At 35.2% G+C, this 57671-nt stretch carries 53 protein-coding genes and 1 pseudogene (2 of these 54 only partly in view); 24 read left to right on the top strand and 30 right to left on the bottom strand.

The features are described from left to right. The 5 genes from ileS to gdhA form a co-directional block, all read right to left on the bottom strand. On the bottom strand, nt 1–583 hold the beginning of the coding sequence (gene ileS / locus ACM55M_RS02755) for an isoleucine--tRNA ligase (RefSeq protein ID WP_416855960.1). 2876 nt of this gene lie to the left of the window's left edge; only the first 583 of its 3459 coding nucleotides appear in the window; it begins with the start codon at nt 581–583; its stop codon lies beyond the left edge, outside the window. Nucleotides 584–898: 315 nt separating this feature from the next. Beyond that, nucleotides 899–1936, bottom strand: coding sequence for an alpha/beta hydrolase (locus ACM55M_RS02750; RefSeq protein ID WP_416855958.1), 1038 nt, complete (start codon nt 1934–1936; stop codon nt 899–901). A gap of 410 nt (nt 1937–2346) precedes the next feature. Beyond that, nucleotides 2347–3060: a DNA repair protein RecO gene (gene recO, locus ACM55M_RS02745; protein ID WP_416855957.1), complete on the bottom strand. Its 714-nt coding sequence runs from the start codon at nt 3058–3060 to the stop codon at nt 2347–2349. Nucleotides 3061–3114: 54 nt separating this feature from the next. Continuing rightward, nucleotides 3115–5403 (bottom strand): type IX secretion system anionic LPS delivery protein PorZ, encoded by a 2289-nt coding sequence (porZ, locus tag ACM55M_RS02740; protein ID WP_416855956.1) that lies wholly within the window; start codon nt 5401–5403, stop codon nt 3115–3117. Nucleotides 5404–5528: 125 nt separating this feature from the next. Then, complete coding sequence (gene gdhA, locus ACM55M_RS02735) at nt 5529–6872, bottom strand: NADP-specific glutamate dehydrogenase (RefSeq protein ID WP_416855955.1); 1344 nt, start codon at nt 6870–6872, stop codon at nt 5529–5531. A gap of 321 nt (nt 6873–7193) precedes the next feature. Here gdhA and ACM55M_RS02730 point away from each other — a divergent pair, with 321 nt between their 5' ends. Continuing rightward, nucleotides 7194–7997: a THC0290_0291 family protein gene (locus tag ACM55M_RS02730; protein ID WP_416855954.1), complete on the top strand. Its 804-nt coding sequence runs from the start codon at nt 7194–7196 to the stop codon at nt 7995–7997. A 76-nt stretch (nt 7998–8073) separates the two neighbouring features. Here the strand turns inward: ACM55M_RS02730 and ACM55M_RS02725 are convergent, their stop codons facing one another. Beyond that, the gene (locus tag ACM55M_RS02725; protein WP_416855953.1) at nt 8074–9219 is read right to left on the bottom strand and encodes a cystathionine gamma-synthase; all 1146 of its coding nucleotides are present in this window, start codon (nt 9217–9219) and stop codon (nt 8074–8076) included. A 183-nt stretch (nt 9220–9402) separates the two neighbouring features. On the opposite strand from ACM55M_RS02725, the gene ACM55M_RS02720 reads away from it, so the two are divergent. Next, nucleotides 9403–10146, top strand: a complete 744-nt coding sequence (locus ACM55M_RS02720; RefSeq protein WP_416855952.1) for a DUF3298 and DUF4163 domain-containing protein — start codon at nt 9403–9405, stop codon at nt 10144–10146. Between the two features lie 176 nt (nt 10147–10322). On the opposite strand, the gene ACM55M_RS02715 is transcribed toward ACM55M_RS02720, so the two are convergent. Further along, a complete protein-coding gene (locus ACM55M_RS02715; protein WP_416855951.1) occupies nt 10323–10778 on the bottom strand; it encodes a DinB family protein in 456 nt (151 codons plus the stop codon). Nucleotides 10779–10854: 76 nt separating this feature from the next. Between ACM55M_RS02715 and ACM55M_RS02710 the strand changes: the two genes are divergently transcribed. From ACM55M_RS02710 to nadD, 4 genes are all read left to right on the top strand, one after another. Continuing rightward, nucleotides 10855–11205 carry an arsenate reductase family protein gene (locus tag ACM55M_RS02710; protein ID WP_416856284.1) on the top strand — a complete coding sequence of 117 codons (351 nt, stop codon included), beginning with the start codon at nt 10855–10857 and terminating at the stop codon, nt 11203–11205. Between the two features lie 97 nt (nt 11206–11302). Beyond that, on the top strand, nt 11303–12163 hold the full coding sequence (locus ACM55M_RS02705; protein ID WP_416834649.1) for a YicC/YloC family endoribonuclease: 861 nt from the start codon (nt 11303–11305) through the stop codon (nt 12161–12163). Between the two features lie 84 nt (nt 12164–12247). Continuing rightward, nucleotides 12248–12823: a guanylate kinase gene (gmk, locus tag ACM55M_RS02700; protein WP_416855949.1), complete on the top strand. Its 576-nt coding sequence runs from the start codon at nt 12248–12250 to the stop codon at nt 12821–12823. 76 nt (nt 12824–12899) lie between these two features. After that, nucleotides 12900–13481, top strand: a complete 582-nt coding sequence (gene nadD / locus ACM55M_RS02695; RefSeq protein WP_416855947.1) for a nicotinate (nicotinamide) nucleotide adenylyltransferase — start codon at nt 12900–12902, stop codon at nt 13479–13481. On the opposite strand, the gene ACM55M_RS02690 is transcribed toward nadD, so the two are convergent. After that, a complete protein-coding gene (locus tag ACM55M_RS02690) occupies nt 13478–14374 on the bottom strand; it encodes a LysR family transcriptional regulator (protein ID WP_416855946.1) in 897 nt (298 codons plus the stop codon). The two genes, nadD and ACM55M_RS02690, sit on opposite strands and share 4 nt — an antisense overlap. Before the next feature lie 86 nt (nt 14375–14460). On the opposite strand from ACM55M_RS02690, the gene ACM55M_RS02685 reads away from it, so the two are divergent. From ACM55M_RS02685 to ACM55M_RS02675, 3 genes are all read left to right on the top strand, one after another. Further along, the gene (locus tag ACM55M_RS02685; RefSeq protein WP_416855945.1) at nt 14461–15225 is read left to right on the top strand and encodes a type 1 glutamine amidotransferase domain-containing protein; all 765 of its coding nucleotides are present in this window, start codon (nt 14461–14463) and stop codon (nt 15223–15225) included. Nucleotides 15226–15227: 2 nt separating this feature from the next. Beyond that, entirely contained in the window at nt 15228–16391 is a 1164-nt protein-coding gene (locus tag ACM55M_RS02680) for an iron-containing alcohol dehydrogenase (protein ID WP_416855943.1), read from the top strand. A 315-nt stretch (nt 16392–16706) separates the two neighbouring features. Beyond that, a complete protein-coding gene (locus tag ACM55M_RS02675) occupies nt 16707–17702 on the top strand; it encodes an NAD(P)H-dependent glycerol-3-phosphate dehydrogenase (protein WP_416855941.1) in 996 nt (331 codons plus the stop codon). A 116-nt stretch (nt 17703–17818) separates the two neighbouring features. On the opposite strand, the gene ACM55M_RS02670 is transcribed toward ACM55M_RS02675, so the two are convergent. The 3 genes from ACM55M_RS02670 to ACM55M_RS02660 form a co-directional block, all read right to left on the bottom strand. Then, nucleotides 17819–18226 carry a hypothetical protein gene (locus tag ACM55M_RS02670; protein ID WP_416855940.1) on the bottom strand — a complete coding sequence of 136 codons (408 nt, stop codon included), beginning with the start codon at nt 18224–18226 and terminating at the stop codon, nt 17819–17821. Nucleotides 18227–18320: 94 nt separating this feature from the next. Then, the gene (pheS, locus tag ACM55M_RS02665; RefSeq protein ID WP_416855939.1) at nt 18321–19340 is read right to left on the bottom strand and encodes a phenylalanine--tRNA ligase subunit alpha; all 1020 of its coding nucleotides are present in this window, start codon (nt 19338–19340) and stop codon (nt 18321–18323) included. A 207-nt stretch (nt 19341–19547) separates the two neighbouring features. Then, nucleotides 19548–19904, bottom strand: coding sequence for a hypothetical protein (locus ACM55M_RS02660; protein WP_291248106.1), 357 nt, complete (start codon nt 19902–19904; stop codon nt 19548–19550). A 141-nt stretch (nt 19905–20045) separates the two neighbouring features. Between ACM55M_RS02660 and ACM55M_RS02655 the strand changes: the two genes are divergently transcribed. Further along, complete coding sequence (locus tag ACM55M_RS02655) at nt 20046–20552, top strand: CvpA family protein (protein WP_416855938.1); 507 nt, start codon at nt 20046–20048, stop codon at nt 20550–20552. An 88-nt stretch (nt 20553–20640) separates the two neighbouring features. On the opposite strand, the gene ACM55M_RS02650 is transcribed toward ACM55M_RS02655, so the two are convergent. The 8 genes from ACM55M_RS02650 to ACM55M_RS02615 all read right to left on the bottom strand — a co-directional run bounded on the left by ACM55M_RS02650 (nt 20641) and on the right by ACM55M_RS02615 (nt 29881). Next, a complete protein-coding gene (locus ACM55M_RS02650) occupies nt 20641–21384 on the bottom strand; it encodes a tetratricopeptide repeat protein (protein ID WP_416855937.1) in 744 nt (247 codons plus the stop codon). Between the two features lie 118 nt (nt 21385–21502). Continuing rightward, entirely contained in the window at nt 21503–23260 is a 1758-nt protein-coding gene (locus tag ACM55M_RS02645; RefSeq protein WP_416855936.1) for a BatD family protein, read from the bottom strand. Nucleotides 23261–23280: 20 nt separating this feature from the next. Continuing rightward, complete coding sequence (locus ACM55M_RS02640; RefSeq protein ID WP_416855934.1) at nt 23281–24024, bottom strand: tetratricopeptide repeat protein; 744 nt, start codon at nt 24022–24024, stop codon at nt 23281–23283. Nucleotides 24025–24109: 85 nt separating this feature from the next. Beyond that, nucleotides 24110–25141: a VWA domain-containing protein gene (locus ACM55M_RS02635; RefSeq protein ID WP_416855933.1), complete on the bottom strand. Its 1032-nt coding sequence runs from the start codon at nt 25139–25141 to the stop codon at nt 24110–24112. 46 nt (nt 25142–25187) lie between these two features. Beyond that, entirely contained in the window at nt 25188–26189 is a 1002-nt protein-coding gene (locus tag ACM55M_RS02630) for a vWA domain-containing protein (protein ID WP_416855932.1), read from the bottom strand. After that, on the bottom strand, nt 26189–27820 hold the full coding sequence (locus ACM55M_RS02625) for a hypothetical protein (protein ID WP_416855931.1): 1632 nt from the start codon (nt 27818–27820) through the stop codon (nt 26189–26191). Before ACM55M_RS02625 ends, ACM55M_RS02630 begins: the two co-directional genes overlap by 1 nt. A gap of 114 nt (nt 27821–27934) precedes the next feature. Next, nucleotides 27935–28798, bottom strand: a complete 864-nt coding sequence (locus ACM55M_RS02620; RefSeq protein WP_416855930.1) for a DUF58 domain-containing protein — start codon at nt 28796–28798, stop codon at nt 27935–27937. A 78-nt stretch (nt 28799–28876) separates the two neighbouring features. Then, complete coding sequence (locus ACM55M_RS02615; protein ID WP_416842314.1) at nt 28877–29881, bottom strand: AAA family ATPase; 1005 nt, start codon at nt 29879–29881, stop codon at nt 28877–28879. Nucleotides 29882–30093: 212 nt separating this feature from the next. Here ACM55M_RS02615 and ACM55M_RS02610 point away from each other — a divergent pair, with 212 nt between their 5' ends. The 5 genes from ACM55M_RS02610 to ACM55M_RS02590 all read left to right on the top strand — a co-directional run bounded on the left by ACM55M_RS02610 (nt 30094) and on the right by ACM55M_RS02590 (nt 34808). Then, nucleotides 30094–30966: an aldo/keto reductase gene (locus ACM55M_RS02610; RefSeq protein WP_416855929.1), complete on the top strand. Its 873-nt coding sequence runs from the start codon at nt 30094–30096 to the stop codon at nt 30964–30966. Nucleotides 30967–31024: 58 nt separating this feature from the next. Then, nucleotides 31025–31786 (top strand): SDR family NAD(P)-dependent oxidoreductase, encoded by a 762-nt coding sequence (locus ACM55M_RS02605; protein WP_416855928.1) that lies wholly within the window; start codon nt 31025–31027, stop codon nt 31784–31786. A gap of 78 nt (nt 31787–31864) precedes the next feature. Continuing rightward, nucleotides 31865–33004, top strand: coding sequence for an ATP-binding protein (locus tag ACM55M_RS02600; RefSeq protein ID WP_416855927.1), 1140 nt, complete (start codon nt 31865–31867; stop codon nt 33002–33004). 538 nt (nt 33005–33542) lie between these two features. After that, nucleotides 33543–34268, top strand: coding sequence for a metallophosphoesterase family protein (locus ACM55M_RS02595; protein WP_416855926.1), 726 nt, complete (start codon nt 33543–33545; stop codon nt 34266–34268). Between the two features lie 45 nt (nt 34269–34313). Continuing rightward, complete coding sequence (locus ACM55M_RS02590) at nt 34314–34808, top strand: DUF6646 family protein (protein WP_416855925.1); 495 nt, start codon at nt 34314–34316, stop codon at nt 34806–34808. Nucleotides 34809–34933: 125 nt separating this feature from the next. Here the strand turns inward: ACM55M_RS02590 and amaB are convergent, their stop codons facing one another. From amaB to ACM55M_RS02575, 3 genes are all read right to left on the bottom strand, one after another. Then, a complete protein-coding gene (gene amaB / locus ACM55M_RS02585; protein WP_416855924.1) occupies nt 34934–36481 on the bottom strand; it encodes an L-piperidine-6-carboxylate dehydrogenase in 1548 nt (515 codons plus the stop codon). 239 nt (nt 36482–36720) lie between these two features. Continuing rightward, entirely contained in the window at nt 36721–37260 is a 540-nt protein-coding gene (locus ACM55M_RS02580; RefSeq protein WP_416855923.1) for a 3-hydroxyanthranilate 3,4-dioxygenase, read from the bottom strand. 41 nt (nt 37261–37301) lie between these two features. Further along, on the bottom strand, nt 37302–38342 hold the full coding sequence (locus tag ACM55M_RS02575) for an endonuclease/exonuclease/phosphatase family protein (protein WP_416855922.1): 1041 nt from the start codon (nt 38340–38342) through the stop codon (nt 37302–37304). 175 nt (nt 38343–38517) lie between these two features. Here ACM55M_RS02575 and ACM55M_RS02570 point away from each other — a divergent pair, with 175 nt between their 5' ends. The 3 genes from ACM55M_RS02570 to ACM55M_RS02560 all read left to right on the top strand — a co-directional run bounded on the left by ACM55M_RS02570 (nt 38518) and on the right by ACM55M_RS02560 (nt 40737). After that, entirely contained in the window at nt 38518–39519 is a 1002-nt protein-coding gene (locus tag ACM55M_RS02570) for a S66 peptidase family protein (RefSeq protein WP_416856283.1), read from the top strand. Nucleotides 39520–39614: 95 nt separating this feature from the next. After that, a complete protein-coding gene (locus ACM55M_RS02565; RefSeq protein ID WP_416855921.1) occupies nt 39615–39974 on the top strand; it encodes a YraN family protein in 360 nt (119 codons plus the stop codon). 106 nt (nt 39975–40080) lie between these two features. Further along, nucleotides 40081–40737 (top strand): aspartate kinase, encoded by a 657-nt coding sequence (locus ACM55M_RS02560; protein WP_035669162.1) that lies wholly within the window; start codon nt 40081–40083, stop codon nt 40735–40737. A gap of 102 nt (nt 40738–40839) precedes the next feature. On the opposite strand, the gene ACM55M_RS02555 is transcribed toward ACM55M_RS02560, so the two are convergent. Together ACM55M_RS02555 and ACM55M_RS02550 are read right to left on the bottom strand one after the other, a co-directional pair. Next, on the bottom strand, nt 40840–41607 hold the full coding sequence (locus tag ACM55M_RS02555) for an SDR family NAD(P)-dependent oxidoreductase (RefSeq protein ID WP_416855920.1): 768 nt from the start codon (nt 41605–41607) through the stop codon (nt 40840–40842). 272 nt (nt 41608–41879) lie between these two features. Then, nucleotides 41880–42809: pseudogene (locus ACM55M_RS02550) on the bottom strand (helix-turn-helix domain-containing protein). A 351-nt stretch (nt 42810–43160) separates the two neighbouring features. On the opposite strand from ACM55M_RS02550, the gene ACM55M_RS02545 reads away from it, so the two are divergent. Further along, nucleotides 43161–43604: a peptidase associated/transthyretin-like domain-containing protein gene (locus ACM55M_RS02545; RefSeq protein ID WP_416855919.1), complete on the top strand. Its 444-nt coding sequence runs from the start codon at nt 43161–43163 to the stop codon at nt 43602–43604. An 88-nt stretch (nt 43605–43692) separates the two neighbouring features. Here the strand turns inward: ACM55M_RS02545 and mfd are convergent, their stop codons facing one another. Both mfd and ACM55M_RS02535 read right to left on the bottom strand, forming a co-directional pair. Next, on the bottom strand, nt 43693–47058 hold the full coding sequence (gene mfd, locus ACM55M_RS02540; RefSeq protein WP_416855917.1) for a transcription-repair coupling factor: 3366 nt from the start codon (nt 47056–47058) through the stop codon (nt 43693–43695). Next, nucleotides 47051–47653: a hypothetical protein gene (locus ACM55M_RS02535; RefSeq protein WP_416855916.1), complete on the bottom strand. Its 603-nt coding sequence runs from the start codon at nt 47651–47653 to the stop codon at nt 47051–47053. The genes mfd and ACM55M_RS02535 overlap by 8 nt, the downstream gene beginning before the upstream one ends. 310 nt (nt 47654–47963) lie before the next feature. Between ACM55M_RS02535 and ACM55M_RS02530 the strand changes: the two genes are divergently transcribed. Then, nucleotides 47964–48911 carry an L-threonine 3-dehydrogenase gene (locus ACM55M_RS02530; RefSeq protein ID WP_416855915.1) on the top strand — a complete coding sequence of 316 codons (948 nt, stop codon included), beginning with the start codon at nt 47964–47966 and terminating at the stop codon, nt 48909–48911. Between the two features lie 64 nt (nt 48912–48975). Here the strand turns inward: ACM55M_RS02530 and ACM55M_RS02525 are convergent, their stop codons facing one another. The 4 genes from ACM55M_RS02525 to ACM55M_RS02510 form a co-directional block, all read right to left on the bottom strand. Next, a complete protein-coding gene (locus ACM55M_RS02525; RefSeq protein ID WP_416856282.1) occupies nt 48976–50850 on the bottom strand; it encodes a M1 family metallopeptidase in 1875 nt (624 codons plus the stop codon). A 63-nt stretch (nt 50851–50913) separates the two neighbouring features. Then, nucleotides 50914–52524, bottom strand: coding sequence for a S8 family peptidase (locus ACM55M_RS02520; RefSeq protein ID WP_416855914.1), 1611 nt, complete (start codon nt 52522–52524; stop codon nt 50914–50916). Nucleotides 52525–52709: 185 nt separating this feature from the next. After that, on the bottom strand, nt 52710–54338 hold the full coding sequence (locus ACM55M_RS02515) for a S8 family peptidase (protein ID WP_416855912.1): 1629 nt from the start codon (nt 54336–54338) through the stop codon (nt 52710–52712). Between the two features lie 72 nt (nt 54339–54410). After that, nucleotides 54411–55271 (bottom strand): MBL fold metallo-hydrolase, encoded by an 861-nt coding sequence (locus ACM55M_RS02510; protein WP_416855911.1) that lies wholly within the window; start codon nt 55269–55271, stop codon nt 54411–54413. 167 nt (nt 55272–55438) lie between these two features. Here ACM55M_RS02510 and ACM55M_RS02505 point away from each other — a divergent pair, with 167 nt between their 5' ends. The 4 genes in view from ACM55M_RS02505 to ACM55M_RS02490 are tightly spaced (at most 18 nt apart) and all read left to right on the top strand, a layout consistent with a single transcriptional unit that may run on beyond the window. After that, on the top strand, nt 55439–55768 hold the full coding sequence (locus tag ACM55M_RS02505) for a HesB/IscA family protein (protein ID WP_416848467.1): 330 nt from the start codon (nt 55439–55441) through the stop codon (nt 55766–55768). A gap of 18 nt (nt 55769–55786) precedes the next feature. Then, nucleotides 55787–57235: a Fe-S cluster assembly protein SufB gene (gene sufB, locus ACM55M_RS02500; RefSeq protein WP_416855909.1), complete on the top strand. Its 1449-nt coding sequence runs from the start codon at nt 55787–55789 to the stop codon at nt 57233–57235. A gap of 18 nt (nt 57236–57253) precedes the next feature. After that, nucleotides 57254–57457 (top strand): DUF2683 family protein, encoded by a 204-nt coding sequence (locus ACM55M_RS02495; RefSeq protein WP_416855908.1) that lies wholly within the window; start codon nt 57254–57256, stop codon nt 57455–57457. Further along, nucleotides 57448–57671: the 5' portion of a Txe/YoeB family addiction module toxin gene (locus ACM55M_RS02490; protein WP_416855907.1), read on the top strand. It continues 49 nt past the right edge of the window; the window shows 224 of its 273 coding nt (coding positions 1–224); it begins with the start codon at nt 57448–57450; its stop codon lies off the right edge, out of view. Before ACM55M_RS02495 ends, ACM55M_RS02490 begins: the two co-directional genes overlap by 10 nt.

Genomic DNA, 57671 nt, shown 5'->3' with positions numbered 1-57671 from the left:
CGTGAGAAGACAATCCTGTTCCTGCTTTTGGAGAATACGGTTGAATGGTGTAGCCTTTGTACATCAAATCCTTGTTGTAGATTTGTTTCAAAATCCACCAAACCGTTTCCATGTATTTGGATTTATACGTCACATATGGATCTTCCATATCCACCCAATAACCCATTTTTTCAGTCAAATCATTCCATACGTCCGTATAACGCATCACGGTTTTTTTACACGCTTCGTTGTATTCTTCGATGGAAATGGTCTTTCCAATATCTTCTTTGGTAATTCCTAATTCTTTTTCAGTACCCAATTCCACTGGTAAACCATGCGTATCCCAGCCAGCTTTACGCTTTACTTGGAACCCTTTTTGAGTTTTATATCTACAAAAAATATCTTTAATCGCACGCGCCATTACATGATGAATTCCTGGCAATCCATTTGCCGAAGGCGGACCTTCAAAAAACACGAATGGTGGGTTTCCTTCACGAGTGGTTACGCTTTTCTCAAATATGTTTTCCTTCTTCCAAAAATCAAGTACTTCTGACGCTACCGTTGGTAAGTCAAGTCCTTTGTATTCAGTAAATTTTGTGCTCATTTTATCCTTTTCTTAATCGAGGTGCGAAAGTAATAAATAGTTACGAATTATGGGTGATGCAGGACAATTTTTTGCGTTAGCGAGAACATTGAAATCCTTTTATGAGGTTTAAAAGGAATAAAAATCGGAATGATTAGCACAAATAAAATGGTAATAAATAGTTTTTAAGCCCGAATAAAAAATCAATAAAATTTCTATGTCAGCATCTACCCCTGAAAAAATGGAGATTAGGATAACCAAAAAAAGCATCTTGGATCTGAAATCCAAGATGCTTTTATAAAAACACACCTTTAGCTGTTGGCATAAAATCTAAAGCTATTTAAGGGCCTTTTTTAATTCCGCAGCGGCTTGCAACAAAGCTGATTTAGTGCCGGGAATCGTACTTATTGCATTTAACAAGCCCCAATCGTGAATCATTCCATTATAACGTGTTGCGGTAACTTTCACTCCTGCTTCGTCTAATTTACGGGCGTATGCTTCCCCTTCGTCTCTTAAAATATCGTTTTCTGCAGTTTGCACCAATGCTGGCGGTAATCCTTTTAACTGACTTGTTGTAGCCTGCAAAGGTGACGCATAAATTTCTTTACGTTGTTTAGGGTCGGTTGTATAATTATCCCACATCCACATCATTAAGGGTTTAGTCAAGAATCGGTCTTTACCAAACAAGTTATAGGATTCTGTTTCAAAATCAGCATTGGTTACCGGCCAAAATAAAACCTGTAATTTAATGTTCGGTCCTTTTTTATCTTTAGCCATTAATGCAACAACGGTAGCCATGTTTCCTCCAACACTATTTCCTGCCACTGCAAGCCGTTGACCATCAACCCCAATTTCTTCCCCATGTTCAGCTACCCATTTTGTAGCATTATAGGCTTGGTTAATTGCGACAGGGTAATGCGCTTCAGGAGATGGCGCATAGTTAACAAAAACTGCTACAGCACCCGATTCCACCACTAAATCTCTAACCATTCGTTGATGTGTAGGAAAATCTCCCAGCACCCAACCTCCGCCATGAAAGAACATAAATACTGGCAATATGCCTTTTGCATTTTCAGGCTTAACGATATTTAGTTTAATGCTTTGGCCATCCTCAACAATAGTCTTTTCTGTAACTGCGACACCAGACATATCAACCTTGACAGATGCTTGCGCACCTACAAGCACTTTTCTAGCTTCGACAGGAGACAATTGCTCTAATGGCTTGCCTGTACCCGAATTTAGAACTTTAAGAAACCCTCTAATGTTGCTTTCAATGTTAGGATCCTGCGAAGCATCTTTTGTTTGTGCAGACACTTCACTTGAAAAAGCAATTGCTAACAATAATGTTCCTACTTTTTTTAATTTTGATTTCATCTGATCTATTTTAAATTTAAAGGTATAATTAAACGCTGTAGGTGAATTCAAAAAAAACTGGGACTTTCTGCTTTAACAAATTATTTTTTAAGATATGGCGTTTTAAAATGTGACTAACAATATTAGTAGATTACTGAAAAAGACTTGAACCAGTCAAGATTATGGCTATCAGAATGTTAAAAAGAAAATACTACTTATTTACATCAAATGTAGTCAATAATTATTGTCAAATTTTAAAAATTACAGGTTCTTTTAACAGCACCCTTAAATTATAACATTAAAATCAACAAAAAAATAACTCATTTATTTACAGTCAATTAACTTGATCTAAACACAACGAATAGTTAAAACAGAAGTTATTAATTAATCTAAATCAATTTTAGAATAGCATAGAATTTGAACTACAAAGATCAAGAGAATACCTCTTTCAAAACGTCCAGAGATTTTGGTTTTTTAAAGCCGTCCAAGTGAAAACTATAGTAATCGATTAGAATTTTTAAAACTATTTGTCTTTCAATAACATGAAATATTTTTTGATTGTTATCGAATTTTAAATCAATGAGTTTTTTGAATAAATTACTTTCATGTTCCGTAAGCGAACTAATGGCATGAAAGGGCGTAAAGATACCTTCGCTCATTTCGAAAAAAGGCATATCCATATCCGAAATATCAGGGTAAAAGCCCAAATATTTTGTAGTTTCCAATAATAAAATCAAATGGAAATTAGCAATTTCATCGTGGTTATCCAACCAATGCAAGGCAGTTTCCAAAAACGTAAATAAGTGTTCGTTTTTTTCTTCTTCATGAATCGAATGGTGCAGCATTTCAGAAATGAACATCACGATTGTACTTTTATAAATATCCGAATGAATGGAATGAAAAGGAGAATCAATTTTTATTTCCTTGAAATTTTCTAAAGTGCCTTTGTTCTTATGAATCGCTTCAATTTCGAGAATGGTCAACGGTTGAAAATAAGCAATTTTCTGATTGGACTTTCTCGAAGAAAAAGCATCCCGAACAAAATAAGATTTCAAACCATGCGACAACGTGAAGCATTTCACAATCAAGCTTTTTTCCTGGAATTTTAATGACGAAATGACGATGGCTTTGGTTTTTACGAGCACAATTTTAATTTAAAGATTGAAAAATTTAAAGATTGAAAAATTCATTCCTCTAAATTACCTTATTATCATTACTTTTTTAACTTTAGTTTCCACTCCGTCTTGTGCCGAAATAAAAATCATATACACTCCAGAAGCCACTTTGTATTTTCCAAAAGCCGTGGTATCCCATTCTATAGTTCCTCCTTCGGAAGTAGTTTCATAAACTAGATTTCCTTCAATATCGGTGATTTTGATATTGGCTCTATCGAGTAATCCGGCAATTTTAACGGTTCCTAGATATTCAGGACGCACTGGATTTGGATACACATACGCATTATTTAAATCCTCATTTGCTTCAGTCGAGACTCCTTTGAAAGAGACCAAACCTTTGGCGGTAGCTATGAAAACTTCGCCTGTTGTGCTGTTGATATCAATGTCATTTATAACATTACTGGGCAAAGGCGAATTGCTGGTCGTGAAATGATACTTGGTTTCCAGACCGTTTGGTGACACCAAAAAAACACCTGAATCCGCAGTACCAATCCACTTATTATTTGCTCCATCAACAACAATATCGGTAATAAATTGTTCGTACAATAATTCTTGGGCCAAGTTATCTTCCAATATAATAATGGGGTTAGCCGTTAATTGCTCCTCAGATTGAAAACTGCCAACATTAGACAAAATTCGCAATCCTTTTGTAGTTCCTATCCAAAGTTGGTTTCGGGTATCAACTGCAACTACTCTAACATCAGCAATGGGCAAATTTCCGGTATCAGGACCTGTGGTTATTTTCTTAAATTTATTATTACTTTCGTTAAAACCAATAACACCGTCACTACTTGTGGAAAGCCATTTCGTACCATTTTTATCAATGGCAATTGTTCCAAAATTAGTATCAATGGCTGAATCCAGAATATTTTCCATCGCATAACTTTGCCATTGTCCGTTAGTTTTCAAAACTTTCAACCCGTTTTTTATTCTGCTATTGGTGACCCAAAAATTCCCGGATTTATCAAATGCTGCTCCGTTTATCCGAATATCAATATAATTTGGACCCGCAAAGGTTAATGATTCTAAACCGCTATTGGTTTGATTGTACAAAATTTTCGGTTCATCATTTTCAATTTTTAACAATCCTGAAAAAAAAGAACTCGCATACACTTCATTTTCCTTACTGGGATTAACTGTAATTCTGGTCATGGATTTAGCTCCCAAAACTTTCTCATACGGAATATTCAACCATCCTGTTGTGCTGAATTTACTTATGCCATAACTATCTAAGTCATACGGATTATAATCTACTGTATAATCGCCATAAACCGTCCAAAGCGAATTTGATGTGGCTTGAAGCGCAAATATATTATTCCGTGAAGGTCCAATGGGAGTCGTATTTTCGAAGGTCGTAATTGAAGAAAGAGAAGTAGCAATTAATCCCTTTTCTTTTGTTCCAATGAAAATGGTGTCGCCTACTATTGTTGCACAATTAAAACTGGGAGTGCTTTCCGTAATTTGGTTTGTGTTTATTTGGCGTACCAAAACCATCTGACTGTTATAAATATATACATTGTTTAAAGTGGTTACTATCAAATAACCCGCAGTTGCTCTCATATCTAAAGCTGGTGATGGAAGCGCTAAATATCCTGTAAACGAATTCGTGTTCGCATTATATTTATGGATATATCCTGAAGTATTAACAGCAAACAAATCTGTTCCTAATGTCGCTATACCAGACCAGTTTCCGCCAGCAATTGTTCCCCATTGACTAAAATCTACTAAGTTTTTATTTGAAATAGTGGCTCTTTTTATACCGCTATTTGTAGCGGCATAAATAAATCCATTAACCAAGGCTGTTTGGTTTACCATTATTTCGGCGCCATTTGTACCAATAAAATAGGTGTCCCCAAATTGCATGGTTAATAAATTGAATTGAACAATTCCAAAATCACAGGAAACATAAGCAATACCTTCGAATTCCATGAAGTGATTGATTTTTTTTATGTTTGAAGGAAGTTGTTTATTGATAATATCTACCACTTTGAGTATGGTTCCATCGGTTTCATTAATGACTATTATCAATCCATTTTCGTATCCTACAATTGTTTTATTGAATGTTGTGCTGTGGAATAATGCCGAAATGGTTTCTCCAGAAAGTCCATCAATAGTATTGGTAGTTTTAATCTGGCTTGTTGCTATATTTTTAGAAAATAAGGCATTTTCTGAAGCAGCAAAAACTGCGGTATTGGATTCTGAAACGTCTTTAATTTCATTGTAAGAGAAATATCCTTGCCACGACAGATTACTTTGGGTAAAACCCATTTGGATAAAAAGTAAAAGCAAAAAACATAAACCGTTCTTTTTCATTATTTGCATGAATATTGGTTTACAAATATAGAACAAACGAAAGTATTAGAATTTTGTTACACAAAAAAAATGCCTTCCATCCGTAACATCGGCAGAAGGCATTTTAAATTATAATTAAACCTGATTTATACTACTCCTTGAGCTAGCATTGCATCAGCTACTTTTACAAATCCAGCAATATTTGCACCTTTTACATAGTTTACATAACCTTCTTCGTCAGTACCATATTTTTTGCATTGATTGTGTATTCCTACCATAATCTCTTTCAATCTGGAGTCCACTTCCTCGCTCGTCCAGTTTAGACGAATTGAGTTTTGTGTCATCTCTAATCCTGAAGCTGCTACACCACCTGCATTTGCAGCTTTACCCGGAGCAAAAAGCACCTTAGCTTTCAAGAAAAGCTTGATAGCCTCTAGCGTACAAGGCATATTTGCCGCTTCAGTAACACAAATAACACCATTTGCAATTAAATTTTTTGCATCTTCCTCATTCAACTCATTTTGAGTTGCACAAGGTATCGCAATATCAACTTTTACTTCCCATACGCTTTTCCCTTTGTGGAATTTAGCTTTTGGATATTTTTCTAAATAAGCTTCAGCTCTATTATCACCTCTTGCTCTCATTTCAAGCATAAAGTCAATTTTATCTCCAGAGATTCCTTCCTCATCATAAATATACCCATCAGGACCAGAAATAGTGACTACTTTTCCTCCAAGGTCGTTTATTTTTAAAGCTACTCCCCACGCAACATTACCAAATCCTGAAATAGAAACTGTTTTACCATTAATAGTTTGCCCAATAGTTTTAAGCATTTGTTCAGCAAAATAAACAACTCCGTAACCCGTCGCTTCCGGTCTAATTAAAGAACCTCCATAAGCCAATCCTTTACCAGTTAAAACTCCGGTAAACTCATTTCTTATTCTCTTATATTGGCCAAATAAATAACCAATCTCTCTGGCTCCAACACCAATATCTCCGGCAGGAACGTCTAATTGTGGTCCAATATGCCTGCACAACTCAGTCATGAAAGACTGACAGAAACGCATCACTTCCCCATCAGATTTTCCTTGTGGATCAAAGTCAGATCCTCCTTTACCACCACCCATTGGCAAAGTGGTCAAACTATTTTTGAATACTTGTTCGAATGCTAAAAATTTAAGCACCGATAAATTTACGGTATGATGAAAACGTATTCCTCCTTTATAAGGTCCAATTGCAGAATTCATTTGGATTCTAAAACCTCTATTTACCTGAATTTCGCCTTTATCATCTACCCAAGGAACGCGAAATATAATAGAACGCTCTGGCTCAGCTATTCTGAGAAGCAAATTTTTTCCATCATATTTTTTTTGCTCCGCAATAAATGGGATAACAGTTTCAGCAAATTCTCTAACAGCTTGAATAAATTCAGGCTCATTTGGATTTTTTGACTCAACTTGAGCCATAAATTGATTTATTTTATTTTCCATCTTGAAATAAATTATTCAAACAAAATTAATATTAATAGTTCCTTAAATACAATAATCGCTTTTAAGAAAACGTTTTCGTTGGTGTATACAAAGATACATTTTATAAAAATATCGAAGTCTATTTTTTTGTTTTATAGATAGAATTATCTTTTTATTAAGCAATTATAAAGAAATATACTTTTAAAACACAGTTTGCAACGAAATCGTTGTAGTTTTCGTAAGCAAATAAGAATTTGTTTACTTATTTTTTAATTTTAATGATTGATGTTTTAATGATTGATGTTTTTATATATTTGTCTGGATTTGAAAATTTATCACCTAATGATCAAACAAACAATTCTTACTTTACTCCTATTATTTGGTTTTTCAAATAATATAAATGCGCAATTTGGTTTTTCGCATGAAGTAGGAATTATAGCCGGACCTGTAGCTTTCCAATCTGATTATGGAGAACGCCACGATTTGAATACAAACTCTGGAAATACTGGTGTCGGAATTGGGATTATTCATTATTTAAATTTCTCTTACAAAGCTGAATGTAACTGTTATACTCCTGAAACTTATTTTAACGACCATTTTAAGTTAAGATCAGAACTTTCTTATAATAAAACCGAATTAAAACATTTTGGAGAATGGGTAGAACCAAATAAAACTTCTCTTAGAGCAGATCAATTACGCGCCATGAGAGGAACTACTGCAGTTACTAACATAGGAATGCAACTGGAATATTTCCCTCTTAGCATTCGTGATTTCACTGCAAGCATTGGTAGTTTAGGACCATTCATAAGTCTTGGGGGACAATTCAGTTATTATAATGCCGAAGCCTATTCAACAATGGGACCTTTAGGGACACCATTAACCACTTTTCCTAAATACTTAACCCCTTCAGATGGTCGAAATTATGGTTTTTCTACTGAAGGAGGATCGGTTTGGTCAGTAGTAACAAGCGTAGGAACCCGTTATAAACTGACTCCTTTACGAGATTTAATGGTCGATTTAAGATTCCAATATTTTTTCTCCAATTGGGTGGACGGATTAAATCCAAATCCGGAACTTTACAAAGAAAACAAAGCAAACGACTGGTTGGTTTGGTTAAATGTTGGATATATTTATTACTTACAATAGCAATTACAATCCTTTATAAAAAACAAAACCCCAATTCTGAATTTAGAATTGGGGTTTTGTTTTTTATAAATATTGTTTACGCTAATGCTTGTTTCAAATCTTCGATTAAATCTTCGGCGTCTTCAATACCTACGCTCAGTCGAACCAGATCATCCGTAATTCCAATTGCTGCACGTTTATCTTCCGGAATCGATGCGTGTGTCATTAAAGCAGGATGATTTGCCAATGATTCTACTCCACCTAAAGATTCGGCCAAAGTGAAAACTTTTAGCTTTTCAAGAAAGTCAATCGCATCCTCTTTTTTACCCGAAACAAAAGTAAAGGAAACCATTCCTCCAAAACCGCTCATTTGCTTTTTGGCAATTTCATGATACGGATGGCTTGGTAATCCTGGATAATAAACCCTTTTAATTTTTGGATGGTTACTTAAGAACTCCACTACTTTTCCCCCGTTTTCACAATGTCTTTCCACACGCAAATGCAAGGTTTTAATTCCTCTCAAAACCAAAAAACTGTCCATTGGCCCAAGTGTGGCTCCAGTTGCAAATTGTTGAAAATGCAATTGTTCTCCAAGAGCTTCATCTTTTACAATCAATGCTCCTGCAATAACATCAGAATGCCCACCAAGATATTTAGTTGCCGAATGCATGACAATATCAGCGCCTAAGTCTAATGGTTTTTGTAAATAAGGTGTTGCAAAAGTATTATCTACTGCAAAAAGGATTTTCTTCTCTTTGGTGATTTTAGCAATCTCCTGAATATCAGCAAGCTTCATCAATGGATTCGTTGGTGTTTCTACCCAAACCAATTTCGTATTTTCATTGATTAATGACTTGAACTGCTCCATGTCATTCATGTCCACAAAATGGAATTTTATGCCTGAATCTTTATAAATACGGGTGAACATTCGATACGTTCCACCATATAAATCGTCCATCGCAATGATTTCGTCACCCGCTTTAAAAGAACGTAAAATACAATCCGTAGCCGCTAATCCTGACGAGAAAGCCAATCCTCGTGTTCCGTTTTCAATACTTGCCAATGCATTTTCGAGCGCTGATCTGGTAGGATTAGCAGCTCTACTGTATTCATAATCCGGATTTATCGGGTGTCCGGGACTTGTTTGCACAAATGTTGACGTTTGATATACTGGCGGCATAACTGCTCCTGTACTTGGATCATGGTGTTGACCACCGTGAATAACTTTAGTATTAAATTTCATATCTAGATAATATTTGTTTTTTAATGGAATCCGGCATCAACATTCTTCTTATTTTGTGATTTTGAAACCTGCGATTTCCTATCGTTTAATATTCAAATGCTGAATTGTTTTACAAATTTACCTTTTAATTTATTCTAACCAAGCCGCAAGTTGATACCTTTGTATATAATTAACAATTTTGAAATGAAACACTTTATCCTTTTTTCGGTATTACTTTTTTCTGTGGCGCGTTGTTCTAACGAATTGGTTTTCGAAGAGCAATCTTTTCAGAAAAAAACGACTTTGCCCTGCAAGGAAAATTGCCCTCAGATAACTGTAAAAATTCCGGTCGCAAAAGATGTTCCCGTTGTTGCGGACAGCATCAATAAAAAAGTGTTTTCAGTATTGAAGGAGATTATTTATTTTGGCGAAAAGCCATATACTTCTACTAATTATAATGGATTGTTAGCTTCGTTTATTGATTCCTATGAAAAACTTCAGAAAGAATTTCCGAAAGATACTTTTGGCTGGGAAGGAAAAATAGAAGGAAGTGTAAAATACCAATCGGATAGTATTTTGAACATCGAAATCAAGCACTATACCTTTACCGGTGGCGCTCATGGCTATGAAGGATTGCGTTCGCTAATTTTCAATCCAGAAACCGGGAAATACATTCCGAACAATCAATTGTTTAAAAACAAGAATGCTTTTATGGCTTTCGCCGAAAAAAAATTCAGATCCAAATATAAGATCCCGGAAAACAAATCTATAAACGCAACTGGGCTAATGTTTGAGGACGAGAAATTTTATCTGCCACAAAATATTTTCTATACCGATAAAGGATTACTCCTTTATTACAATTCCTATGAAGCGGCATCGTATGCGGATGGGCCAAAAGAATTGTTGTTGTCTTACAAAGAAGTGAATGAATATTTGGCGGTTAAATAATAAATGGTCCTCAAAAAATTAAACCACACAAGAAATTTAAGGCCATATAATTTAGCGTTTTTAAAGTCCTAAATTATCATGTTCCCATAATAACCTAGCCCCGATAGCAGTGAAAATCCTTTTACTTTTTTTCTTTAAAAAAGTAAAAGATTGAAACAAATAGCGGGAAATAGCTCCTAAACAAACTTTCGAATACTCATCATCATTCCGGTGTGAACAGCTTCGTGATAGACGTTGAAAGACATGGCGTCTTCGGCAGTTTTTATCGTAAAACCGTTCATGGTAGTGAATTCCTGAAAGTGTTGGAATACTTTGTTCTCTAAATCAGATTTGGTTTGATTGATGGTTTCAAAAAGCAGGGATTGAATCTCCTCTACATCAGCCTGGGTTGCGTCTTGTTCCGGCTTGGTGCCTCTTTTATATTTTTCGATCATTTCATCCGAAATCATCATAGGCAAACCCGACAATTTGTAAACCAACATCTGCTGAACCACAACTATATGCCCAATATTCCAAATCAAATTATTGTTGTAGCCCACCGGAATTGCGTTGAGTTGCTCTAATGTATATCCTTGCAAAAACTTTGACAAGGTATTTCTACTGTTTTCGGTAATAGGGAATGTTTGATGCATTTTTCTAATTTTTTGATAAAAATAATCATTTTCCGTATCAAATGATTTTTCTTTGCACAAAGAAATCGCTATTTACATGGACAAAATATATTATCTCGCTTCTTGCGATACCTGCAGGAAAATTATAAAATCATTACCGAAAGACCATGATTTTAAGTTTCACGACATCAAACAAGACCCTATTATAGTGGAGGAATTGGAACAAATGCGCGAACTTTCCGGAAGTTATGAAGCACTTTTCAGCAAGAAAGCACAGTTGTACAAATCAATGGATTTAAAGAATAAATCTTTAAGCGAAGCCGATTTCAAGAAATACATTCTGGAACATTACACCTTTTTGAGTCGCCCTGTTTTTATCATCAACGACAAAATTTATATTGGCAATACACAGCAAAACATGTTGCAAGTAATGAAAGCCTTGGCGTAGACCAAAAACCATCAAAATTAGAACAAAACCATCAGTAATTCACCTCTTTGGGTGTTCGGTGGCTTTTCCTTATCTTTGACCTCTTTTAGAAAATTATATGATACAATCAATGACGGGTTTTGGTAAAGCCACTTTGCAATTACCAACCAAAAAAATCACGGTAGAAGTAAAATCCTTAAACAGTAAAGGTTTGGATTTGAATGTGAGAATGCCTTCTCTTTACCGCGAAATGGAATTGGGTTTACGCAACCAAATTGCCCTAAAACTGGAAAGAGGAAAAGTAGATTTTTCTATTTTTATCGAAAGTACTGCGGAACAAACTTCGACGAAAGTCAATGTGCCAATTGTGAAAGCATACATCAACCAGTTGAGAGAAGTCTATGCTGATGCTGATGAAACGGAACTAATGAAAATGGCTATTCGCATGCCGGATACCATGAAAATAGAGCGTGATGAAATCGATGAAAACGACTGGATACAAATACAAACCGTTATCGAGGAAGCGTTACAAAACATCTTGACCTTTAGAAGAGATGAAGGAATGTCTCTTGAAAAAGAATTTCAATTGCGAATAGGCAATATCCGTCAATACATGACCGAAGCTTTAGCGCTAGATCCAGAGCGCGTTCAGGCAATAAAAGACCGTTTGCAAACTGCAATTTCAGAACTAAAAGTGAACGTTGACGAAAATCGTTTTGAGCAGGAACTGATTTATTATTTAGAGAAATTAGACATCACCGAAGAAAAAGTTCGCTTGACCAATCACCTCGATTATTTCTTGGAAACCATCAACGGAACTGAAGCCAATGGTAGAAAACTAGGTTTTATTACCCAGGAAATGGGACGTGAAATCAACACGATGGGTTCTAAATCCAACCACGCACAAATGCAAAAATTAGTCGTTCAAATGAAAGACGAATTGGAAAAAATAAAGGAACAGGTGTTGAACGTATTGTAAAAATATATTAGGTAGAGACGCGATTCATCGCGTCTTTATGCATAAAAATAGAAACATTCATTGCGACTAGAATTAAATAACAACATGAGTACAGGAGGAAAATTAATTGTTTTTTCGGCACCATCTGGATCTGGAAAAACCACCATAGTTAGGCATTTATTAAGCAAAGAAGATCTGAATCTTGAATTTTCTATTTCCGCAGCAACACGTGAGGCACGTGGTGAAGAAATAAACGGAAAAGATTATTACTTTATGTCATTGGAAGAATTTAAAACCCACATCAAAAATGAAGATTTTGTAGAATGGGAAGAAGTCTATCGCGATAATTTCTACGGAACCTTAAAAAGCGAAGTGGAACGCATCTGGGCCAAAGGAAAAAATGTGATTTTTGATATTGATGTATCTGGAGGATTGCGTATCAAGCATAAATTCCCCGAAGAGACTTTAGCCGTTTTCGTAAAACCACCAAGCGTAGACGAGCTGAAAAGAAGATTAAAGGAACGCTCTACTGAAAGTGAAGACAAAATCAACATGCGAATTGCCAAAGCTTCTGTAGAATTGGCAACAGCCCCACAGTTTGACGTTATTATAAAAAACTACGATTTAAATATTGCTTTGGAAGAAGCGCATCAATTGGTAAAGAATTATGTTAAGGATTAAAAGATTGAAAATTAAAGAATTGAAAAATTCAAAGTTATTTCTAATCATTTAATTTTTAAATCTTTAAATTAAATTCATGAAAATAGGTCTTTATTTCGGAACGTTTAACCCCATACATGTTGGGCATCTCATCATTGCCAATCACATGGCGGAACATGCCGATTTAGACCAAGTATGGATGGTGGTTACGCCTCACAATCCTTTGAAGAAAAAAAGTACTTTACTAGATGATTATCATCGTTTGCAAATGGTGCATCTTGCTACCGAGGATTTTCCAAAAATCAAACCTTCGGATATTGAATTTAAATTATCACAACCTAATTACACCGTGAACACGCTAGTTCACTTACAGGAAAAATTTCCAAGTTACGAGTTCTCCTTAATCATGGGCGAAGACAATCTCAAGTCGTTGCACAAGTGGAAAAACTACGAAGCGATTCTGGCACATCATGCCATTTATGTCTATCCTCGACTTTCAACCGAAGCAGAGAATCTAATGTTTAAGGACCACCCAAAAATCCACATGATAGATGCTCCAGTTGTTGAAATATCGTCAACATTTATTCGGGATAATATCAAAAAAGGGAAAAATGTACAGCCTTTGTTGCCCCCAAAAGTTTGGGAATATATTGACCACAATAATTTTTATAGAAGTTAACTCAAAGCCCGTTTCAGTTCTGTTTCAATATTTTCGAAAATAGTACACAGATTCTCATTTTTACCCGATAATAAAAACACTTCCGTACTGGGCATTTGCTTGCTGTTCCATAGTAATTGCGCTTTTTTTGCCGCAATAAAATTCTTTGCATTGATATCCCAAACTACTCCAATTCCAGTATTTCTGGAAAGTATTTCGAGCATTTCATATTCGGACGGAATGATATAATTAGGAACCATCGAAGGTCTTTTTTTATTAAAAACATACAACCAAAATAATTTGATGTGTGGAATTTGTGCATTATGACTGAACCATTTTTGATCATTCAACCACTGTTCGATTGCCGTGAAATCTTTGATTTTAATATTCGATTTTAATTCGGAGGCATCAATAGTATTGGAACCTACAATGACTTGTTTGATTTCGCCCACCTTTTTCTGAATCGTGTCAAACGTATCGTATTTTTTGGTTACCACCGCAAAATCAAGTTTTTTAGAATCTACCAGCTCAAAAAGCGTGTCATTTTCATAAAAACTAAAATCAATAAAATCAAATTTTGAAATCAAACAACTTCCCAAACTGCTCATCAAGTGTTTCGAAATTCCAATTGAAATCAATCGATTCGCATCAAACGCTTTGGCACGAAAACCATTCTCCACATTTTCCAATCGGTCTAAAGCCTCGATGATTAGATTATTCAGTAACTTAGCATATTCCGTTGGCTCTACGCCTTTTGACTTTCGATTAAAAAGTTTATACCCCACATGCGCTTCCAACATTGATATTTGCTGACTTACAGCGGGTTGACTGATAAACAATTCTTTGGCAGCCAAAGAAAAATTTCCGTTTTTATAAACCGATTTGAACGTTCTGTACCATTCCAGATTGACCATGATATAAATATATTTATCACAAACATAATTTAAATTATTTTTACTAATAGCATATTCGCCTTAAATTTGTACAAACAAAATCAGTAATGAAGAAAATTGCATTCGTTTTTATTATAGCATTAACCGCAACTTGCATCCCTGCAACAGCACAAAATAAAAAAAGTATGAAAAAAGTATTATTTGTGGTTACCAGTCACGATAAATTAGGTAACACAGGAGAAAAAACAGGGTTTTGGACCGAAGAATTAGCGGCTCCTTATTACGAATTATTAGATAAAGGTGTTGCCATAGACATTGCTACTCCACTAGGAGGACAGCCGCCTATTGATCCAAAAAGTGAAGATCCATCTGCTGCAACTGAAGACACTAAACGATTTGATGCCGATACCGAACTATTGGATAAACTAAAAAATACGCATAAATTAGCAGATGTAAAAGAGTCTGATTATGATGCGGTTTTTTATCCGGGAGGCCACGGTCCACTTTGGGATTTAGCCGAAGACAAAACGTCAATCGCTTTAATTGAATCTTTTTACACACACAATAAACCAGTTGGTTTTGTTTGTCATGCTCCTGGAGCTTTGAAAAGTGTAAAAATAAATGGGGAGTTTTTAGTAAAAGGTAAAAAAGTAACCGGATTCTCTAATACCGAAGAGGAAGCGGTAGGTTTAACTAAAGTGGTTCCTTTTTTACTGGAAGATGTTTTACAAAATAATGGCGCTACGTATAGCAAAGTTGCAGACTGGCAACCGTATGCCGTGGAAGATGGGTTACTAATTACAGGTCAAAACCCGGCTTCCTCTAAACTTGTTGCCGAAAAAATATTAAATCAATTAAACGCAAAAAAATAAACATGTTAAATTTCGAATTATACAATCCTACCCATTTAATTTTTGGAAAAGGACAAATTGAAAAATTACCAACATTAGTACCGCAAGGAGCAAAAATTCTTTTGGCGTATGGTGGTGGAAGTATTTTTAAAAACGGCATTCACGAGCAAGTAATCAACAACCTAAAAGGTTTTGATATTGTAGAATTTGGCGGAATAGAGGCCAATCCGCGTTTTGAAACATTGATGAAAGCCGTAGCGATTATTAAGGAACAAAACATTGATTTTATTCTTGCTGTTGGTGGTGGATCGGTAATTGACGGAGTAAAATTCATCTCAGCAGCCGTACACTTTGACGGAAATCCAATTGATATTCTTAAAAAGAGAATCATGTTTACAGAAGGTTCAAAAGTAGTGCCTTTTGCAACCGTTTTGACCTTACCCGCAACCGGAACCGAAATGAATTCTGGTGCTGTTATTACGATTGAAGCCACTCAGGAAAAATTAGACTTTGGTGGTTCGGCCATGTTCCCAAAATTCTCTATTTGTGATCCAACTGTAATCGCCTCTTTACCAAAAAGACAATTGCAAAATGGTGTTGTTGATGCTTACGTACACGTTTTAGAGCAATATTTAACCTACCCACATGACGGATACCTTCAAGATCGAATTGCAGAAAGTATTTTACAAACGCTGATTCAAGTAGGTCCCGAAGTAGTTGAAAATCCTACAGATTATGCCTTGGCTTCTAATTTTATGTGGAGTTGTACGATGGCTTTAAACGGATTAATCCAAAAAGGAGTTCCTTCGGATTGGGCGACGCACATGATTGGGCACGAATTAACGGCTTTATACGAAATCGATCATGCCAGAACTTTGGCAGTTGTAGGTCCAAATTTATTCCGAGTAATGTTTGAAACCAAAAAAGGAAAATTAGCACAATACGGGAAACGCATTTTTAATTTAACCGGAAGTGACGATGAGATTGCTAATGAAGCCATCAATAAAACCGTAGAATTTTACCACACGATGGGAATGCAAACCAAATTATCTGATTATACAAAGGACTTTGAAAAAACGGCTGATTTTATTGTAACTCGTTTTGAAAAGAGAGGTTGGAAAGCTTTGGGTGAAAAACAAAACATTACTTTAGAAAAACTACAAACCATTGTAGAAATGAGTTATTAATTCAAATAATCCTGATGCTGATTGACATTGGCACAAATAAAAAGGCGTTCTCCTATTTAAATGGGAACGCCTTTTAAAATACTAAAACAAAACCAACTAATTCAATATGCATTATAATTGTTAAATGATTAATTTATAATCATATATAACGCAAATTGAATATACATATTGTGTTAAAAAACAAAAAAAGTAAACTTATTTTTTTTGTTAGCAATAGTGTCTTTTTGAAAACTCTTAAGATGCCAGTTTCTTGTTCCAATTTTATTTGTATAATCACTACTTTTTTAAGTACTTTTGATTAAATCTAATAAAAAAATGACCGAAAACATAAAATTTGCAGTGATTGGCGGAGGAAGTTGGGCAACTGCTATTGCAAAGATGCTATGTGTAAATCTTTCGGAGATTTCTTGGTATATGCGTAATGAAGCTGCTATAGAACACATTAAAACCTACAAACACAATCCAAATTATCTGAGTTCTGTTGAATTTGATGTCAAAAAACTGAAACTCACCAGTGATATCAATGAGGCTGTTGGGTATGCGGATTATATCATTTTTGCAATTCCATCTGCCTTTTTAGATACTGAATTAGAAAAATTAACCGTTTCGTTGCAAGATAAAATCATTTTTTCGGCGATAAAAGGCATCGTTCCCGAAACGAGTTTGATTGTAGGCGAACATTTTCATGTAAAATATGACATTCCTTATTATAATATAGGTGTAATTACCGGACCTTGTCACGCGGAAGAAGTGGCTATGGAACGATTATCGTATCTGACTATTGCCTGTGGTGATGATGAAAAAGCCAAAATTGTAGCTAAAAATCTATCCGGAAACTACATTAAAACAAAGATTACAGATGATATTATAGGAACTGAATACGCTGCCATGCTAAAAAATATTTATGCAATTGCAGCCGGAATGGCTCACGGATTAGGCTATGGCGACAATTTTCAGTCGGTGTTGATGAGCAATGGGATACGGGAAATGAAAAAATTCATCAAGAAAGTCCATAAAATGAAACGCAATATCAACGATTCGGCATATTTAGGCGATTTATTGGTTACCGGGTATTCTGTATTCTCCAGAAACAGAATGTTCGGGAATATGATTGGTAAAGGTTACACCGTAAAAAGCGCCATGATGGAAATGAGCATGGTTGCCGAAGGGTATTATGCTGCAAAAAGCGCTTATAAGCTCAATCAAGGGTACGGAGCCAAAACTCCCATCATAGATGCCGTTTATGCGATTTTATATGAAGGTAGGGATGCTAAAACTATTTTTAAGGCTCTAACAGATCAGTTAGATTAGCACTTGTAAAACAATTAAATTTCTTTAAATCTAAATAAAAACAAAGGCACTAATCTATATAAAGATAGTGCCTTTGCTTTTATAATTATTTTAATTTGGCTTGAGCCGAAATAGATTTACCTCACAATAACGCCGTCAACGAATAAAATAGGTACTTCTTCGACAAAATCCTCATGGAGGGAATGTGCCTTGAAAATGAATTTCTTGTCATGTAATTTATCTCCTATGAAATAAGTCACCATAAATTCATTGTTGAGTGCCACAACACTTTTTTCTATCATTTCTATTTTGATCACGGAAACGGGCGGAACTTCCACAAAAGCGTGACGCAAAAGAGAGGTTTTTTTCATCTCGCCGTCAATGGTTCCAAAAGCTTTGGAAACGACCATCACACTTTCGATAAGGAAATCACTATCGTTTATTAAATAGGCGTACCATACTTTTTCCATGAAATCGTCGCTCCATTCCTGAACTGCGGCTAGGAATACGTTTTCTACCTCGGGGATGATAATATCTTTTTTCATAAGTAAGTCGTAAGGTCTAAGGTCGTAATGTCTTAAAGGCGAATGAAAATCTAGAACAGCTATTTCGTTTGACTTTTGACATTAAAACTTTTGACTAAATTGAGGATTTGAATTGCTCCAAGAAACGAACGTCATTTTCGTAAAACATACGGATATCGCCGATTTGATACAACAACATGGCGATTCTTTCGATTCCCATTCCGAATGCGAAACCGTTGTACTCGTCAGGATTGATGCCACAGTTTTTCAAAACGTTAGGATCCACCATTCCGCAACCCATAATTTCTAACCAACCGGTTCCTTTGGTGATTCTATAATCGGTTTCTGTTTTCAGACCCCAATAAATATCAACCTCAGCACTTGGCTCAGTAAATGGAAAATAAGACGGACGCAAACGGATTTTTGATTTTCCGAACATCTCTTTGGTGAAATACAAAAGCGTTTGTTTTAAGTCGGCAAAAGAAACGTCTTTGTCAATGTATAGACCTTCCACTTGGTGAAAAATACAGTGTGAACGGGAGGAAACGGCTTCATTACGAAAAACTCTTCCCGGAGAAATCGTACGAATTGGCGGTTTGTTGTTCTCCATGTAACGCACCTGAACGGATGATGTGTGCGTGCGCAACAAAATATCAGGATTCGTTTGTATAAAAAAGGTGTCTTGCATGTCACGCGCCGGGTGGTATTCCGGTAAGTTCAATGCGGTGAAATTATGCCAGTCGTCTTCAATTTCAGGACCTTCGGAAACGTTGAAACCAATGTTTGAAAAGATATCAATAATTTGGTTTTTTACCAATGAAATAGGATGACGGGAGCCAATAGTTATGGGTTCAGCCGAACGTGTCAAATCCCCATAAAAACCTTTGATTTCTTCTTTATTTTCTAAAGCTTCCTGTATGGTTTTTACTTTTTCTTCGGCAGACGTTTTAAGCAAATTGATTACTTGTCCAAATTCCTTCTTTTGTTCGTTAGGAACATTTTTGAATTCAGCAAAAAGGTTTTTTAAAAGCCCCTTAGTTCCAAGAAATTTAATTCGGAATGCTTCTAAATCGGCTGTATTTTGCGTTGAGAAGGCTTGTGCTTCACCAATATATTCTTTTATCTTGTCTATCATTTTCATCCAATAATTGAGAGTGCAAATTTAGGAAATTTGTTCCAAGTATACTCTTTAAAGTTTAAAGTTTCATTTCTAAATTGTGACATTGTTTCCTTAGTCCTAAAACATCCTTTTTTTAACCATATAAAAAATGTAAGAGCATTTAAACCCGAGCTTGAACCGTTTTTATGAAAAATTTATATTTTCTTAAATTCCTTTTATAATTTAATCTATAAGTTCTCTTTCAATAAAATAATTTACAATGGCTTCTTTCATTAAAACCGATTGCTCCCCAGCTTTTAGTGGCGGCAACTCCTCTTTTACTTTGTAATGCGGCCATCCTTCTTCATCAAAAAATTCAAATTCATAGAATCCATAAGGCTCTAATAACCTGCAAATCGCGATGTGCATCAGGTTCAATTTTTCGTCTTTCTTGTATTCACTATGTACTTTCCCCAGTTCTTGTACGCCAATTAAATAAATAATTGCATCAAGATCTAAATCTTCTCCTTGAGAAAACTGATTAGAAAGTATATTTACAAGCTGTTCCCAGCGTTCTTTAAGTTGTGTGTCTCTTGACATTTTGTTGAATTATGAATTATGAATTATGAATTATTACATCATAAATCATATAATTATTTGGGCAAAGATAAGAACTTGAAATTTGGCAATTGATACTGAACTTTCTTTTATATTTGCACTTTTTCTTTATAAAATATAATTATGAGTTTTTTAGATATGGTTTTGGGTGTATTACTTGCCTTTGCTTTGTATAAAGGCATTAGAAATGGACTTTTTATTGAATTAGCTTCTTTAGTTTCATTAATAGTTGGGATTTATTTGGCTATAAAATTTTCCTCTCTTATAAAAGGAATGTTGGCAGGATTTGTTCATTGGAATCCCCATACTATTCAGGTTATTGCTTTTGTGCTCACATTTATCCTTGTTGTGATTGGAATATCATTATTGGGGAAGTTCCTCACCGGAATAGCAGATTTAGCCTTTTTGGGCTGGTTAAATAAATTGGGGGGTGGTTTTTTCAGGGTATTAAAAACTGTTTTGATATTAGGAATTGTATTCGCTGTTTTCGAAAAAATAAATTATCACAATTTTATAGCCAAAAAAGAGACATTGGATAAATCTGTGTTTTATAATCCCATCCAGAAAACAGCTCGGTTTATGTATCCTTCGATAGAGAAATGGTACGATGGTTTGAAGAAAAAGCAGTAGTTTTCAGGTGACAACCTACAGATGGAGAATAAAAAAGAACACTTATCTAGAGAAAGAAATCTTTGGATCGAAAATCTGAAATCTAAACCTACTTCACTTCCTTTATCGCGCTACTCTCAATCCAGCCTTCCGTTCCATCCGTTAATTGCACTTTTTTCCATTTTCCGATGATTTCCTCTACGTACACTTTGGTCCCTTCGTGAAGCACAAATAGTGCCGGACCTCCATTTCTGGGTTCGCTTTTTACCTCTGCAATTTCTGCAAAAACAATAGCCGGTTTTTCAGTGTCATAATGACTTTTTTCGAAAATTGCTGATGAGACACTTATCAGAATCAGAAAAATAAGGACAAACATTCCAAAAAAGAATATCCTTTTGGACACTGTTGTGTGTGAAAAATAATATCCCAGAAAAAACAACAAGAATGATGTTGCAATCCCCACTGAAATCCAGGCCCAGGTATTGTAATGATAAATCCCTGTAAAATCACGGACTAGCTTTCCAAAACCAACTTTTGGGATTATTTTAATTTCATCAATGGTTCTTTTTTGAGCAAATTTTAAGTTGTTACCACTGTCGCTATCATTTGGATTGAGCACTAATGCTTTTTCATAATTGTAAATCGAAGGCGCTACTTTATTCAATTTATAATAGGCATTTCCTAAATTAAAATACAATTCTGATGAATGCTTGTTGTCTTTCAAAACACTTTCGTAGGCTGTAACGGCTTCCTCATATTTCCCTTTTTCATAGTAGGTGTTCCCTTTTTCGAAGCCGTTTTGGGCAAAGAAAACTTGGGTTGAAAGTAAGAGTATATATATTATATTTTTCATTTCTATTTTTATTACCACGAAGGCACTGTTTTATTTTTTTGTCACGAAGGCACAAAGTTATTAACTCAATAATTAGTTCAATCTGCGTTGTGTCTAAGTGTTTATTTTAAATACCTATTTAAGCAATCTGTTTTTCTAATTGGGAGATTATCGCTACCGCTTTATCAAAATCCTGTTGTATCGTGACACTTGACGATGGCGCATAACGGGCTACTTCACAGTTCTCCGTAAGTCTAATAAAATCATTTACTGCCTCTGGATTTGCATTCCTTGACAACAAAAGGTCCTGAATATTATCTTTGCTCATTTCCGAAGTCTCAATATGCAATTTAGCTTTCAGGAAATTATGCATCGCTTTTTCAAGTGCTATATAAAATAATTCTTTGTTGTTGATTTGCTTTTTGGCTTCCGATAAATATTTCTTTGCCAGTCTATTATTCATTCGGATTCGATTTCCGGTAATATCGCCGTCAATAGCTTCTTTTTTCTTTTTGAATAATACAATCAAAGGCAATAACAGAAACGGGAAAAATACCAATCCGTAAAACAAATTGGACCCAAAGAAATCTTTCTTATTGATGTTCAAAAGATTGCTCTTCAACTTAATGAATTTGAATTGTTCTACGTTTGTTATTTTATTCTTATTCTCCCCAGCATTTGAAGCTGCAGTAGCATCCGAAGCTGTAGGACCATCCAATACATTAATCATTATTTCTTTTGAACTTATGGTTTTATACGTTCCTGAACCCAAATCAAAATAAGAAAACTGTAATGGTTTTATAGGATAATTCCCTTTATACTGCGGGATGATGGTATAACTATCCGAAATTTTTCCTGACATTCCTGAAAGCGGCGTATTTACCTGCTCATTGTGAACGGCATCATACATTTCTAAAGCATTGGGAACAATTGGTTTTGGCAAACTGAATAATTTCATATTCCCTTTCCCGGTTACGCTTACAACTAAATCAAGGCTTTCCCCGTTTTTTAAATTGGTCTTTGTTGGTGTTACTTTAAAATCAAAATTTCCAACAGCTCCCGAAAAATCTTCCGGTTTTCCTGCTTCAGGAAGTGCTTTGACAGCAATCGTTTTTGTTCCCGCTGAAACCCTTTTACTACCGTCAGTAACTATTACACGTCCAAACATATCGCGACGGTTTGTAGGCAATTGCACATCAATATCCAATGATAAGGGTTCTATTGCCAGTTTCCCTGATTTTTGCGGATATAAAACCGTTTTTCTTAATACTACATAACGGTATTTCTGTCCTTTAAACATTCCTTCTTCTGCAACAAGCTGCTTGATATCAATGTTTTGACTCCAAAAATCATTGTATTTTGGTTTATTGAGTTCTCGCCAATTAGTGATTCCAATATTATAACTGAAATACAGTTTATAAACCACTGTAATCGGTTCGTTGATAAACGGATTTGTTTTAGAAATATCCGCTACCAGATAAATATTATCATCTGCGGAAACACTTGTATCGTTAGGATCTCTGGGCTGTTCTGTTGCCGCAGTAACATTAATTCTTATGGGTGATGTTTTATAAATTTGCCCGTTATATTCTATCGCAGCCTGCTTGATAACTAATGATCCTTTTTGATTTGGCAAAAGAAAATAAGAATATATTTTCTCAAAAGAACTCTTGCCATTTACCCATGATTGACTCACTTGCTGACTTGGCCCTGCTAGTATTCTAAATCCGTCAAAAGAGGGCTGGTTAAAATTATCCCCATCTACATTCATTATAAAATCGATACGAAGTCTTTCGTTTAAGCCTAGCATGGTTTTACTCACCCTAGCCTCAAATTGTACTTGAGCGCTAAGTGAGTTACACACTATTAAAACTAGTACTGCTATAAATCTTTTCATGTTTAAATTATCTAATTGAATTACCAATCTTTCTCTGTTTTCATTGGTTTTCCTTTTACTCTTTGGGCATTCACTTTATCCTGAACTTTCTTTTCTTCCTTATTTACGGCGTCCAAAAGATTTTCTAACCGTTCTTTAGAGATTCCGCCAGGCGCTGGTTTTGGCTCTCCTTTATCATCTGGCTTAGGACCTTTATTGTCTTTATCCTTATCTCCTTTGTCGTCTTTCTTGTCTTTTTTATCTTTGTTGTCGTCTTTTTTCTTATCGTCTTTTTTCTTGTCTTTGTCTTTATCCTTATCGCTTTTCTTATCGTCTTTCTTGTTATCATCCTTTGGCGGATTTTCTTTTAGCTTCTTCTTTGCCAAAGCGTAATTATAACGGGTTTCTTCATCTGTAGGATCATTTCGCAAGGCATTTTTATAGGCTTCCACCGCTTGCGTATAATCCTTTTCTTTCATAAGTACATTTCCTAGATTATGAAAGGCTTGGTGTTTATCCGGTCTTGATTTGGCGTTTTTTAATGCTTTTGCGTAAGCAAATTTTGCCTCTGCAACTTGGTTTTGCTTATAAATGGCATTTCCTAAATTGTAAGGAGCAACCGTTTTATTCGGAAATTTTGAATCCGAAATTCTGTAATTAGCCTCGGCATCCACAAATTTATTTTCAGCATATTCCTCATTTGCTTTAGGCAATATCCTGTCTTTCTGTTGTGCGTTTACAACATATGAAAGGAGTAATAAAAGATGTAAAATTAAGTTTTTCATTTTATTTTTTAAATGTAAGTGTCAAGGTATATTTTTATTTTGTTCCAATAATGGAGCATCTTCCTTATACTTTGCGCTTTATATTTTATTTATTCTCGTTAAATAAATTCAATTTGTTTACCCAACTTGTTTTTCTTTCCAAAAGAAAAATATCCAAAAATAAGAGAACAAAAGCAAAACCTAAAAACCATTGAAATTGGGATTGAAAGTCGGCCATTTCGGTAGCTTCAAATTCTGTTTTTTGAATTTTATCCAAAGCATTCTTGATATATTCCAGCACTTCTTTGGTATTATTCCCGTTTACATATCCGCCCTTTGTTGCTTTTGCAATAGCTTTTAGACTTTCTTGATTTAATTTGGTAATAACCACTTCATTGTTATTGTCTCTTTTAAAACTTTCAACAATACCGTTTCTTTTTAAAGGAATGGGACCTCCTTTTTCAGTTCCTACACCTATTGTGATGATTTTCACGCCTAATTTATTGGCCTCTTCCGCAGCTTCTTCCGCTCCTTCGGCATGGTCTTCACCATCGGAAATCATAATCAATAACTTACTCGTTTTTTTATCGTCAAAATAAGTCGTAGACAATTTGATTGCTTCGTTGAACGAGGTTCCTACAGAGGAAACCATGTCAGTATTCATGCTTTGCAAATACATTTTTGCCACACTATAATCAGTAGTAATGGGCAACACAGGAAAGGCACTCCCGGCATAAGCCACAATTCCTATTCTGTCACTCCCTAATTGATTGATAATTTGCGAAACGATTTGCTTGCTTTTATCCAACCGATTGGGTGCTACATCTTCGGCCAGCATACTTTTGGAGACATCCATTGCAAAAACAATATCAATCCCTTCTCGTTTTACCGTTTCCATTTTGGTGCCTATCTTTGGATTTACCAATCCAAGAATTAGCCCAAGTAATGCTAATAATAACAATACTAACTTCAAAATTGGTTTAAAAACAGAGCTTTCCGGGCTTAGTTTTTTTACCATCTCTAAATCTCCAAACTCGCGTTGTTTTTTTCTTTTCCAATATAAATTAACCAGGAAAACCAACACCACAAGGGGTAGTATAAAAAGAAGGTATAAATATTTTTTTTCGTCTAATTCCATTTTTTTTCTTTTAGTTGCAGTTTAAACCTGAAAACTACGACTGAAATTATATAAAGCTTTTAAAAACTGTATTTCGCAATCCTATCTCTAGTAATAGCAAAAACCCTGTAAACCATACAAATGACCTGAATTTTTCATCATAATCATAGAATTTCAATTCTTCAATTTCTGTGGTCTCCAACTTGTTTATTGTTGCATAAATTTCGGCTAACTTGCTATTACTGGTAGCCCTAAAATATTTTCCACCCGTATTGTTTGCAATTTTTTTCATCATTTGCTCATCAATCTCCACTTTCATCATTTGAAAGAGAAATTTTCCATTTGGTGCAACTGCGTACGGAAATAGTGCCATTCCGTTTGTTCCTATTCCTATAGTATATACTTTTATTCCATATTGTTTAGCAATATCCGAAGCTGTGTCTGGCTCAATGAATCCGGCATTGTTCACGCCGTCAGTCATCAGAATAATCACTTTGCTTTTTGCTTTACTGTCCTTCAATCTATTTACAGCAGTAGCCAATCCCATCCCTATTCCTGTTCCATCTTTTAGAACGCTATCGTATTTTATACTTCGGATAGCATCCAAAATAACTGCTTTATCGCTTGTTACAGGCGTTTTTGTATACGCCTCAGAAGCATAAACCACCAATCCGATTCTATCATTTGGTCGTTCTTCAACAAAATCCGCAGCTAATCTTTTCAGGGCCTGCATCCTATCGGGCTTCAAATCTTTGGCAAGCATACTCCCGGAAACATCTACTGCCAAAACAATGTCGATTCCTTTCGTAGTTTTAGTTTTATTACTGACATCAACCGTTCTGGGTCTTGCCATTGCCACAATTAAAGAAGACAAAGCCAGTACTCGAAACACATTCAACACAGGCTTAAGCTTTGTCAAATAAGAAGTTGTTCCTTTAAATCCTTGTAAGGAACTTATTTTTAACGTTGCTGATTGTTGGTTCTTTTTCCAAAACAGCCAGACAATCGCAACTGGAATCAGAAGAAACAACCAAAAAAATTCTGGGTTTAAAAAAGTTATTTTAGCCATTATTTACTTGCTTGTTTTAATTCGACAGAACTCAAAACGCGTTCTGATATAGTATTTGCATACGTGTCTCCTTCTTCATGGAAGAGTAAAATTTGTTGTAATCCGCCTTCCTGACTAAACAATAATGCTTCATAATATATTTTCACGCTGCTTTGTTTATCATCATCTATTTTCTGAAATGTTCCGTATGCTTTAAGTCCTTTAATTCCTTCTTTGGTTTCAAAGTCTTCTTGTTTCACAATTATATTTTGCGCCCCTTGCGCTTCTAATGATTGCAATGCACCATCCATTGATTTTTTCAAATCTATTTCGGTTTCTTTTTTATACTTTAAAGTAGAAACCATCAGATAAAAGTGATCTGAAACACTTCCATAGGCAAAAGATTGCATTTCTTTAACTAACGCCATTCCGTCTTTTGGCAGCGTTTTAGTCAAATCAACTCTCTTCAGTACTTTTGGCGTTTCTATTATAACCCCTGGATTTCCGTAATCACTTTTCACCCATTCGCCCTCCAATAATTCTTTAGTGGGATTCCCAAAAACATTGTCTTTTACATAATCAAATCCTTTGATAACAATGAAAAAAGTGGTGGTTCCTACCAGTAAAAAGGCCACCGAAACAACGGCAGTAACAATCCGTTTCTTTCTCTTTTTTAATAATTGAATTTGTATCTGTTTTTGTCTTTGTGCCTCGTTCAATAAAACATCTTCTTCTGCAGGAACCTCCACAGGAATAGAATTGTCTAACGTCAGAATTGCTTTTTGAATCTTATTTCGATCTTCGGTGATTTCAAAATCCAAAGGTTTCGATTTTGCAAATTTCACTAAATCGGCTTGTTTCAAAACACGTTCCAGATTTTCGATTATTTCCTGCGAAAGCGTCATTTTCTTTTTGACAGAAGCCGCTTTAAGCCCTTGAATCAGTTCCGAAGTGGTGCTTTCCATTGCTGGAATTTCTATTGCTTCTTCGATATAATTTCTGGCAATATCCGTCAATTCGCTGTAATAGGCTTTCACTTCTCCTTTTTGCCAAAGCTCTTTTTTCTCTAAAGTATCCAGCAAACTAGTCGCTTTTTCTATTGGAGTTTTATAGATTTCTTCTTGCAATTTTTTCTTTTGGTGTTTTTTAATGTACCAATAAATCAAAACTCCTATTCCAACAATCAAGGCGATTATCAAAAGATATTTCCACCAATCTCCTATGGAATTATCCGCTGGAGCGATGCCCTTGATATCGAACATTTTTTGTTTTAAAGTATCCACTTTAACATTCGCCACTTCAACCAAAAGTGAATCTGTTAGAAACGGCTTGCTGTTGATAAAAATCTTTATACTCGGAATAACATACCGACCGGAATCAAATTGGGTTAATCCGTATTTTTTTACCAATTCATAACGACCATCCGTTTTTATGGTATCAATAGGATAGGACTGAATTACTTCTAAAGCACCAAAGTTTTTTAGTTTTGGAAAAATCACTTTAGAGGATGTGTCAACCGTCGTTTTTATAGATAGTTTAAATTCCGCCCCAATTTTATTTTTAATCGTGTCAATACTTGTGACTACTTGTTTTTGTTGTGCAAAAACAGCCGTTGTAACCAGTAAAAAAAGCAGGTAAAGTCTAATTTTCATTTTTATATTAAATATTTTTTCCTCACCCCAGCCCTCTCCAAAGGAGAGGGAGCCGAGTCTTGAAAATTTTAATCCTTTATCATCTCCTCCCCTTCGGGGAGGCCGGGAGGGGATTTATCTCGATTTAAAATAACTCAGCAATTTCGTCACATAACTTTCGTCAACTCTAGTATTTACAACCCCTGAACCTGATTTGCTGAATGTTTCTTTAAAATAGTTCACTTTATCGTGGTACTGTTTCTCATAATTCATTCTCACTAATTTTGAACCCGTATTTATCAGTTCGATTGCTCCGGTTTCAGCATCAAGCATGGAAACCATCCCTAAATTCGGCATTTTTTCTTCTCGTATGTCGTACACGCGAATACCCGTTATATCGTGTTTTTTGGAAGCTATTTTCAATGTATGTTCGTAATCCTCCGACATGAAATCAGAAATCACAAAGACTATAGCTTTCTTTTTCTGGGTTCCTGATAAAAATTTCAAGGCTTGTGCAATATCTGTTTTACGGCTTTTCGGCTGAAATTCTATCAATTCCCGGATGATACGCAACACGTGCGATCTTCCTTTTTTGGGTGGAATATACAATTCAATTTCATCAGAAAACAAAATCAAACCTATTTTGTCATTGTTTTGTGTCGCCGAAAAAGCCATTGTCGCGGCAATCTCCGTGACAATATCCTTTTTGAATTGGTTTTTCGAACCAAAACTTTCCGAACCCGAAATATCAACCATTAACATCATGGTCAATTCACGTTCTTCCTCAAAAACTTTTACGTGTGCTTCATTATAACGTGCGGTTACATTCCAATCAATTGCACGGATATCATCTCCGTATTGGTATTGGCGCACTTCGCTAAACGTCATTCCGCGTCCTTTGAAAGAGGTATGATATTCTCCCGAAAAGATGTGATCGCTCAATCTTCGGGTTTTGATTTCTATTTTTCGTACTTTTTTTAAAAGCTCTTTTGTATCCATTTGATTGTTGATTGCTGATTAACGATTGCTGATTTCAGATCCAAATCTGAAACCATATATCAAAAATCTTAAATCTTTTTAAGGCACTTCTACTTCGTTTATTATTTTGTTAATGATATCAACCGAAGTAATATTTTCGGCTTCGGCTTCATAGGTAATTCCTATTCTGTGACGCAATACATCATGAACAACAGCACGAACATCTTCTGGAATTACATATCCACGACGTTTGATAAAGGCGTAACATTTTGCGGCATTCGCCAAATTGATACTTCCACGCGGTGAAGCTCCAAAACTGATTAATGGTTTTAAATCAGCCAATTTATATTTCTCTGGGTAACGTGTGGCAAAAATGATATCCAGTATGTATTTCTCTATTTTTTCATCCATGTAAACTTCACGAACCGCTTCTTGAGCGCGTAAAATCTGTTCTACCGAAACTACAGCATTTACTTTTTCGTAACTCCCTTTCAGGTTTTGGCGAATTACCAAACGCTCGTCTTCCATTTTTGGATAATCAATAACCGTTTTCAACATAAAACGATCGACCTGAGCTTCAGGCAATTGGTATGTTCCTTCTTGCTCAATTGGATTTTGCGTAGCTAAAACTAAAAAGGGACGGTCTAGTTTAAAAGTAGTATCACCAATAGTCACTTGCTTTTCCTGCATGGCTTCTAATAATGCCGATTGCACTTTGGCTGGCGCACGGTTAATCTCATCAGCAAGGACAAAATTAGCGAAAATAGGACCTTTTTTTATCGAAAATTCATTTTGTTTGATGTTGTAAATCATTGTCCCAACAACATCGGCAGGCAATAAATCAGGAGTAAACTGTATTCTGCTGAAAGATCCTTGAACAGCTTGTGAAAGAGTATTTATCGCTAATGTTTTTGCTAATCCGGGAACTCCTTCTAACAAAATATGTCCCTGACCCAAAAGCCCAATTAATAAACGCTCCACCATGTGCTTCTGACCCACAATAACCTTGTTCATTTCCATTGTGAGAAGGTCTATAAAAGCACTCTCTCTTTCAATTTTTTCATTGATTGCTCTAATGTCTAAAGTCGCTGTATTTTCTTCCATTTTATTATTTTTAAAACCTTGAATTTAATGCCTTCGTTTTGATGGTGCAAATTGAATTTTTTTTTAGACGTAAGATGTTAAAAAATGGTTAAAACTTCGACCAAACCCTTAATTTTAAGGACGAATTATGATACAATTTACCTATTTTTAAGAACTTTGAAAAATATGCTTTGAATTCGAGGATTTACGAATTTCAATAAAAAATAAAAACCATGAGTAAAACAAAATTATCACCTATTGTTGCTGGTGTCATGAATTGGGGAATTTGGGATAAAAATCTCAATACCAAAGAAATGGAAAACATGATTAATATCTGTTTAGAAAACAAAATCACCACCTTTGACCATGCAGATATATACGGTGATTATACCACCGAATCTGAGTTTGGAAAAGCATTTGCTTCCAGCAAAATAGCCAGAGAAAAAATACAATTGATATCCAAATGTGGTATCCAAATGGTGACGGAAAACCGTAAAAACACCATAAAACATTACGATTATTCGAAAACCCATATTATTTGGTCTGTTGAAAATTCCTTAAAAAATTTACACACGGATTATCTTGATGTCTTTTTATTGCACAGACCAAGTCCTTTGATGCAGGCAGATGAAATTGCTGAAGCCGTTTTGAAACTAAAATCAGATGGAAAAATTATAGATTTTGGTCTTTCTAATTTTACTTCTTCGCAGACTGAATTGATTCGTCAGAAAACAGAAATCAGCTACAATCAAGTGCAATTTTCGGCTACCAACTTCGAACCTATGCTTGACGGAAGCTTTGATTATATGCAGACGAACAACATTCGTCCTATGTCATGGAATCCATTGGGATGCGTTTTTAGACAAGACATTCCGCAAACCCATAGACTTAAAAAATTATTGGCAACATTAGTTTCAAAATACCATTTAGGTTCTGATACGATTTTACTTTCCTGGATTTTAAAACATCCTGCCAAAGTGATTCCTATTGCAGGAACGGTTAATGTCGCAAGAATTCAAGCGTTGATGAAAGCCGTCGAATTAGAATTGGAAAAAGAAGATTGGTTTGCCATTTGGTCAGAAAGCATGGGGAAAAATGTTCCCTAATCAGGTTGCAGATTGCAAAAAATAGAAAAGAGATGATTGAAAAAACATAAAAAAACCCATGAGTAAAATAGCCTTTGTAACTGGTGCAACCAGCGGAATTGGAGAAGCAACAGCGCGAATATTATCCAAAAATAATTATAAAATTATTCTTTGCGGAAGACGTGAAGACCGATTAATTGCTCTCGAAAAAGAGCTTTCGGAATGGACTGAAATTCATACGTTATCATTTGATGTTCGGGATAAAAAAGCTGTTTTTGAAAGCATCAATTCCTTGCCTGAGGCATTTTCTAAAATTGATGTTTTAATTAATAATGCCGGAAATGCGCATGGTATGGATCCCATCCAAAATGGCGATTTAGACGATTGGGATGCGATGATTGACATCAATGTAAAAGGGCTGTTGTATGTTTCGAAAGCTATAATTCCGAGAATGATTGAACAAAAATCAGGTCATATTATCAACATTGGTTCTATCGCGGGGAAAGAAGTGTATGTAAACGGAAATGTATATTGTGCTTCAAAACATGCCGTTGATGCCCTGAACCAAGCTATGCGCATGGACTTAAATCCTTATGGAATTCGGGTTGGCGCCATTCATCCCGGAGCGGTTGAAACCGAGTTTAGCGAAGTGCGTTTCAAAGGTGATACTGACAGAGCCGCTACTGTTTATAAAGGTTTCAAAGCCTTACAGCCAGAGGATATAGCTGACATTATCCATTTTGTAGTTTCCCGACCTCATCATTTGAATATTGCCGATTTGATTGTATTCCCGACGGCACAAGCTTCTCCGACTATTTTAAATAGATCTTTAGACAATTAGATTGTCTGACTGTTCGATTTTGGAAAGACTTCTAAAATCGAATAGTCTAACAATAGAAATAAAATAATAATTAATCGTATGATCAATAAACGCATTCTTATCAAAAACCTTCTTGCTCACAATGATGAGAGCAGTTTTTATGACAAAAAGCGTCAGTTGAATTTACATACCCGAGAGGGAAAAGGCAAGTTTTTGAAACACATTTGTGCTTTATCCAATTCGAATCCTACGAACAATTCCTATATAGTTGTAGGAGTTGAAGATCAAGACAATACCATTGTTGGGGACGACTTTTTTGACGACAGTCGAATTCAAAATTTAGTGAATGCGTATCTGGAGAATCCACCGAAAATTCAGTACGAAAATGTACCGTTCCCTAATTTGCCTAAGGACAAAGTAATCGGATTAGTAACCATCAAACCAAAAAGCAAAACGTCCTATTTCAAAAAAGGAATTCATACCATTCCTGCCAATTCAGTTTTTATTCGACGCGGTAGTAATACGATGCCAATCGAAGGCGAAATCGAAAAAAATTACCAGAACACGGAAACCGTAATTGGCATTGAAAATAATTCAAGAAATAGCATCGAATATACACTGGATGGTGTGATTGATTTCATGAATTTCAGGCACAAAGACATGGCACCAAAATATAAAGTCTTCAAGGAATTATTTGTGATTTGCTGGGCCGGGATTGCCAAAAAATCCCGTGATAAAACCTATTTATCACGCGTAGATATTGAACTGATAAATGAACAAATCAAGCTGTTTTACTCCGCTCAAGATGTGGTGGAAATTACCTTTGACGAGGATACTTTTACAATCGTGGAATATGTTCCTTTAGGTTTGAACGACAAAACGAGTTATTATCCTTTAGAAAAACAAACCATTCATTTTCATGATAATGGTTATTACAAAATTGAAAGAGAAATACTTTTCCAACCACCAGAATTCAATAAGAAAATGTTGTTTCATATTTATAATGCCAATATTTCTTTACTAAAAAAACTCCAAAAAGGACTTTCATTATCCGAAAGAGAACACAAAGATTTAGAGAACTTGCCTTCCACTTTTATGATTTGTTACCTCAACGGTTTTGAAGAAGCCAAACAAAAACTGATTGACGCCAAACTACTCTTGAAACCATTTACGCAAGTGTATTTGTCCTTTAAAGAAGCATTACGAATTTTGAGAAAGATGAAATATGATGTACAGTGAAAAGTAGAAATTAATTGGTAATTCCTCTAGATAGTTTTAAGACCACAAAGCCGCTAACCAATCTATGAATTCATTTATCACTCGACATACAAAACTGGTCACTAGAAGCAACAAAGCGAGAACTGCATTCATCTAATATGTGTTTTAAGTTTTTGTAAAAATAACCTAAAATATTTTATCAAAGTATCACCAAAAATAGTGATTTTTTTGTTGTATTGAAATAGTGATTTGAATAATCATTTAAAGTTTTTCCCGACCACATTAACTTCGAAATAAAAAGTATAAATCCTAGCTATCCTGAGCGGGAGACAATCGCAGAGAGCAGTCGTTATATAGAACCGTTCAAACAGCTTTACGTACAACACAACTTTTGAAAAAGCCATAAATAACTTAAAAATTGCCTTTCAAAATAGTATTCATGATTGAAATCAAAAAAATTGTCTAAAAATTCTTTCTTCCTAACTCTTTTACCTATTTTTATGAGTTCAAAAATGCTTTTCTGCTATTTTTGGATACAATTTAATTGAGACTACAAAAAATGAGAACACTCGTGATAGGCGATATACATGGTGGTTTACATGCGTTGCACCAAATTATGGAAAGAGCCAACGTAACTACAAAAGACACTTTAATCTTTCTGGGAGATTATGTTGATGGTTGGAGCCAGTCCCCACAGGTAATTGATTATTTAATTGAATTACAAAAGAAACAAGCCTGTATTTGTATTCGCGGAAACCATGACGATTTATTGTTAGAATGGCTTAATAAAAGTAATGACAATCTCATGTGGTACAAGCACGGAGGCGAAGCAACGGTTATTGCCTATGAAACTATTGATGCAGAAACCAAGCAAAAGCACATCGAATTCCTTCAATCATTGGAAAATTTTTATCTTGATGAACAAAACCGTCTGTTTGTTCACGCTGGTTTTACCAATATGAATGGTGTCGATTTTGAATATTTCCCCGGGCTTTTTTATTGGGACAGAACCTTATGGGAAACTGCTTTGGCATTGGATAAAACCATAAAATCCAATGATTTGTTTTATCCAAAACGATTTACATTATACAATGAAATTTACATTGGCCACACGCCCGTTTCTCGAATAGGTAAAACTATTCCTGTTCAGATGGCCTGCGTTTGGAATTTAGATACCGGCGCTGCTTTCAAAGGTCCTTTAACGATTATGGATGTCGACACAAAAGAATACTGGCAAAGCGAACCTTTGATGACTTTATATCCAAACGAAAAAGGTAGGAATTAGTTTGAAAAAAACTAATTTTGCAAAAAATTATTAAATTTCAAGAGTATGAAAAAGATTATTACATTGGCATTATTACTGTCGTTTAGTTTGATAAACGCACAAGCTTTTACAGGAAAAGGTGATGCAAAATTTAATGTAGGCGCTAATATTCAAGATGGCGGAACTGGAATTCAAGTATCTAGTGATTTTGGAATTGGCGAAAACTTATCTTATGGATTTGTTGGGTCTTATTTACTGGGCGTAAATGAAGTTCTAGGTGAAAAACCAGAATTCAAAGATCGTTTTGATGCTAAATTTAGAATTAATGCCAATCTAGGAAACGTGCTAAAAATAGACGAGAAATTAGATGTTTATCCAGGACTGAATTTGGGACTTAGAAACTTTGGTGGACATGTTGGCATGCGCTATTTCTTTTCGGAAGGTTTTGGTATTTATTCTGAAGCTGGTTTTCCTATAGCAAAATACGATAGTAATTCTGAAACTTTTAATCATTTAAACAACCAATTTACTTTTAATATTGGTGCTTCGTTTAACATGTAGAACGGTTTTAATCAAAAAAATAAAAAAGATTTTTTGTTGAGTTCGCTTAGCAATTATTAATAAAAAAGACAATTTGAAATTTAATTTTCAAATTGTCTTTTTTAGTTTATGATCGTTTTGTTAGGTTACAAATCAAATCTTATTCCTTGTGCCAATGGCAATTTTGCACCGTAGTTGATGGTGTTCGTTTGTCTTCGCATATAGGCTTTCCAAGCATCAGATCCCGACTCACGTCCGCCACCCGTTTCTTTTTCACCACCAAAAGCACCACCAATTTCTGCTCCCGAAGTACCAATATTTACATTAGCAATTCCACAATCAGAACCGGATTGAGAAAGGAACAATTCCATTTCTCTCATGCTATTGGTAAAAATAGAAGAAGAAAGTCCTTGTGGAACCCCGTTTTGTAATGCAATCGCTTCTTCAATTGTACTGTATTTCATTACGTATAGAATAGGAGCGAAAGTTTCTGTTTGAACGATATCAAAATGATTTTCGGCTTCAATAATACATGGTTTTACGTAGCAACCACTTTCGTATCCTTCGCCTTCCACCAATCCGCCTTCCACAATGATTTTTCCGCCTTCTAGTTTGGCGCTTTCAATCGCATCCAAATAATCCTGAACGGCTCCTTTGTCAATAAGTGGCCCAACATGATTGTTTTCGTCCAATGGATTTCCAATTTGCAATTGACCGTATGCGCTTTTCAATACGCTTATAGTTTTGTCATACACACTTTCGTGAATGATTAAACGTCTGGTGGAAGTACAACGTTGTCCCGCTGTTCCTACCGCACCAAAAACTGCCCCAACCAATACCATACTGATATCAGCATGTTCCGAAACGATAATTGCATTGTTTCCTCCTAATTCCAGGATTGTATTTCCAAAACGTTCCGCAACAGTTTTAGAGACATGACGCCCAATTCTTGTTGACCCTGTAAAAGATACTAACGTAATTCTTTTATCATTATTGATTAAATCCCCCGATTCATTTCCTGTCACTAAACAACTCACTCCTTCAGGAACATTATTTCTTTTTAAGACACTTTTTATAATATTCTGACAAGCAACTCCGCATAAAGGAGTTTTAGAACTTGGTTTCCAAATCGCAACATCACCACAAACCCAAGCTATCATTGCGTTCCAGCTCCAAACGGCTACTGGAAAATTAAACGCCGAAATGATTCCAACAGTACCTATTGGATGATACTGCTCATACATTCTGTGCATTGGTCGTTCAGAATGCATTGTCAATCCATACAACTGGCGGGATAAACCCACAGCAAAATCACAGATGTCAATCATTTCCTGAACCTCACCATATCCTTCCTGAAGGCTTTTTCCCATTTCATAAGAAACGAGTTTCCCCAGAGGTTCTTTAAATTTTCTTAATTCATCTCCCATCTGACGAACGATATCGCCTCTTTTGGGAGCCGGAACCATACGCCATTCTAAAAATGCTTCCGAAGCTTTTTGCATTGCTTTTTCATAATCTTCTGTAGAAGAAGTTTTCACTTTTCCTATTAGAGTACCGTCAGCCGGAGAATAGCTTTCGATTATTTTTCCGTTTGCAAAATTGTCTGCTCCGGTTGATGTTCCTTCATTTATGGCTACAATTCCTAATTGTTCTAGGGCTTCTTTTATTCCAAATCGATTCGCTATTGTTATCATTGTAACTTTTTTATTAAAAATTGTTATATTTTTTTACAAATATATTGTTTTAAGCTGAAATATTAAAGATTGGTTCTTTAATTTATTGCTTTACAGTTAAATTATTTTTGCACAATATGTTGTTATAAAAAACCTTATAAAGCAGTTATCGCAAGAGATTCTTTTCTTGGTTTGGACAAAGTTACCTTGCATCCCGTTTTTAGCCCCGATGGAAGTGGCATCCTTTCTAACCCTGAAAATTATTTTTGGGCAACAAATCTAGGGTCGGTTTCCATTACAGTCCCGCATTTTTCGCAGGTTCTCAATTTTTCTGAATTATAGAAATGTTCGAAATGCGGCAGAAAATCTTTTTCGATATTATGTAGTTCAAAATAGACTTCGTGTAATTTATGATTGCAATTGTCACAAAACCAAATCAATCCATCCGTAAAACCTTTTCCAACTCTTTTTCTTTCAATCACTAAACCTATTGAACCCTCCGAACGAACTGGAGAATGCGGAACCTTCGCAGGATGAAGATACATATCGCCGGCATGAAGTTCCATTTCTTTGCGCTCGCCATCTTCCTGAATAATTACTTTTATAGAACCTTCGAGTTGGTAAAATAATTCTTCGGTTTCGTTATAATGATAATCTTTTCGGGCGTTTGGACCTGCAACAATCATCACGATATAATCACCGGATTCTCTGTATAAATTTCTGTTCCCAACGGGCGGTTTCAGCAGATGACGGTTTTCGTCTATCCATTTTTTGAGGTTGAAAGGTTTTGCTATTGCCATATTTTCTAAATTTTAAATGTAAAGTTATGAAATAAAAAACGCTATTTTTTTTCTTTGATTAAATAAATATAAACGGGAAAATGGTCACTAAATCCTGGAACAGTTGGTGTATTTCTTAAACCATACCCTTTATATTGTCCTGTTGTTTGAACCATAAATAGAGCATTATAAATGCCTGCTTTCCAATATTTATAGGTCGAATAATCGGCTCTTATTAATGATTCCGTCAGTATTATTTGATCAAAAACATCCCATGCGTCCCGAAAAGCAATAGTTCCGATTCCTTTTTTGGCGATGCTTTCCATTGGGTTATACATTCCTAAAAGTTGAACGTCGTTTTTATTTGCTTTTGTTTTAAGCACCTTTTTTAAACTGGTATTAAAAGGCCCGTCATTTAAGTCGCCCATAGTAATTACTTTAGCATTTGGATTTAATTTTTGCAAAGAATCAATGATTTTCACATTCAATGCCGCAGCCTTTTCTCTTAATAGGCTACTTATAGCTTCCCCTCCTCGTCTTGAAGGCCAGTGATTTACTATAAAATTTATTTCTTCTCCATCAAGAAATCCTGTTAACAGGATTTGATCTCTAGTGTAAATTCTTTTTGTAGTTTGATCTGGTTCATTACTATCCTCTTTATCGTCTTCCAGTATTTTTCTTTTAATTGGTTTTGTGTCTTTTTCATAGATTAGCAATGGAATGTTTGCATAGCTAGTAGGTTTAAAATATTTCTTTTGATATAAAAAAGAACAATCAATACCCCTTCGGTCTGGCGATTCAAAATGTACTATTCCATAATCTTTATTGACTATTTGAGGATCTTTGATTAAATCTTCCAAAACATTTCTATTTTCAGCTTCTGCCAAACCTATAATTGTTGGCGAATTAGGATTCTCTCCTGTTCCTATTTTTGAAAGGACTCTTGCTATGTTACTAATTTTTTTCCTATAATAGCTTGACGAATAAACCCAGTCATCATCTCGAGTATTCGCATCATTTATTGTATCGTATAGATTTTCGAAATTATAGAACGCAACGGTATGAATCACATAATTCTTTTGTTGAGCGTCCGATTTTATCATTGGGAAAAACAAAAACAACAATAAAATGAGGCGGGGAATTCTTATACATATAAATTTATTTTTGATCATAAATGTGATTCCTAATGGTGTCGTTTATTGTAAAAATAGTCATTTGAAGACGGAACTTAAAACTATTTTGTAATTGCTTATATTTGTTTTAGAAAAAGCAAAGAATATGCATGCTACCCGATTTACTTTTATCAACAGAAATTTTATTTCATATAAATTCCTATTTCTTATTTTTGTTTTCCAATCTTTCAATTCTCAAGCCAACACACTAATGATTACACCACCCATTTTACAAAAAGGAGACACCATAGCCATATTGGCAACAGCCAGAAAAAACATAGACGACAACCTGAAACCTGCAATAGATTTATTGCACAGTTGGGGACTGGAAGTGATTATTGGAAAAAGTATTGGTTTAGATGATAATCAATTGGCTGGTACGGATGAGCAACGTGCCGCTGATTTCCAAGAACAACTGGACAATCCAAACATCAAAGCAATTTGGTGCGTCCGCGGTGGTTATGGTACGGTACGAATGATTGATTTATTGGATTTTGCCAAATTTAAACAGCATCCAAAATGGATTATTGGTTTTAGTGATGTAACCGTTTTACACAATCATTTGAATACAATGGGTTTCAAATCTATACATGGCATTATGCCCATAAGTATCCCAAAAGCAACACCTGAAGCCATTGAAACTTTACGAATTGCCATGTTTGGTGAATCTTTAAAATATACAATTGAACCAAATATAATGAACCGATTGGGTGATGCTTCCGGTGAATTGGTTGGCGGTAATTTATCTATTTTGTATAGTTTATTTGGCTCAAAATCAGCAATAGATTGCACGGATAAAATCTTGTTTATAGAAGACTTAGATGAGTATTTATATCACATTGATCGTATGATGATGAACTTAAAACGCAACGGCTGTTTAGAAAGCGTTAAGGGAATCATCGTTGGTTCGATGTCAAAAATGAAAGATAATGATATTCCTTGGGGCAAAAATGCTCTTGAAATCATAGCCGATGTTACAAAAAAGTACAACATTCCTGTTATTTATAATTTTCCGGCAGGACATATTCATGATAATCGAGCATTGATTTTAGGGAGTAAAGTGACTCTCCATTTAGACAAAAATTCCAGTAACGTAGTTTTTGAGTAAAAAAATTAAATTCTGATTTTTGATTGTTGATTAACGAATTTTGATTGCAGAAGTTCACGAACTGAATACTGCGACTGAAAACTGAACACCTTTTTATGGCTGAACATAACGAACTGGGAAAATTAGGAGAAGAAATGGCCGTGGAATACCTGCAAAAAAACGGCTATACTATACTGGAAACCAATTGGACTTTCCAAAAAGCCGAAGTTGACATTCTTGCCCAAAAAGAAAACACCCTCGCTGTTGTTGAAGTAAAAACCCGTTCGTCCCTAGAATTTGGTTTACCCCAAGATTTTGTAAAACCAAAAAAAATACAGCTTTTGGTAAAAGCCGTAGATGCTTTCGTAAGTAAGGGCGATTTAGACGTAGAAGTCCGTTTTGACATTATTGCCATCCATAAAGAGGGCAAATCATTTGTAATTGAACACCTTATAGATGCTTTTTATCATTTTTAACAAAAAAATCAATGTTATATTTGTAACAAATTGTTTTTTATCTATCTTTGCAGGGATTTTTGACACTATAACTAAGTAAGAACTACGTAAAAACACCTAATGCATTATGAAAACTGTTTCATCCATTGTAGAAAATTACATCAAAACAAAGCCTTTTCTATTAAATGCTTTATCTCTTGGAATCATTAATTTGACTTCCTTATCACGGAATATAATGACTGAATTGGAATCAGAATTTGGTAAAGAAGTAAAACAAGGAGCAGTTGTTATGTCCCTAAAAAGACTTACGGAAGAGTTGGATTTTAGATTAAATCATAAAATCAATAAAGTAATAAAAAATATTGGAGAAATCACAGTTCGCTCTGAACTAACCGATTATACTTTTGCAGCATCAGATACGGTTTTAAACAAACAAGCTGAATTAATTACCGATCTGAATGCTTTTCCAGATATTTTTTATACCTCATCAAGAGGCGTAAATGAAACTAATATTGTGGTAAGTAATACGATTAATCATTTGGTTGACAAACATTTTGCCAACGAAAAATTAATTCAAAAACTGGATAATCTGGCTTCGATAACCGTTAAATTACCGAAAGAAAATATCGTAGTTCCCGGAATTTACTATTTCATTTTCCAACGTTTGGCTTGGGAAGGAATTATCATCAATGAAGTAATTTCGACTTCAAATGAGTTTACCATTTTAGTAAGCGAAAATGAAGTAGATGTCGCTTTCAAAGTAATTAAGGATTTGAAAAATTAATGTTTCTTACTCCATATTTTAAAGCTTCCAACCTTTTTTAAAAGACTGGAAGCTTTTTTATTAGCATCGTTTTACTTTATTATGAGTTACGATGTATAAAAACTACAAATTCATTCCTCCCGAAACTTCAATCCGTTGCGCATTCACCCATTTTGCATCGTCAGAGCATAAAAAGGCAACCACTCCACCTATATCTTCAGGTAAACCCACTCGTCCTAAAGCCGTTATTGAAGCAATAAATTGATTTAATTGTTCATTATCGCGAACCGCACCGCCACCAAAATCTGTTTCTATAGCACCCGGAGCTACAATATTTACTCTGATTTTTCTTTCGCCCAATTCTTTCGCTTGGTATTTGGTTAATGTTTCCATTGCTCCTTTCATACTCGCATAAGCAGCATATCCCGGAAAAGAAAAACGGGTCAATCCAGATGAAATATTTACAATTCCCCCGCCATCATTCGTTATTTCCAAAGCTTTTTGAGTCAGAAAAAAAGGTCCTTTGAATTGAATATTCACTAATTCATCAAATTGAGTTGCTGTGGTTGTCAAAAAACTTTCATGAACCCCAACACCTGCATTGTTAATTAAAAAATCGATTTTATCAGTCCCAAAAGTTCTTTTTAAAGCAGTGGTTACATTTCGAAAAAACAAATCAAAACTATTCACATCGGCAACATTCAGTTGAATCGCTGCTGCTTTCTGTCCTAATTTTTCAATTTCTTTTACAACAGCTTCCGCTTCTTCTTTTTTATTGTTGTACGTGAGCACTACGTCAAGTCCTTTTTTGGCAAGGCTCAACGCCATGTCTTTTCCTAATCCGCGGCTCCCACCGGTTACTAATGCTATTTTATTTTTGTTTAATTCCATCTTAAATAATTTATTTTAAATTAATACCGCAAAATTAGTGTAGAAGTAAGGTTGGCGAATTGTAAATATCAATCCAGAGTTTGCAAAATTCAAGTCATGGTTTTTTAACCATATAAGGAATGTGAGTCCATTTAAGGTTGACTGTTTTATTCCTTAAATGTGTTGTGATTCAATAAGCAATTCTTAAAAAGGAAAAATAGAAATCTGCTGAATCTGCGTAAAAACAATAAAGAGCCACACAGATTCTGCAGATTTAAAAGGATTCTATTTATTTAAACCCTAAAAGATAATGGAGACAAAGCCGTTTGCTTTTTGAAAAAATTAGAAAAATGAGCCAACTCTTCAAAACCAAGTGAATACGCAATTTCCGAAATGTTCCAATCAGTCTCTTTTAATAAAATCTTCGCTTCATGAATCAATCGGTTACTGATTAACTCGGTGGTAGTTTTACCCGTATTCTCTTTTAAAACTTTATTCAAATGATTGACATGAATGGACAATCGAGCGGCAAAATCTTTGGCAGATTTCAATTCCAATCGTTGTCGAGGCGACTCAATGGGGAATTGTCTTTCGAGCAATTCCGCGAATAGAGAAGAAACCCTCGCTGCCGAATTGTGTTTGGAATATAAGGCAGTTACAGGTTGTAATTTCTGTCCAAAGTGTATTAACACCGCCACATAATTCCGAATCAAATCGTATTTATACACATAATCAGAGTTAATTTCTTTGTGTATCTTTTTGAATATCAAATCAATTTCTATGGCGTCCTCATCAGAAAGCTCAAAAACAGGATAACCGTCTGATTTAAAGATAGGGAGTTCGTCAAGCTCAATTCCGCTTTTATCTTTGGTTAGAAACTCGCTCGTAAAAACACAAAAATTTCCCGACTGTTGCGGGTCTTGCGGCACATAATGATAGGGGATTTTTGGCGTAGCAAATAAAAGAGCATTCTTTTCAATATCAATTATTTTATCAGCATATTCCGCTCTGTTTTTTCCTCGGATCAAGCTTATCTTATAATACGCTCTCCGGTCATAAGGCATAAAAGACTTATCCTTTAGTCTTTCTTACAATTCTTTGATATTAAAAACATTGAAATGACCAATTTCTTTTTGGATGCCGTTTGGTAATAATATGCTCGGTTCTGTACCGGAGTCTCCAGAAATTTCCTGATAAAACTCGTCTATTGATTTTAATTTCATGGAGAGGGAGTTTGCAAAAATCAAATATACAAATTTTATAAAACTTCCTGAATTTTGATACTAAAAGTTTTTATTTCAAAAACTACTTCCCTACAACAAAAATTGCCTTCCTTTTGGTCAACTATATTGTGATTGATTTAAATTTAATTTATAGCTAAATAACTTTGGTATAGTTTTTAAACTCTTTAACAGCTGTAATTTTCAATAGAAATTATTAATTATATTTTATTTACATGACAAATTTCTTTAGCACATTTAAAAATAGAAAAGTAATTTTTTTCTTTCAAATAAAAAAATTACTTTTAAATCAAGATAATATCTATATAATTAGTAATAATACTTAAAGAATTCATGAAAAAACATAACCCAATTTTAATGCTTTTTATTTTTTTATTGGTTTTGAGTTCATGCTCTCCCATGGAAAAGATATTAATTCCAACTTATAATAAAGGAGGATATAAAATAAAAATAATAGAAATAAACTCAAAAACCAATCCTATTAATTTAAAAATTACGGGAAAAGTTTTTGATGCAACAAACGGTAAGATATTAAGCAATGCACAATTGGTTATCGGATGTTTTAAAATTCAAAACTCGTCTCAAGGGGAATATACTTTTAAAACAAATAATCTTAAAAATGATTTTTTTTATATTGAGGCAATTTTTACTGGATATAAAACAATTCAAACTGATTTTATCGATCTGACTAATAAAAATGAAATACAAATTGATTTCTATTTAGCCGAGGACGATAGACCTTTTATTAATTGTGAAGATAAAACCCAGGCCTTCTAATTGTAATTAGTTATGAAAAAAAATTAGTCTTTATTCCTTCTCAAACAAGGGGGAAGTGTAGATGGTAATGATTTAAAAAAACGCCTTTCTACTTACCCAACATCTCCATTAATTCCAAAGCAGTCCTGGTATTCTTCACATTGTCAAAAGTCAACAAAAGTCTCAAGCCAGCTGGCGTTTGTTTTTCTTTCATTTTACAAATAGAGCTGTGTTTTTGCACAAACTGCAAAACATCCTGAAAACGATTCGATTGATAATAATCCGATTGTTGATCCGACACAAAATACCCGATCATCTTCCCTTGTTTCATTACCAATTTCTCGATTCCAATACGAGTGGCAATCCATTTGATTCGAATGCTATTCATTAACGCATTCGCTCGTGGCGGCAAAGGACCAAAACGGTCAATCAATTTATTCTGGAAAATGATGAGTTCTTCTTCGTTTTTCACACCGCCCAATTCATTGTACAAACTCAATCGTTCAGAAACATTATTTATGTATTCATCCGAGAATAACAACTCAAAATCCGTGTCGATTTGCAGGTCTTTGACGTATTCTTTGGTTTCTAAATTATTTTCCTCAGGATACAAATCCTTGAATTCATTTTCTTTCAATTCATCGATGGCTTCGTTCATAATTTTTTGGTACGTATCAAAACCTATTTCATTGATAAAACCACTTTGTTCGCCTCCCAATAAATCTCCGGCACCACGAATCTCCAAATCTTTCATCGCAATATTGAATCCGCTTCCGAGCTCACTGAATTGTTCCAAAGCTTGGATTCGTTTTCTCGCATCATCCGTCATCGCTGAATACGGCGGACAAATAAAATAGCAAAACGCTTTCTTATTGCTACGTCCTACCCGACCCCGCATTTGATGCAAATCAGACAAGCCGAAATTATTGGCATTATTGATAAAAATAGTATTCGCATTAGGAACGTCCAAACCGCTTTCGATAATGGTTGTGGCTACCAAAACATCAAATTCTCCGTTCATGAAAGCCAACATCAATTCTTCCAGTTTTCGTCCTTCCATCTGGCCGTGACCGATTCCAACTCTGGCATTGGGCACCAAACGCTGAATCATTCCGGCGACTTCTTTGATGTTTTCTATTCTGTTATTGATAAAGAAAACCTGTCCGTTGCGCTGAATTTCATACGAAATCGCATCCCGAATCAATTCTTCACTAAAGCCAACTACGTTCGTTTCAATAGGATATCTGTTTGGTGGAGGTGTTGTAATTACGGATAAATCGCGTGCTGCCATAAGCGAGAACTGCAACGTTCTCGGTATAGGTGTTGCGGTCAATGTTAGCGTATCCACATTGGCTGCAATGGTTTTGAGTTTGTCTTTTACGTTGACACCAAATTTTTGCTCCTCGTCCACAATCAACAATCCCAAGTCTTTGAAAACTACATTTTTGTTGACCAATTGGTGTGTTCCGATCACAATATCCAGTTTTCCTTCGGCCAATAATTTTAGTGTTTCCGCTTTTTGTTTGGCCGTTCTGAAACGGTTTAAATACCCCACAGAAACCGGCATATCTTTCATTCGTTCTGTAAAAGTTCTGTAATGCTGGTACGCTAAAATAGTTGTAGGAACTAATATCGCCACTTGTTTGCTGTTATCCACTGCTTTGAAAGCCGCACGAATAGCGACTTCGGTTTTACCAAAACCCACATCACCACAAACCAAGCGATCCATTGGTCTGTCGCTTTCCATATCCGCTTTTACTTCGGCCGTTGATTTGGTTTGGTCCGGCGTATCTTCGTAAATAAAGGAACTTTCCAGTTCATTTTGCAAATAACTGTCCGGCGCAAACTGGAATCCTTTTTCCAGTCGTCGCTTGGCATACAATTGAATCAAATTGAAGGCAATATGTTTGACGCGCGCCTTGGTTTTTTGTTTTAGAATCTTCCAGGCGTTCGAACCCAATTTGTAAATTTTAGGTGGCGTTCCGTCTTTTCCGTTGTATTTGGAAATTTTGTGCAACGAATGAATACTCACATACACAATATCATTATCGGCATACACGAGCTTGATGGCTTCCTGTGTTTTGCCTTCAACCTGTATTTTTTGTAACCCTCCAAACCGCCCAATTCCGTGATCGATGTGTGTCACATAATCCCCTACGGATAAGGTTGTCAGCTCTTTTAAGGTAATATTCTGTTTTTTCGAATAGCCATTTTTAATGCTGAATTTATGATAACGCTCAAAAATCTGATGGTCGGTGTAACAAGTGATTTGGTTTTCCTCGTCAATAAATCCTTGGTACAAGGGCAAAACAACGGTATGATATTGCTTTCTGATATTCTCCGAATTAGCTTCGTCCAAGGTTTCAAAAATATCATGAAACCGTTTGGCTTGGGCATCATTCGAACAAAACAAATAGTTTTTGTACCCATTGAAATGATTTTCATTCAGATTATTCAACAACAAATCAAATTGTTTATTGAAAGACGGTTGCGGCTGAATGTGAAATTCGATTTTTTTGGTAGTTCTAAAAATAGGTTTCGAACTCAATTCCACAATGGAGAAATCCAATGCTCTATTTATAAACTCGGTTTGATTCAAGAACAATTGTTCCGGTGTGGATCGTTTTATTTCCTGCGATAATTTTGCGAAAGCTTCTTCGGCTTTGCCAAATTGTTTGTCTAATTGCGATAAAAAATCTTCGGTGTTTTGGATAAAAATCACCGTTTTCTCTGAAATGTAGTCCAAGAAACTTTCTCGGTTTTCCTGAAAAACTTTGTTTTCCACATTGGGGATTATCGTAATTTTCTTCTGTTGTAAAATCGACAATTGGGTCGCTACATCAAAACTACGGATGCTCTCCACTTCGTCTCCAAAAAACTCAATTCGGTACGGATTATCGTTCGAAAAAGAAAATACATCGACAATTCCACCACGAACCGAAAATTCTCCGGGCTCTGTAATGAAATCGACTCTTTTGAATTCGTATTCGAACAATACTTCATTGATAAAATCAATAGAGATTTTGTCTCCAACAGCTACTTTCAACGTGTTCTTATCCAATTCTTTTCGAGTCACCACTTTTTCGAATAATGCTTCGGGATAGGTGACAATAATGGCCGGTTTTTTACGGGAATTAATTCTGTTCAGGACTTCGGCGCGAAGCAAAACGTTGGCATTATCCGTTTCTTCAATTTGGTACGGACGACGGTAGGAACCGGGATAAAACAAAACATCCTGTTCACCAACCATCTGTTCGAGGTCATTCAAATAATACGCTGCTTCTTCTTTATTGTTTAAAACAACCAAAAAAGGAAGTTCGGATTTCTTAAAAATGGAACGAATTACAAAAGAAAATGCTGAACCAAGCAATCCCGACAGCTGCATTTTTACTTGATTATTTTCCAATAAACGAGCAACAATTTGCTGGGTTTTTGGCGAATTATCGTAAATATTATATAAGGCTTTTTTACTCAACGCGTGGTAGATTTGGGTCGATTGGTGTATTAGGAATTGCTCTTGTGGTATCCATCATCTTCAATAAGTCAGATTCTCCTTCTTCAACCGGAATTTTACTTTTTTCAACAATTTTATCCATTTGTCTTTGCAGTGAAACCAATTCCAAATTAATTTCTGCAACCAGTTGCGTTACTTTTTTATCTGGAATATTATCCAAATGAATAAATAAATCAAGCAATCGCACTTTGGTAATTAAAGTCGAGATTCTACTTTTTATCTGGGGCTTACTGAACTCTAGAGGAATATTCTCATTTAAAGCCATTGCTTTTTTAGAAAGTGCTGTTGCTTTTTGTTGAAATACTCCGATGGTTTTTTTTGGTTTTTGAGCCAATTCAGCCAAAAACACACGCAATTCATTCCAAGTGGCGATACTTTTTTCTGAAGCCTCGGTTATTGGCGTATCATAAAAAACCCAGCCTTTCTCTATGTTTTTAAATATGATTTCTCTTTTTTTAATCTCTTTCTTATTCTCGGCAATGCGTTTCTGATTGTCATTTTTACACGAGAACAAAATGAAAATCAGAAAAAAGAAGATTGCTATATTGTATTTCATTTGTACCTATTTATTGTTTTTGCGGTTGCATGTAATTGCGTACATCTTCCGATTTTTTGCATAAAATTCCCATTATGCTCCTTTCAATTTGAATTTTCATTAAAGTACAAAGTTACGAAGTAAATTTATAATTACGAATTACACCATAGGAATAACAATCTAATATTCTTGAAGCTCTTTTTGGCTTTAAAAAAACAAAAATTAAGAATTTTACACCCATTTTAAACACCATTTTAGTGAATTTATAACTTTTTATATCAAATTTGTGTTATTTACGAAAACGTTATCTTTGTATTTCAAAACAGACAAAATGAGTACGAAAATATTAATTATAGGCGCTTGTGGACAAATTGGAACGGAACTTACCCATAAGTTGCGAGAAATATATGGAACCGAAAACGTAATAGCTTCTGACATTCGAAAACTGAATAATGACGTAGTCAATTCGGGTCCTTTCGAAGTGATAAATGCGCTGGATTTCAATCAAATTGAGCATCTTGTAGAGATTCATCAAATCGATGAAATCTATCTTATGGCGGCATTATTATCGGCAACGGCCGAGAAAAATCCTGCTTTTGCTTGGGATTTAAATATGAACTCCTTGTTTCACGTTTTGAATTTGGCGAAAGCCAAAAAAATAAAAAAGATATTCTGGCCTTCCAGCATTGCTGTTTTTGGCCCAACAACACCCAAAGAAAACACGCCCCAATATACCATTATGGAACCTTCAACGGTTTACGGAATCAGCAAACAATCGGGTGAAAGATGGTGTGAATACTACCATACTATTTTTGGAGTTGATGTGCGAAGTATCCGTTATCCTGGTTTAATCAGCTGGTCTACGCCTCCCGGTGGTGGAACTACAGATTATGCCGTAGATATTTTCCATAAAGCACTTTCGGACAAAAAATACGAATGTTTTTTATCCTCTGAAACTAAAATGCCGATGATGTATATGGATGACGCCATTACTGCAACGATACAAATTATGCAGGCGCCGGTTGAACAAATAAAAATTCATTCTTCATATAATCTAGCGGCAATGAGTTTTACACCAACAGAGATTGCCGCCGAAATCAAAAAACACATTCCTGAATTTACCGTTACCTACAAACCTGACTTTCGTCAAAAAATAGCCGATAGTTGGCCGGCAAGTATTGATGATGCTGAAGCCAGAAAAGATTGGAATTGGAAACACAAATTTGATTTGGAATCCATGACCGTGGATATGTTGAAAAATTTGAGCGCCGAAAAATAAAATTCATTACATAAAACCAAAAAGAGTCTAGCTTAAACTAGACTCTTTTTGGTTTTATGAAAAATTACTTTATTTCATAAACATTATTAGCTTGTTTTACATCGGCCATTAAACCGCTTGGATCAATCGTGATTTTCTTGATGGCTGTTTTGGGTTTAGCAATTGTAAACTCAAAAGTTGGATACGCCCAAGTCCAATCATTCAGAACTGTTCTTTTTACAGCGGGATTCGGATTTTCTTTTTCGAAACTCATCATGCGCAACGGAATGTAAAAATTTTCTGTTGTTCCATCAACATATTCTACCGTCAAATCGATTGGCATTGGCATTCTGCCTATTCTTTCTAGTGTTACAACCGTTTTGTCGGCATTTTCTTTTACAGCTGCGATTCCATAATCAATTGTATTGGTAGTTTCAGCCCAGTCCACTAAATACCAATCTAAATTTGCTCCTGAAACACGTTCCGCAGTTCTCTTGATATCATTTGGTGTAGGATGTTTGAACTTAAAATCATGGTAATATTTTTTTATTGTTTTGTCCAAGTTATCCTCTCCAATCACGTACCCTAATTGAGACAAGAAAATACTACCTTTTACGTATGACGAAATGCTGTACGGTCTGTTTTCATCATACCGGTCGCCATGAGTAGTTTGCGGTTGCTCCTTCCCGGAATCCACTAAGGAATAATACGCCTTATAATTTCCTTTGAATGGATTTTCTTCTTTTTTGGCTGCTATTTCATTCAATGCCAAATCCTCAACGTAAGTAGTAAAACCTTCATCCATCCAAGGATGTTTGGATTCATTGGAAGCCAAAACATGTTGAAACCAAGAATGTCCCAACTCATGTGTTGCAGTTCCTAAAATCCCTTTCAAAGTTCCGTCACCCAACATCAACGTACACATGGCATATTCCATTCCGCCATCGCCACCTTGAATAAAGGAATATTGCTTGTAAGGATAATTTCCAATTTTCTTATTGTAAAAATCCATCACATCAACCATTAATGGCTCTAATTGTTTCCAATTTTCCATCGTCTTTGGATTACTTTTATATAAGAAATGTAAATCAACGTTATTAGGTCCTTTGACGACATCATGGATATAATTTTTATCGGCAGCCCAAGTAAAATCATGAACCATTGGCGCAATAAAATGCCACGTCAATGTTTTTGTTTTCTTTGGATAAACCACTATAACTCCAGTATCTTGATATCCATGTCCAATTTGGTTTTGGTTTTGTAAATAACCGGATCCCCCTAAAATGTAATCCTTGTCGATGGTAATATTTACATCAAAATCCCCCCAAACACCCTGAAATTCTCTGGCGATATAAGGATCTGCATGCCAGCCTTCGAAATCGAATTCGGCAATTTTTGGATACCATTGTGCCATTGATAATTCTATTCCTTCCACATTATTTCTTCCGGAACGACGAATTTGGACTGGAACCTGACCGTCAAAATCCAACGTAAAAGTAGTTTTTGAATTCGGTAGAATTGGCTTTGCCAAAGTAACTTCAAGAATCGTTCCTACCGTTTTTGCGGAAGCGACACTTCCATCTTGCTTGAAATTAGTAATTTTCAAATACCCAATTTCGTTAGGTTTTAAGGTTTTGATTCGGCTTTCTTTAACCTCTACACCGCCTACTTTTATTTTATTGACCATTCGGGCATCCGGATCTTTGATGCTTTGGATTCTGGCATCCATTTCACTTCCGGGTTGGAACGCATTATTGAATAAATGGTAATACACTTTTCTCAAAGTGTCAGGAGAATTATTGGTATATACCAATTCCTGTTTTCCCTTGTATTGATAATTCTTCACATCCATGGTAACGTCCATTTTATAAGCAACGTGTTGCTGCCAATACGTGGAACTTTGTGCCAATAAAACACTACAATTAAGTGTGATAAAAGAGAGTAAAAGGAGTTTTCGTATCATTTTTTATAATAAAAAATGGAAGAGCTAAAGCCCTCCCATTAGATTAACAACTATTTGAATTTAATTTTTAGACATTCTTTCAGCCAAGATCAAAGCATTGTAAGCGTTGATCATTTTGCCTGATTTTGAAGTATCAGTTACCGATTTTTTTTCATTATTCTCCCCTAATTCTACTGATGCGGGCAGTGGTGTTCCAGAATCCATTAAGATTTGTTTTACTTGCTTGGCTGATAGTTTAGGATAATACGAACGAACTAATGCGGCCACTCCAGCTGCATTTGGCGAAGCCATAGAGGTTCCTTGTTCGTACTTATACTTATTATTTGGAACCGAGGCATAAATTTCCATTCCCGGAGCGTACACATCTACATTGATGGCTCCATAATTCGAAAATGGCGCAACCACCGTTTCCCCATAGGCATTATTCAAGGCTCCAACAGTTAGAACATTATTGGCAAACTCTATTTTATTGTCTTCGGAATCATTTGGAAAATTGATGTTTTTTTCTAAATCAATATCATTCCCGTCATTTCCTGACGCGTGTACAAACAAAACATCTTTCTTTTCAGCGTATTTTATAGCATCAAAAACCCATTGCTTGTGTGGAGAATAGCTTTTTCCAAAACTTCCGTTGATTACTTTAGCACCATTGTCAACCGCATAACGAATCGCTAAAGCAATATCTTTATCATATTCATCTCCGTTAGGAACGGCTCTCACGGCCATAATCTCAACAGTACTTGCAACTCCGTCACCTCCAATATTGTTGTTTCTCACCTGGGCGATAATTCCGGCCACGTGAGTTCCGTGCAATGCTTCTTCTTTATCGGGTCCATAAACAATATTGTTCCCGTATTTGGTATCCTTAATATCATCCGGATTATCGCCAACAATTTTTCTGCCGTTAAATTCTTTATTCAAATTATAATTCAATTGATCGTAAATATACTTTTTGTATTCTTCGATGTCTGCAGTAAATTTTGGCCCGGACTGGCCAATAATCCGCGTCATAATCATTTTACTTTTATTCAACACTTCATCAGTACTCACAATTGCATTCAATTCTTCAAGTGTATAATCGTCTTTCTTTAAATAGGTTTGAATCACTTTATTTGTATTCAAAAGAAAATCTACTTGTTGTTTCCCCTCTAAAGCTTCATTATATTTCTTTTCATAATCTGCTTTAGCATTTTTATAGGTCACTGATCCATCATCTGTTTTTTTCAGAATCCGAGTCATTTCCAGATTTTCAAATCCTGAATCTCCAAGGAAATTCCAGCCGTGAATATCATCAACAAATCCGTTTTTATCATCGTCAATTCCGTTACCGGGAATTTCTTTAGCATTCGTCCAAATCACTGATTTTAAATCTTCATGATCAATATCAACTCCTGAATCTACAATCCCCACGATAACTTTTACTCCTTTTTTATTTTTCAATAATTCAGAATACGCTTTATCAACACTCATTCCGGGAATCGTATCTTTCACTAAATCTAAATGACTCCAACGTTTTAAATCAGCTTCACTTATAGGTGTAACTTTCTTAATGATTAACGGCGAACTTATAGTTATAGGTGTAATCGTTTTGGAAACTTGTTTTTGAGCAGTACATCCCACTAATGCAAAAAAAGCAACGGCAGAATAGTAGATTGGTTTAATATGGTTCATTTATAAAAAATTTAAATTATAATGTGGGGCCTAAATTATGTTTTTTTGTGACAGAATTTAAATGGATTAACACTCCATTAAGATTTGTTCGAAAGCAAAAGAATAAATTTCAGAGGAGTTCTTATATAGATTAAATGGAAAATGGAAAGACAGATTGCCTTTCCATTTATAAATAAACTGATTTGTTATTTTTTAGCCATTTTTTCTGCCATCAATAACGCATTGTAAGCATTTACTATTTTTCCTGATTTAGATAAAGTAGTAAAAGATCGCGTGTCATTTGGTTTTCCACCAACAATAGCATCTGTTGTAATCGCTACTCCTGAATCCATTAAAATATGTTTTACCTGTTGTGCCGATAATTTTGGGTAATACGAACGAATTAATGCTGCAACTCCGGCAACATTTGGCGAAGCCATTGATGTTCCTTGTAAGTATTTATAAGAATCATTTGGTGTGGTCGCATAAATTTTCACCCCAGGTGCAAAAACGTCAACATTAGTTTTTCCAAAATTAGAAAATCGTGCCACTACTTTGTTTCCGTATTCAAAATTTAATGCTCCAATGGTGATTACATTATCAGCAAACTCGGTTACTTTATCATCAGAATCGTTAGGGAAATTATTTTCGGTATCGATATTTTTTGCATCATTTCCGGCCGCATGAACAATTAATACATCCTTTTTTTCGGCATATTTAATAGCATCATAAACCCATTGTTTGTGTGGTGAAAAGCTTTTTCCAAAACTTCCGTTAATTACTTTAGCACCATTATCAACCGCATAACGAATCCCAAGTGCTATATCTTTATCATATTCATCTCCATTTGGTACCGCACGAACGGTTAAAATTTCAACATTATTTGCCACTCCGTCGCCGCCTAATGCGTTGTTTCTAGTTTGAGCAACAATTCCGGCAACGTGAGTTCCATGAAGAATTTCATTCTTGTCCGGACCCATAACATTATTGTTCCCGTATTTAGTATCTTTTATATCTTCCGGATTGTCTCCAACAACTTTTCTGTAATCTAATTTTAGATTTTCTCCTTGTAAAAGCGCATTGATACCATCTAATTGTTTTTGAACAGCAACTTTCAGCTCCGCTATAGGCATCCCATAAGAAAACATCTGTTCCATGGCAGCCTTACTTTTTTGCATTTCCGGTTCTTGTGAAACAATCGCTTTTGCCTCTTCAATCGTATAAACTGATTTTCCAAAATGTTTCACTAAAACGGCATCATTCTCGTTTAAGGTCACTAACATTTGTTCCGAACGCGCTTTTCCTTTAGCGGCATCAGCCATTTTAGTATCACTAAAAGCTTTTGCAGCCTGATAAGTTACTTCGTCAACAAGATTCTTATTTTTGATAATTCGTTCATATTCATAATGTTCCTTGGTAATATCTCCTAAAAAATTCCAACCGTGAATATCATCGACATATCCGTTTTTATCATCATCAATTCCGTTTCCGGCTATTTCTTTTGTATTGGTCCAAACAACCGATTTTAAATCTTCGTGTTCAATATCAACTCCAGAATCTACAATCCCCACGATAACTTTTACACCCTTTTTATCTTTCAATAATTCGGTATACGCTTTATCAACACTCATTCCCGGAATAGTATCTTTTACGATATCTAGATGGCTCCAACGTTTTAATTCGATTTCACTAATAGGCGCAACTTTTTTAATATTTAGCGGCGCACTTATCGCAGTGCCTGTTATTGCAGAATTAGAAATTTGTTTAGAAGCTCCGCAGCCTGCAAGAGCCAATAATGCAAATACAGAAATGTAAATGGGTTTAATGCTATTCATATGTACGTTTTTAAAAGTTACAAAATTAGTCTAAAATAAATTATTTTGTTACAAAAATATTTAGGATTAACATTATGTTAGGATTTGATCACAAGTAAAAACTGCAGCTAATCGAACTCCTTTTTCCGTTTTTTCAACAGTTATTATTTCGTTGTGGGCATCGTGTTCCAAAAATAAATAGTAATTATTTTCGGCAGCGGCGTTCATAAATTTTGATTTCTCGTCTAATGTTAGAAGTGGCCTGGTATCATACCCCATCACATAAGGAATTGGAATATGTCCGGCTGTCGCCAATAAATCGGCACAAAAAACAATTGTTTTATCCTGATATTGAATGTGTGGAATCATTTGCTTTTCGGTATGGCCATCGGGAAAGAAAATACCAAAACCCAGCTCCGATTTTTCAAGAAAATCACCCTCCGGTCTTTGGATGAAATGGAGCTGTCCGCTTTCCTGCATCGGTAAAATATTTTCGGCTAAGAAAGATGCTTTTTCTCTGGAATTTGGTTTTGTTGCCCATTCCCAATGGCTGTCATTACTCCAAAACTTAGCCTTTTTAAAAGCGGGTTCATAACCTGTTTTTTCAGCATTCCATTGCACACTTCCACCGCAATGGTCAAAATGCAAATGTGTCATAAAAACATCAGTAATATCATCCCGATGAAAACCAAACTTAGCCAAAGATTTATCCATGGAATGCGTTCCCCAAAGCGAATAATGGCCAAAAAATTTCTCGGATTGTTTGTTTCCCATTCCGGTATCAATCAAAATCAATTTATTACCATCTTCGATTAATAGGCACCGCGCAGCAATATCAATCAGGTTATTTTCATCGGCTGGATTGGTTTTATTCCAAATGGTTTTTGGAACAACTCCAAACATCGCGCCACCATCTAATTTAAAATTCCCAGTTTCTATAGGATATAATTTCATGTTTTTTCTTTTATCGAGTGGAATCAAAGTTAAGGAATTCAAACGCTTTTATCGGTTTCGAATAGGTTTTTTCTATTTTGACATTAGCTATAAAAATGTTATCAATTATGGAAAAAGATTTTTATGCACTATCTTTGTCCTTAATTTAGACAAAATCAATATAAGCTATGATAAAAGTTTCTGACACTGCAAGAAAAAAAATCATCGATTTAATGAAAGATGATGGTTTTGATGCTGCAACTGACTACGTAAGAGTTGGTGTAAAAAGCGGCGGATGTTCTGGATTGTCTTATGATTTAAAATTTGATAAAACGAAAAACGAAGACGATAAGATTTTTGTTGACAACGATATAACCATTGCTGTAGAAAAAAAATCTTTTCTGTACTTGGCCGGAACAATATTAGAATTTTCAGGAGGAATAAATGGAAAAGGATTTATTTTCAACAACCCAAATGCCAATAGAACTTGTGGTTGCGGAGAATCATTTTCTCTGTAAAACATTAAATAAAAAAATATGTCAAAATATACCGAAGACGACTTAAAAATCGAACTCGAAACTAAAGAATACGAATACGGATTTTATACCGAATTAGAATCAGAAACGTTTCCTATTGGTTTAAATGAAGATATTGTTCGTGCTATTTCGCACAAAAAAGGAGAGCCACAATGGATGACCGATTGGCGTCTTGAGGCTTTTCGTGCTTGGGAGCTAATGACAGAGCCAGAATGGGCTAATGTGCATTATACTAAACCTGATTTTCAGGCTATTTCTTATTATTCTGCTCCAAAAGCAGTAGATCCTAATAAAACATTAGACGATGTAGATCCTGAACTTTTAGAAATGTACAAAAAGTTAGGTATCTCTGTCGATGAGCAAAAGATGATGAATAATGTCGCCATGGATATTGTAGTGGATTCGGTTTCAGTAGCGACTACTTTCAAGAAAACATTAGGCGAAAAAGGAATTATCTTTATGAGTATTTCTGAAGCTATTAAAGAGCATCCAGAATTAGTTCGTAAATATTTAGGAACGGTTGTGCCACAAAAAGACAACTTTTACGCGGCGCTGAATTCAGCAGTTTTCTCTGATGGTTCTTTCTGTTATATTCCAAAAGGTGTTCGTTGCCCAATGGAACTTTCGACTTATTTTAGAATCAATCAGGCAGGAACTGGACAATTCGAGCGAACATTATTAGTTGCTGACGAAGGCAGCTATGTTTCGTACTTGGAAGGCTGTACTGCACCAAGTCGTGACGAAAACCAATTGCACGCTGCTGTAGTGGAACTAATCGCTTTAGATAATGCCGAAATAAAATATTCTACCGTTCAAAACTGGTATCCGGGAAATAAAGAAGGAAAAGGTGGAGTTTTTAATTTTGTGACCAAAAGAGGTATCTGCGAGAAAAACGCAAAAATTTCTTGGACACAAGTGGAGACCGGGTCCGCTATAACTTGGAAATACCCTTCTGTTATTTTAAAAGGAGACAATTCAGTGGGAGAATTTTATTCGATTGCCGTAACCAATAATTTCCAACAAGCCGATACAGGAACCAAAATGATCCATTTAGGAAAAGACACTAAATCGACCATTATTTCTAAAGGAATTTCTGCTGGAAAATCACAAAATAGTTACCGTGGTTTGGTTCAAATTAGTGCCAGAGCGGATAACGCCAGAAACTTTTCACAATGTGATTCGTTATTAATGGGGAACAATTGTGGCGCGCATACTTTTCCATATATCGAAAGTAAAAATCCATCGGCAAAAATCGAACATGAGGCTACGACAAGTAAAATTGGCGAAGACCAAGTTTTCTATTGCAACCAACGTGGAATTCCAACCGAAAAAGCCATTGCCTTAATCGTAAACGGTTTCAGTAAAGAGGTATTGAATAAGTTGCCAATGGAATTTGCCGTGGAAGCACAGAAATTATTAGAAATTTCGTTAGAAGGTTCGGTAGGATAAAATTTAAATCTATTAGTTATGGATCTGGTTTTAAAAAATGTAAAGAAAAAAGATTTTCCAGTGTTGAAATCATTGGCAAAATCGCTTGGTTTTGAAATTGTAGAAGAAGAAAAACCATATAATCCAGAATTTGTAAAAGAAATTTTGGAAGCCGAGCAAAGTATTAAAGACGGAAAAGGTATTAAAATGACTCTTGATGAGCTAAGGGAGTTATGCAAATAGTATTTACACCTAAAGCGAAAAAGGATTTAGATTTTTGGATTAAATCCGGAAATAAAAATATTTTACATAAAATTACAGATTTAATCGAAGACATTCAACTACATCCTTTTGAAGGAATAGGAAAACCGGAACAATTGAAACACCAACTTTCTGGAAAATGGTCAAGAAGAATAAATCAAGAACATCGCATTATATATAAAGTTACCGAAGAAAA

Origin of the sequence: Flavobacterium galactosi (assembly GCF_048158585.1) — a bacterium.
GTDB lineage: Bacteria > Bacteroidota > Bacteroidia > Flavobacteriales > Flavobacteriaceae > Flavobacterium > Flavobacterium galactosi.
Note: the sequence above shows the minus strand (reverse complement) of the source record. Positions and strands in the feature narration are given on the sequence as shown.

Coding starts and splice junctions, on each gene's coding strand:
- ACM55M_RS02545 (WP_416855919.1), top strand. CDS start 43,161: ATGAAAAAACATAACCCAATTTTAATGCTTTTTATTTTTTTATTGGTT.
- ACM55M_RS02615 (WP_416842314.1), bottom strand. CDS start 29,881: ATGGAAGAAAATACAGCGACTTTAGACATTAGAGCAATCAATGAAAAA.
- ACM55M_RS02655 (WP_416855938.1), top strand. CDS start 20,046: ATGAGTTTTTTAGATATGGTTTTGGGTGTATTACTTGCCTTTGCTTTG.
- porZ (WP_416855956.1), bottom strand. CDS start 5,403: ATGAAAAAGAACGGTTTATGTTTTTTGCTTTTACTTTTTATCCAAATG.
- ACM55M_RS02685 (WP_416855945.1), top strand. CDS start 14,461: ATGAAGAAAATTGCATTCGTTTTTATTATAGCATTAACCGCAACTTGC.
- pheS (WP_416855939.1), bottom strand. CDS start 19,340: ATGATAGACAAGATAAAAGAATATATTGGTGAAGCACAAGCCTTCTCA.
- ACM55M_RS02705 (WP_416834649.1), top strand. CDS start 11,303: ATGATACAATCAATGACGGGTTTTGGTAAAGCCACTTTGCAATTACCA.
- ACM55M_RS02510 (WP_416855911.1), bottom strand. CDS start 55,271: ATGAAATTATATCCTATAGAAACTGGGAATTTTAAATTAGATGGTGGC.
- ACM55M_RS02530 (WP_416855915.1), top strand. CDS start 47,964: ATGAGTACGAAAATATTAATTATAGGCGCTTGTGGACAAATTGGAACG.
- ACM55M_RS02495 (WP_416855908.1), top strand. CDS start 57,254: ATGGATCTGGTTTTAAAAAATGTAAAGAAAAAAGATTTTCCAGTGTTG.
- ACM55M_RS02560 (WP_035669162.1), top strand. CDS start 40,081: ATGAAAACTGTTTCATCCATTGTAGAAAATTACATCAAAACAAAGCCT.
- ACM55M_RS02625 (WP_416855931.1), bottom strand. CDS start 27,820: ATGAAAATTAGACTTTACCTGCTTTTTTTACTGGTTACAACGGCTGTT.
- ACM55M_RS02570 (WP_416856283.1), top strand. CDS start 38,518: ATGCATGCTACCCGATTTACTTTTATCAACAGAAATTTTATTTCATAT.
- sufB (WP_416855909.1), top strand. CDS start 55,787: ATGTCAAAATATACCGAAGACGACTTAAAAATCGAACTCGAAACTAAA.
- ACM55M_RS02580 (WP_416855923.1), bottom strand. CDS start 37,260: ATGGCAATAGCAAAACCTTTCAACCTCAAAAAATGGATAGACGAAAAC.
- ACM55M_RS02730 (WP_416855954.1), top strand. CDS start 7,194: ATGATCAAACAAACAATTCTTACTTTACTCCTATTATTTGGTTTTTCA.
- ACM55M_RS02600 (WP_416855927.1), top strand. CDS start 31,865: ATGATCAATAAACGCATTCTTATCAAAAACCTTCTTGCTCACAATGAT.
- ACM55M_RS02635 (WP_416855933.1), bottom strand. CDS start 25,141: ATGGAATTAGACGAAAAAAAATATTTATACCTTCTTTTTATACTACCC.
- ACM55M_RS02645 (WP_416855936.1), bottom strand. CDS start 23,260: ATGAAAAGATTTATAGCAGTACTAGTTTTAATAGTGTGTAACTCACTT.
- amaB (WP_416855924.1), bottom strand. CDS start 36,481: ATGATAACAATAGCGAATCGATTTGGAATAAAAGAAGCCCTAGAACAA.
- ACM55M_RS02670 (WP_416855940.1), bottom strand. CDS start 18,226: ATGAAAAAAGATATTATCATCCCCGAGGTAGAAAACGTATTCCTAGCC.
- ACM55M_RS02590 (WP_416855925.1), top strand. CDS start 34,314: ATGAAAAAGATTATTACATTGGCATTATTACTGTCGTTTAGTTTGATA.
- ACM55M_RS02750 (WP_416855958.1), bottom strand. CDS start 1,936: ATGAAATCAAAATTAAAAAAAGTAGGAACATTATTGTTAGCAATTGCT.
- ACM55M_RS02720 (WP_416855952.1), top strand. CDS start 9,403: ATGAAACACTTTATCCTTTTTTCGGTATTACTTTTTTCTGTGGCGCGT.
- ACM55M_RS02565 (WP_416855921.1), top strand. CDS start 39,615: ATGGCTGAACATAACGAACTGGGAAAATTAGGAGAAGAAATGGCCGTG.
- nadD (WP_416855947.1), top strand. CDS start 12,900: ATGAAAATAGGTCTTTATTTCGGAACGTTTAACCCCATACATGTTGGG.
- ACM55M_RS02575 (WP_416855922.1), bottom strand. CDS start 38,342: ATGATAAAATCGGACGCTCAACAAAAGAATTATGTGATTCATACCGTT.
- ACM55M_RS02535 (WP_416855916.1), bottom strand. CDS start 47,653: ATGAAATACAATATAGCAATCTTCTTTTTTCTGATTTTCATTTTGTTC.
- ACM55M_RS02715 (WP_416855951.1), bottom strand. CDS start 10,778: ATGCATCAAACATTCCCTATTACCGAAAACAGTAGAAATACCTTGTCA.
- ACM55M_RS02710 (WP_416856284.1), top strand. CDS start 10,855: ATGGACAAAATATATTATCTCGCTTCTTGCGATACCTGCAGGAAAATT.
- ACM55M_RS02605 (WP_416855928.1), top strand. CDS start 31,025: ATGAGTAAAATAGCCTTTGTAACTGGTGCAACCAGCGGAATTGGAGAA.
- ACM55M_RS02675 (WP_416855941.1), top strand. CDS start 16,707: ATGACCGAAAACATAAAATTTGCAGTGATTGGCGGAGGAAGTTGGGCA.
- ACM55M_RS02610 (WP_416855929.1), top strand. CDS start 30,094: ATGAGTAAAACAAAATTATCACCTATTGTTGCTGGTGTCATGAATTGG.
- ACM55M_RS02515 (WP_416855912.1), bottom strand. CDS start 54,338: ATGAATAGCATTAAACCCATTTACATTTCTGTATTTGCATTATTGGCT.
- ACM55M_RS02650 (WP_416855937.1), bottom strand. CDS start 21,384: ATGAAAAATATAATATATATACTCTTACTTTCAACCCAAGTTTTCTTT.
- ACM55M_RS02680 (WP_416855943.1), top strand. CDS start 15,228: ATGTTAAATTTCGAATTATACAATCCTACCCATTTAATTTTTGGAAAA.
- gdhA (WP_416855955.1), bottom strand. CDS start 6,872: ATGGAAAATAAAATAAATCAATTTATGGCTCAAGTTGAGTCAAAAAAT.
- ACM55M_RS02520 (WP_416855914.1), bottom strand. CDS start 52,524: ATGAACCATATTAAACCAATCTACTATTCTGCCGTTGCTTTTTTTGCA.
- ACM55M_RS02690 (WP_416855946.1), bottom strand. CDS start 14,374: ATGGTCAATCTGGAATGGTACAGAACGTTCAAATCGGTTTATAAAAAC.
- ACM55M_RS02555 (WP_416855920.1), bottom strand. CDS start 41,607: ATGGAATTAAACAAAAATAAAATAGCATTAGTAACCGGTGGGAGCCGC.
- ACM55M_RS02640 (WP_416855934.1), bottom strand. CDS start 24,024: ATGAAAAACTTAATTTTACATCTTTTATTACTCCTTTCATATGTTGTA.
- ACM55M_RS02725 (WP_416855953.1), bottom strand. CDS start 9,219: ATGAAATTTAATACTAAAGTTATTCACGGTGGTCAACACCATGATCCA.
- ACM55M_RS02630 (WP_416855932.1), bottom strand. CDS start 26,189: ATGGCTAAAATAACTTTTTTAAACCCAGAATTTTTTTGGTTGTTTCTT.
- gmk (WP_416855949.1), top strand. CDS start 12,248: ATGAGTACAGGAGGAAAATTAATTGTTTTTTCGGCACCATCTGGATCT.
- ACM55M_RS02620 (WP_416855930.1), bottom strand. CDS start 28,798: ATGGATACAAAAGAGCTTTTAAAAAAAGTACGAAAAATAGAAATCAAA.
- ACM55M_RS02505 (WP_416848467.1), top strand. CDS start 55,439: ATGATAAAAGTTTCTGACACTGCAAGAAAAAAAATCATCGATTTAATG.
- ACM55M_RS02660 (WP_291248106.1), bottom strand. CDS start 19,904: ATGTCAAGAGACACACAACTTAAAGAACGCTGGGAACAGCTTGTAAAT.
- ACM55M_RS02595 (WP_416855926.1), top strand. CDS start 33,543: ATGAGAACACTCGTGATAGGCGATATACATGGTGGTTTACATGCGTTG.